The sequence below is a fragment of the Snodgrassella sp. W8158 genome, from assembly GCF_016100435.1.
Taxonomy (GTDB): Bacteria; Pseudomonadota; Gammaproteobacteria; order Burkholderiales; family Neisseriaceae; genus Snodgrassella; species Snodgrassella alvi.
This window is the reverse complement of sequence record NZ_JACFSM010000002.1, coordinates 343,483-401,153: the sequence shown is the minus strand read 5'-3', so window position 1 is coordinate 401,153 and position 57,671 is coordinate 343,483. Positions and strand designations below refer to the sequence as shown.

Below are 57,671 nucleotides of genomic sequence, written 5' to 3'. Positions count from 1 at the left end.
TTCAACCACCCTCACTACAATATTGTTTTTCTTTTAGACAATTAATTTTATGATAATTGCTTAATATTAATAATTTTTTCAATTTAATATATACCCTTACCAACTGTTCAATCATTCATAGATTTAACAGAATTGTCTTTTTTAAAATATCAAAATGAAAATAAGCAGAATATTAGAAATAATAATTTACCTGTTTATCAGCATAAAGTTTATCTTTCGTCTAAAATATTGGAAATGAGAAAATATTTGGAAAAATAATTTTCGTATATCGTTTATTCCAAACGACCACATAATCCCAATGATATTCTATTGATAGATAAAGAAAGATACGTTTTTTACGCTTTTAACTGATTTAATATTTACACAATTATCTGGTTTCTGAAAACTATAAATAAAATATAAAACAAATACACTACTCTATATGAATAATAAACTTCGCCGGATTTTTCATACATCAGTTCGAATTGAATCATAATAATTAATAACAAGACTAATTAAATACCCAATCTGAATGATTAAAACTCATCCAGATATCTAATTAATCATTAATAATAGATTTCACCAATATTATTTATAGCTAAATCCAGATTTTTAACTGAAAATTTCCATATGCCAATATAATATAAAAATTTACTTAATTTAATTTGATATTTCACATTTAATCCTTACTAGTCTCACTGCCTGATTTGTGCGAAAATTCAATTTATTTATTGGGCGAACTACCATGTTAGACAGAGAAGGTTATCGCCCCAATGTCGGGATAATCATTACTAACGACCATAACGAGGTTTTTTGGGGCAAGCGTGTACATGAACACTCTTGGCAGTTTCCGCAAGGCGGTATTAAGCCGGGTGAAAGCCCGGAAGCCGCCATGTATCGTGAACTCATGGAAGAAGTCGGCCTGCTGCCGCATCATGTCAAAATAATCGGACGCACCCGGGACTGGTTACGTTATGATGTACCTACACATTGGATCAAACGCGAATGGCGGGGTTCTTATAAAGGCCAAAAACAGATCTGGTATTTGCTGCGTCTAACCGGACGGGAAAGTGATGTTCATCTGCGAGCAACCCATCATCCTGAATTTGATGCATGGCGTTGGCACCAATACTGGGCTCCAGTTGATGAAGTTATTGAATTCAAAAGAAATGTCTATTTGAATGCATTACACGAGCTTTCACGCTTTTTACACGAACTGCCCAGCTGGACTGAATTTGTTCAAACTCGACAAAATCATGATGATAAATACTCACTGGCAGAATGATTGCCTGTGAATAGTTCTGTATTGAAGATTCCGCCAAAATTCTGAATCTGAAACAAATTACCGAAAAAATAAATTTTTTACGGTAATTTGTTTTATATTGCGATTAATACTTATCTAAAAATAAATTATGAGCAAATCCACAACTTATGATGAATCCAGTGTCACCGTTCTGAAGGGTCTGGCACCGGTTAAAGAACGCCCTGGTATGTATACCAGAACGGATAGCCCTACTCATATCATTCAGGAAGTAATTGATAATGCCGCAGACGAAGCTCTGGGCGGCTATGCACAAAATATCGATGTTACTCTGAATCCCGATGGATCCGTTACCGTCAGAGACAATGGTCGCGGTATTCCCACCGGATTACACCCAACCGAAAAAGTACCCGTAATTGAACTGGTTTTCACCCAACTACATGCTGGTGGTAAATTCAATAAAAAAAGCGGCGACGGTGCTTATGCTTTTTCAGGTGGCTTACATGGTGTAGGCGTTTCCGTGACCAATGCACTGTCTTCCCGGCTTGAAGTTACTGTCAAAAGAGCCGGAAATATTTACCATATTGCCTTTGCTGGTGGTGACGTCATTAAGCCTTTGTCTGTAACCGGCAAATGCGCCGTTAAAGACAGTGGTACCGAAGTTCGTATCTGGCCTGACGGACATTACTTCGATAATCCGCAATACAATCTGCCGGAACTGGAACGCAATTTACGTGCTAAAGCTGTTTTATTACCCGGCGTGAATGTTACCCTTACCCGCTACCAGAATGCTACGGATGAAGCTCAGACACAAAACTGGCATTATCCGAATGGCCTGAAAAGCTATTTACTTGACTTACTTTCAGATAGCCAGACTGCCACACCCATTTTCTCAAGTGAAAATTATTTAAACTCAAATCATGGAACTGACTTTAATCAGGGTGAAGGTGCAGCTTTCGCTCTGACATGGCTGGAAGACGGACATACACCAAGTGAAAGCTACGTTAATCTGATCCCTACCGCGTTAGGCGGCACTCATGAAGCCGGGCTGAAACAGGCAGTTTTTCACGCTGTAAACAACTTTATCAATCATCATAATTTACTTCCGCGCGGCGTAAAACTACAGTCAGATGATGTTTTTTCACGCGTTGCCTTTGTTCTCTCTGCACGGTTGCTCGATCCTCAGTTTCAAGGGCAGACAAAAGACAAATTAACCAGTCGTGATGCACTCAAACTGGTAGCTGCAGTATGTAGTGATCCATTAGAACTCTGGTTAAACCAGAATATCGATACAGGTAAAAAAATAGCTGAACTGGCTATTAGTCAGGCTCAGGCGCGAATGCGTTCAACTAAAAAAATTGAAAAGAAAAAAGGTTCTGGCGTAGCTGTTTTACCAGGCAAACTTACTGACTGCGAAAGTGAAGACATCCGAGAAAATGAATTGTTTCTGGTAGAAGGTGATTCAGCCGGCGGCTCAGCTAAACTGGCCCGGGATAAAAATACTCAGGCAATTCTTCCATTGCGCGGTAAAGTTTTAAACAGTTTTGAAATTCATCGCGACCAATTGTTTGGTAATGCAGAAATACATGATATTTCTGTTGCCATCGGAGTAGACCCCCACGGTAGAAACGATAATCCTGATTTATCTGGCTTACGCTATGGAAAAATAGCCATCTTATCAGATGCTGATGTTGATGGTGCTCATATACAGGTTCTATTACTCACCTTGTTTTATACCCATTTCCCGCGACTGATAGAGACCGGACACATTTATGTAGCCCAACCACCACTTTTTCGTATAGATGTAAATGCACAGGGTAAAAGCAAACCTGCACGCAAGATTTATGCTCAGGATGAGGCAGAACTGGAAAGCATTAAAGACAGACTGCAATTAGAAAAAAGTACTTATCACATAAATCGCTTTAAAGGTTTAGGCGAAATGAATCCTGATCAGCTCAAGGATACTACCATGAATCCGGATACACGCCGTCTGTTGCAAGTACATATTCCCGATGAAGAAAACAGTGAAACCCGAAATATTTTTATCAAATTAATGGGAAAAGGTGAAGCAGCTTCCAGAAGAGTATGGATGGAAGCTGAAGGAGATAAAGTAGAAGCCGATATTTGAAATTAACCTAACAAACAGGTTGTTTATCATATTGAGAACAACCTGTTTAAATTAATTTATATATTAAACAACAAAATAAACATAATTAACATTATCAAACTATAAGGGCACTGATTTCACTTAATTGTCTTTTTAATAAATAACATTAATTTAAATTTGTAAAATATATAAGCAAACTTACAACACACTATTAATTTATATATTAATATGCACTAAAAAAGTAAGATTTTAATATTTAAAACAATTCATTTACCATTAGTTAAGCATAGAATTAAACATATATTCGCAGTCTCAATAGCATATAAAATATAAAAAATGAGATAACATTTGATAAATATCAAACTTTAGCTAAGTTGACAGGATTATATTACGCAATCTACTATCTAAAATGCTATAATTTCATTTACATTTCAATAAAATTCAATAAACTGTAACAATAGCTTTCATTGGTTCTGAATAATTATAGATAAACTAAAAAATAAAGAAATGTAAATAAAATAGAAAGCTTAAATAAAGATAATTAATAAAATTTAATAACATTTTTTTGCAAAAACATTCACCCATCTTTATAATTGACAAAGTTACAGTCAATTTAAGAGGAATTTCCATGAAATATGATTTTATCGACGGCGTATTGAAAACCCTGAACAGTACACCCGACATTACATCTTCAGCAGTTATCTCAACTGATGGTTTGCCAATTGCTTCAGCTTTGCAGAGTGGCATGGATGAAGACCGTATTGGTGCAATGGCTGCAGCATTACTGTCTCTGGGTAATCGTTCTGCAAAAGAGGTATTAAAAGGTACTCTGGACAATACCATTATTCATACTGATAAAGGCTACATGCTGCTGTTTCAGGCCTCTGAAGCTATTCTGTTAACCATTACTACCACTCATGAAGCCAAATTAGGTCTGATTCTGTTTGAAGCTAAACGGGCATTGAAAGAATTAGCTGACCATTTTAGTTAATAATCAATTTGCTTGATCTGAAATATGCAATGCTATTTAAATACCCGCTCATGCAAATTTGAAATTAACACGTTTTATTGCAGTTTATAATACTGTAAAAATAAGCTTTAAAATCAGGCAGTACTCTTGTATTCGGATATTTTCTGAATTCTGACTAAATTGCTGTTAGTCAAACCTAAAGAAAACTAAAGCTAAAACTAAATTTATTGCATGAAAGGGCGTTTAAATGTTTTATAACTATATTGAAACGCATCGCATATATGTATTGGGTAATATTTAAAATCCCGATTGTATGCATTTCCAGAAATTTATATTAGCAGTAAATTTATTAAAGTAGAAAGAATAAACTACTGTAAGAAAAATAAAAAATCTGAAATGCATTTCTATTAAGCACACTCATTCTTTATCAGATTAAACCAAAATTGAAGGACAGATAAATATGGATATGAGTCGTTGGATTCAGCCAAAGCCTGAAGGTGAATTTTCAGAGTATAAAATTAAGCATTATCAGCAAGACGGAGAATCAACAGTATATGTAACTCATCAGGAATTTCCTTATCCTGATGGTGCTTTAATTGTATCACGTACAGATCTTAACGGTATTATCACGCATGCCAATGACGTCTTTGTTGATATCAGTGGCTGGGCACGTGATGAAATTATTGGTGCTCCACACTGCCTTTTACGTCATCCTGACATGCCAAAAGCTCCATTTGCCGATATGTGGGAAACCTTGCAAAGAGGCGAACGCTGGTACGGTTATGTTAAAAACTTACGAAAAGATGGCGGCCATTACTGGGTATACGCCACTGTAATTCCGAACTTACGTCAAGGCAAAGTGATTGGCTATAGCTCAATTCGTCGCAAACCAAGCCGTGAACGTGTTAACGAAATGAGTGCCAAGTATATAGAAATGCTGAAAACTGAACAGGAAGGAAAATAATATGCTGAGTTTAATGGTTGTACCCGATTATTTGCCTGATCAGTTCAGCACATGGTATTTGCTAAATAATTACCTGCAAAAGAAAAGCAATCAGAATATTTCTCTGATTATGCCTCCTTCATTTGATGAAGTAAAAGCACAGCAAGATAAAGAAAAAGTCTCTATGCTTTTTGTTAATCCGTTTGCTGCCGGTAATTATGTACGTGAACAAGGTTATTTACCACTGGTTAAACCTAAAAATCAACCAGATGAGATTGTAATTGTTACTGCGGCTGATTCGGAAATTAATGCTATTGAAGAGCTCAAAGGTACTGTTGAACTGGCTCTTTCCAATAATGAAGATGCCAACTTTATTGGTTTGCGTTTGCTTGAACCAGCTAATCTGAGCGATGATGAGCTGGTTATCAATCGTAAAGATAACTTCCTTATGGTAGCTTCCAGTGTTATCCGCCAACAAGCAAAAATTGGCATTATTCAAGCTGAAGTATATGACAGCTTTAACTCTGTTACCAAAGATCAGTTAAAAGTATTACTGAAAAGCCGGATTAATGAAGTATCTCATGTCATGTTATATCATAAAGATATAGCTGATAAAGCAGAGCCGTTGAGAGAGATATTATGCAAAATGGCAGACGATTCTGATGGCGCTACTATTGTTAAAGCATTAAGTTTTCCAGAAGGTTTTACCGAGTTATCTGAAGAAGATATGGAATTCATGATTGATGTTGTAGACACATTACGTATGTAAGTCTATTACTGCATTCTAGGCCGTGTTAGCTTTATTAAGCTAACACGGTTTATTTTATATCTAATCTTTTTGTTTATATAAACAGAGTAGATATTATCCATGTACAACCTATATAAATTTTTTGAGATTTATTCAATACTTTCTCATTTTATAATTATCCACCTTATTTGAAAAATTTTTTTATAAGCCGGATACTAAAAGCAAGCTTGTACTTAACAGCATCTGCAATAATAAATTTATTTTATATTCATAATGATATATACGCAATGACTATTATTTAATATATCTGAATATTTTGTTTTTTACGCTAAATTTATAATGATTACTTTGTATGTTTGTTAGCTTTTTCCATTGTAGTGAAGCAATGTGTCTTCTGGTAAACAAGTTTAATAAATGTAAAAAACAGATATACCTTAAATAATCCATATACTGGCATTTTTCACCAGACTTTTATATAAGCTTAAATATGATTCAGAAAAAATAAAATAATATCTATCTATACAATTATCCGAACATTATAAACAAACTCAACAAACCTATATTTTATAAAAAATTACTTATCAGAATTTGGTAATGCATGCCTGCTTCGCATTATTAATCTACCATAATAAAACATATATCAACCTTAAAGCATAAACACTTCTTATATACATTTATTATCTTAAAATTATGAATATAAAAAATATACTTTCATAAATTTATGCTTTTATATTAACAAAATAATGCATTACATGAGTCTGTTATAATAAATGAATACATTATTGATAAACAACAATTATGGCTTCTATTAACGACAGTAAACCTTCTCGCTTTTTGCCCATTTTGTTGGCTATAGCCATTTTTATGCAGCAGCTGGATGCTACTATCCTGAATACTGCTCTGCCCTCAATGGCTGCCGATCTTGGGCAGTCACCGCTTAATATGCAATCGGCAATTATTGCCTATGCGCTAACGCTAGCAATAATGATGCCTTTGTCTGGTTTTCTGTCGGATAAATTAGGAACTCGTAAACTCTTTATGGGTTCTATGGTCATATTTATTATTGGATCTGTACTGTGTGCTGCAAGTAATAATCTGGCTTTGCTGGTACTGGCCAGAATCATTCAGGGTTTAGGCGGCGCAATGCTAACACCGGTAGCCCGTTTAACCATGATGCAGGCCTACGACCGCTCTAAGCTCATAACTGTTATGAATTATGCCATTATGCCGGCTCTGATCGGACCGGTATTGGGACCAATTATTGGTGGCTATCTTGTGGTATATACCAGCTGGCACTGGATATTTTTACTCAATGTACCGATAGGGTTATTAGGATTACTGGTTACCTGGTATATCATGCCCAATTTTAACCGGCCAGCAAATTACTTTGATGGATTAGGTTTCTTTCTGTTTTCGGCATCTGCTTTTTGCATGACGCTTACTTTTGAAACCATGTCACATGCTAACAATATTTTATTTGGTTGTATGATGGCTATTGCTGGTATTGGCGCTTTATTTGCCTATCTTGCTCATGCACGCCAGAACAACTGTGCTTTGTATCCTCCGCATTTAATTCTGGTGCGTACATTTCGTCTGGGACTGGCAGGTAATTTAGTAAGCCGCCTTGGCATGAGCGCCCTGCCTTTATTATTGCCTTTATTATTTCAGGTTGCTTTTAACTATGATGCGGTAAATTCAGGCTGGCTGCTGATGCCTCTTGCTTTGGCGGCTATATTTGCCAAACCCTTTCTGAAGCCTTTAATGAATCATTTTGGTTATCGTAATACACTTGCCTGGAACACACGTATTATCGGTATACTGATTATGTCACTCGCTTTAATCAGTGCCAGTACACCGCAATGGTTGATATTATTACATCTGTGTATTTTGGGCGCCTGTAACTCTTTGCAGTTTACTGGTATGAATACCATTACACTGGCTGATTTACGTCCTAATCAAGTTAGTAGCGGCACTAGTCTGATGGCTGTTAACCAGCAACTGGCATTAAGTTTCGGTATAGCAATTGGCGCATTACTTTTGCAATCTTTCAGTCGTGCCAGCTTTATCAATCACAATATTACTACCGCCTTTCGCATTACTTTTATTATTCTCGGCGTGTTCACTCTGCTTTCAAGCTGGATATTTGCCCGTCTGCATTCAACTGACGGTGCTAATCTGCTTACAAAAGAAAATGCATAGATTAACAATTTTCTGAATTCTGACAAAAAAATTACTTATCTGCCTGATATTGTTATTAAGTCAAAGGATAATATCAAACTAAAAGTAATTTTTAATACAAAACTAATACCATTCAGAACTACAAATAATTAAACTTTTCCATGTAATTTATAGTACTCATTAATTAAAGTAGAACTTACTATTTAAAATTATTATTTTAAATTTATAAAAAAAGCTGCCAATATTTTCAGCAGCCTTTTTTCAGATATTAATTAATGTGGAATGTCGTCACTTAAATAAACAGCCGGTTCACTTTTATCATGTGGCAGCACTATATTTAGAATAATCGCTACAATTCCGCCCATACAAATCGGATTTTGAAACAATATTGGTAACTGAGCAAATACTTCCGGTTCAAAAGCCACACCCAAACCAAGCCCCAGTGATGTAGCACAGATAACTGCTTCACGGCGTCGGATACCGGCAGTAATAATAATTCTGATACCGGCAGTTACAATCAAACCAAACATAACCACCATTGCGCCACCTAAAACCGGACTGGGAATAGTGGTAAAAATAGCACCAACCCATGGAAATAAGCCAAGTATAATCAGAATAGCAGCAATATATTTACCGACATACCGGGAAGCAACTCCCGTCATCTGAATAACGCCATTATTCTGGGCAAAAGTGGTTAACGGCAATGAACCCAGTGCTGTAGCAATTACGGATACCAGACCATCAGCCATTACCCCGCCGCGTAAACGGTTTGTGTACGACGGACCATCTACCGGCTGATTAGAAATCATGGCGGTAGCAGTTAAATCACCTACTGCTTCAAATACACTTAAAAGATAAATAGTACCGGCCACCATAAAAGCATGCCAGTCAAAAGCAAAGCCGTATTTAAATGGAATCGGTATTGTAATTAAGGGTAAATCGTGCAGATTGGAAAAATCTACAATTCCCATAAAAATCGCAATTACATAACCTGATATCAAACCTACCGCAATGCCGGCCATACGCCACCATGCATTTTTAAAGCAGTTAAATAACAATACAGTAAACAGTACAAATGTGGACAGAGCCAGATTAGACCATGAACCAAAAGTATGATTTGCTTTTGCAGTAAGACCACCGCCAAAGTCAGTAATACCGACATGAATAAGACTCAGACCTATCATCAATACCACAACTCCGCTTACAGTAGGAGTGATGATTTTTTTAAGAAAAGGTAACAGCCATGATGCCCCGATTACTAAAAAGGCGCCCACGAATGAGACGCCCAGTAAAGTTGAAATCATAGTATTTTCATTCATCCCGCTTTCTTTCATGCCCAGCCCCAGCGCAATCATGACAGTGACAAATGAAAAATTAACTGATTGAATTGATAACAGCCCCGAACCAATAACACCAAAGCGGTGTACCTGAATATAAGTACCTACACCTGAAGCCACCATAGACATTGAGACCAGATAAGCAGTCATGTCAGCCGGCAGTTTCAGCGCACCGCCCACCACAAGAGCCGGTGCCACCATAGGGACAAAAAGAGCGAGTAAATGGGTTAATGCACTGAGCAAACCATTTAAAACAGGAGGTTTTTCCTCCAGACCATAGACCAGATCAGAGTGTTCATTCTGCTTACGAACAGAGGAATTATCGGCCATGTCATCCTTCCTTATTTGCTTTATGCATGTGTGAAATGTATATAAAGCAGCGTATTTTAAGCGATACGGCACTGTTTAATCCAGAGCAAACTATTGAGGAATAGAATCTTTAACACAAGCAAACTACTTTTATCAAAAGTGGTTCGAATACCGGCAGTTTTCCATGTAAGCAAAAAATACGCTACAATCATCACATTTTTAGCTCACCTGTAAAGGGTAGAATTATGTTGACAGGCAGCCTGGTTGCCATCGTAACGCCTATGCATGAAGATGGCAGTATTGATTATGAACAATACAAACAGCTTATTGACTGGCATATCGAGTCCGGAACCGATGCCATTGTCGCCGTGGGAACAACCGGTGAATCAGCCACACTTAGCGTGGATGAGCATTTGAATGTCATCAAAACTGCTGTAGAACATGTAGCCGGACGCGTGAAAGTGATTGCTGGTACTGGCGCCAACAATACTCACGAAGCAATTTATCTGGCTCAGGAGGCTCAGCAGGCTGGTGCTGATATGACTTTGTCTGTAGTACCCTACTACAACAAACCCAATCAGGAAGGTATCTACCGCCACTTTAAAACTATTGCCGAAGCAACCAGTATCCCCATGATTTTGTATAATGTCCCGGGTCGCACTGTTGCCGATATGCAACCGGACACTGCTTTACGTCTGGCAGAAATTGACAATATTGTTGGTATTAAAGAAGCCACTGGTAACATTGGCCGCGCATGTTATTTGTTTAAGCACGTACCTGAAAATTTTGCAGTTTATTCCGGTGATGATCCTACTGCTCTGGCATTTTTACTGTGCGGCGGTCATGGTGTGATCAGCGTTACTGCTAATGTTGCTCCGAAATTGTTTGCAGATATGTGTCATGCAGCTTTGCGCGGAGATATTACAGGTGCACGCGCTTTAAATGATAAATTACAGCGTCTGCATGGTGATCTTTTCTGTGAACCAAGCCCTGCACCAACGAAATGGGCACTGTCTAAACTGGGTAAAATCAATCCGGTTTGCCGTCTGCCTATTACTGAATTAACTCCTGCCGGACAGGCTGTCGTGCTGGCCGCCATGCAGGAAGCCGAATTAATTTAAACACAAGCCTAAATTGCCATTGTAAAGCACACTGAAAGTGGCCGATATGAATATAAGTAAAACCGTTGCTCTAACCCTGCTGGCAGCAAGTCTTGCCGCCTGTGCCAGCAAAAAAGAAAACCTGCCTAAACTGGATTATCAGTCTGACAATAAAAAAATTGTTCAGCTGGATGTACCTCCTGATTTGACTGATCCGAATCAGGGGAACCGCTTTAGTGCACCTGGCAGTTCACTGATTAATGGGGCTGTACGTGCCAGTGACATGAACAAAAAAGCGGGCAAAACCCAGAATAATGCGAATACACAGGTACTGACTCAGGTACCGAATATTCATTTGCAGCGTGATGGAAGTATTCGCTGGCTGACTATCGATAACAAACAAGCTGCTGAATTATGGCCGCTGCTCAGAGCATTCTGGCAGGAACAGGGCTTTACTATCGAGCGTGAAGAACCATCCATTGGTCTGATGCAAACCAACTGGGCGGAAAACCGTGCCAAACTACCATCTGATGTGATTCGCGGTATATTCGAAAAAGTAGGTCTGGGTGGTGTTTACTCCAGCGGCGAGCGGGATATGTTTACTATCCGTCTGGAACGTAACAGCAAAGGCGGTACAGATGTATTCTTCAGCCAGAAAGGTATGAAAGAAGTCTATACCAGCAAAGATGGTGACAGCACTGCATGGCAGCCAAGACCTAATGAGCCTGAGCTGGAAGCAGCATTTCTTGCACGCTTTATGCAATATCTTGGTGCAGACGCCAAACAGGTACAGCAACAGATAGCTGCCCAAAAACAAAACCCGAATGAATACAATTTAGCCAAAATTGATGGCAATAGTATTTACCTGCTTGGGCCTCAGGAACGTAACTGGCGTCGTGTTGCACTGGCTTTGGATCGTGTTGGTCTGAATGTAATTGGAGAAAACCAGAGTCAATATGCTTATCTGGTTGAAGTAGCTGCTGCAGAAGCCTCTTCTGTTTCTCATAAAAAACCAGGATTATTCGGACGTATGTTCGGGCGCAGCAAAAAAGCTGAACAACAGCAACAGCCAAAACAGCAACCTCGTCTGATGGTACTGGCAATACCTCTCAAGGATGGCGGAACACGTGTCACTTTGGCCAATGAAGATGGCACAATATATACCGGAAAAGATGCCACAAAATGGCTTCAGCAACTGGATCAGCAATTACGCTAACTTTAAAAGCCTGCTTATGCAGGCTTTTTTAAACCAAACAACTATCCAGACTTTTATTCAGATCGCCTAATTAAATAATTAGAATTAATTTGGATTAAATGGATTGTTTGATTTGTATTCAAAGCTAATCAATTACTTTAAGATTAATTTAACTGGCACCGGATTTTTGTTTTATGCTGTTTTCAGGGTTCAATTAAATTGCTTATCAAATACTTTTTTAAATTACATACTAACGACTTAATATTTATATCTTTTAAAAATAAAATTATTTTTATACAATCTTTTTTACTGTTCAATCTGTTTATTATAAAACCGGTTTTCTTGTTTATTAGACAGATAAACAGATTCTAAAGATAGAAAATAAAAAATTCTGAAGTGTCAAATATGAAAAAATTAATTGTTAGTTATTGTTTTCTTTCAATGACCGTAATTGCGGCTTTGGTTATCGGTACAATATTCTTTGCGGATATACGTTATCCATTATGGTATAGTATCACCTGTTTTATTATTGCTGCACTCGGCTTAATAATACTAACGCCATTTACCATTAAAATAATTAAAATTAATCGAAACTTAAATTAATTCAATATCCATTGTAAATAATATCAATTTATTTTATATGCATATTTTTAATCGTAAGCTGTAAATATTTATTGTTTAAATATTTACAATAGTTTTCATTTAACAGATTTTCTGTATATAATTGGTCGTAATTTCTTCTTTAACCTTTTATGATATCAGACTAATGAAAAAATTAATTATAATGCATATCTGCACAAGCCTTATGTTTGTAATCTTTCTCGGTATCGGATTTTTTCTCTATAATAAAGATCAGCAACTGACAATTTATAGTAAAACATTTTTTATCCTAGGTGCAATTATGGCCATCGGAGAAATGCCTTTGACCTTTAAATTAACCAAAATGAAACAAGAGAATCAGCAGAAATCTGAAACAACTACAGATTTTACTTCATTGGGAAAAAAATAAAATTTTTCAGTTTATGAAATCACTATAATTAATATTAATCTGTATTTTATAAATAACTCATATTTTTTTACTTAAAATTGATTTATAAACTGATTTATTTTATTCCGGCTGTAAGTAATAATCGTAAATAGCTGTATCTTTCTTAATTAACCAATCTGCCCAGCCAATTTATATCTTTTTAAAGCATTTACGAATGACGAAACTCAAACTTTTATTACTCATTCTGGCTTCATGTACATTTATGTTTATTGGCTGGGTTGTGCTGGGCTGTTATTATTGGGTACATCAACAGCACACTATTGCGATAATCTGCTGTTTACTCGCTTTCATTAGTGTACTGGGGCAATTTGCTGCGCTGGCGTTTACTTTGCGTGAACGTGCATACCGGCAAATTAATCAAGTGTTATCCTCAAATGATGTAAACCATGAATAAAATTGTTCTTGCCAGTAATAATCAGGGCAAGCTAGCTGAATTTAGCCGCCTGTTTAATTCTTTAAATATCGAAGTTGTTCCGCAGTCTGAATTTAATATTCCTGAGTGCCCGGAACCTTATATCACATTTGTTGAAAATGCACTCGCTAAAGCACGTCATGCCAGCCGTTATAGTGGCTTACCGGCATTGGCCGATGATTCTGGTATTTGTGCCAATGCACTGCATGGTAAACCTGGTGTCCATTCAGCACGTTATGCAGGTACAGAAACGAAATCAGATACAGCCAATAATGCCAAGCTGGATGATGAATTACGCAATTGTGATGACAAAAGTGTGTTTTATGTATGTGTACTGGTTTTAGTGCGTCATCCTGATGATCCACAGCCATTAATTGCTGAAGCCAATTGGTCTGGGCTGTGGCAATCCTCTGCTGCAGGAAGCAATGGTTTTGGATACGATCCGCATTTTTATGTTCCAGACCAGAAACTGACTGCTGCACAAATGAGTCAGGAAGAAAAAAACCGGATAAGTCATCGTGCTCAGGCATTAAATATTTTAATGGATAAACTGCGTCAGCAGTATGGCCTGAATACTCATGTCTGAGTTTCCCGTTTCTCTGCAAATACCGCATTCTGTTACGCCAGTTTTGACCAGTTTACCGCCACTATCTCTGTATATTCATATTCCATGGTGTGTTCGCAAATGTCCGTATTGCGACTTCAATTCGCATCAGCTTAAACAAGAACTGGATGAGCAGAAGTATATTGATGCCTTATTAACTGATCTGGAAACTGAACTGCCTTATTTCTGGGGTAGGTCTGTTCACACAATTTTTATCGGCGGAGGGACACCTAGTCTATTTTCCGCATCTGCATTTGAAAAGCTCTTAAGCGGCATTCGTGCGCGGGTTAATCTGATACCCACAGCAGAAATTACCCTTGAAGCCAATCCGGGCACATTTGAACGCGATCGTTTTGCAGACTATGCAGCAGCTGGTATAAACCGGCTTTCCATCGGAGTACAAAGTTTTGCCAATGACAAACTGGCTGCACTGGGAAGAATTCATAACCGCAAAGAAGCACTAAATGCCATTGAATCAGGCTTAATTCTGTTTCCTAAACTCAATATTGATTTGATGTATGCCTTACCAGGACAAACTGTCGAACAGGCAAAGGAAGATATTAATACAGCAATTGCAACTGGCGTAAGGCACATTAGTGCTTATCAGCTTACACTGGAACCCAATACACCTTTTGCCCATTCACCTCCTCCGAAGCTACCGGATGATGACCATATTGCTGATATAGAAGAAGCTGTACATACATCACTGTCACAGGCAGGTTTTCATCATTATGAAACGTCTGCCTTCGCCCAGCCTCTGCAACAATGCCGGCATAATCTGAACTACTGGCAATTTGGTGATTATATCGGTATCGGAGCTGGCGCTCATGGTAAGATATCCAGTGCTCAGGCAATTGAGCGCACTACCCGGTGCAGGCATCCGAAAGATTATCTGCAAGCGATGCAGCAGCAACCTCAGTGTGCTATTGTCCGCCGGCGAATTTCTGCACAGGATTTACCTTTTGAATTTATGCTGAATGCTCTGAGATTAACTGATGGAGTTCCTACTACATGGTTTAGCGAGCGTACCGGCTTGCCTGTTACCTCCATTCAATGTGCGATTACTCAGGCCGTAGAGCGAGGTTTAATGGACGCAGATCCGTTAAACTTACGTCCGACTGCACTCGGACGTACTTTTCTGAACGATTTACTGGCTTTATTTTTGAAAGACTGATAACCCCTTTTCATACCAAGGAGTAAAAACATGGGAAAAAATATTATTCATACTGAGAAAGCACCGGCTGCTATCGGTGCTTATTCACAAGCAGTGCGTGCTGGCAATACAGTATATCTTTCCGGTCAGATTCCGTTGGTAGCTGAAACAATGCAAATCGTTGATGGCGGTTTTGCTGAACAGACACATCAGGTGTTTAAAAATCTCCGGGCGGTTGCAGAAGCTGCCGGAGGCAGTCTGAATGACTTGGTAAAAGTAAATGCCTATCTGACTGATTTGAGTAATTTTGCTACGTTTAATGAGATTATGGCGCAATACTTTACAACTCCTTATCCAGCTCGTGCTGCTGTTGAAGTTTCTGCTTTACCTAAAGGTGCTCTGGTTGAAGCTGAAGCCATTCTGGTACTGGACAAGTAAACAGACAAATCGGGACAAACCAGTTTGATTAGGTTTATCCCGATTTCTCAGGAGATGAACATGGCACAGTATGTGATTGGTGATTTACAGGGATGTCTGACAGAGTTTAAAAAACTACTGGATAAACTGAATTTTAATCCCGGTACTGATACCTTATGGCTTACCGGCGATCTGGTAAACCGGGGCCCGCAATCACTGGCCACATTGCGTCTGGTAAAACAGCATGATGGCTGTATGCAGACTATTCTGGGAAATCATGACTTACATTTACTTGCACTGCATTATGGTTATGGCAAACTCAAACGTGCAGATACAATCAGTGACATTCTGAATGCGCCCGACAGAAAACAATTAATTGACTGGTTACTCCGACAACCTTTGTATCGCCAGCAGGACAATTATGTCATGGTACATGCAGGGATATGGCCGGAATGGACATGCGATCAGGCACAGCTACTGGCTCAGGAAGTGGAAACCGTATTACAAAATACACCGGAACAATTTTTTTCCCAAATGTATGGCAATAAACCAGTTCGCTGGAACAATAATCTCAGTGGCGATGAGAGATTGCGTTTTATCACTAACAGCTTTACCCGGATGCGTGCACTGACTGATGATGGAGCAATGGATTTTGATTATAAAGGGACGCTCATCAATATACCAGCGCATCATATACCATGGTTTAAGGCGCCGCACCGCCAAAATGTCGATAAAACCATTCTATTCGGTCATTGGTCGGCATTAGGTTTATATCAGGCCGATCATGTTGTTTGTGTGGATACCGGTGCTTTATGGGGGGGTAGCCTAACAGCTTTTAATCTGAATGACAGAAGCGTGGTACAGATACCAAGTGAAATAAAGTTAAATATTGAAAATTAAATACAGTTAAAATAATGACTTTAACATACTAATAGTTGGCCTTGAAAACAAATATTTCACTTGAAACATGATGTTGTGAAGAATTTTTTATTCATGTACTATTAATACAGTAACGATAACGTTTAAACTGTATTATTTAATACTACCCTACATTAGCTAAAAAAGACTAAGATACAGCTATTGCATCTTTACCTAAGCCAAGTATGATGGTTTATGTTATCAGAAGATTTATTCATAAATGCTTATAAGGAGTTGTCATGAAAAAAGTTCTTGTCCCGGCTGTATTGTTGATGCTGGCTGTTACCGGTTGTGCATCAAAACATCATCATAAAGCACCTTCTACACAGGTTGCCGTACCTGCAGCAACTACAGCGAATGTACAGATTGATGCGCGTAAAGAAGTAGCTTATTTGTGCGGTACTGGTGCAGCTAAAAACCGTTTGACTGTAATGTATGGATTGCAAGGTCAGAACGTCGTGGCAGCTCAGGTAAATTATCAGGGCAGACTTTCTCCTGTAATGATGCGTGATGCACGTGATGTTAACTACAACACTTTCGTTTCTCCCGAAGGCATTACCTGGAAAACCGCTATTGCCAACAGCGATACTGTAGATAAAGTTGGTGCTCTGGGTCTGTTACAGCCAAGCAAACAGGTGATTAACGGTCAGGAAAAAATTGTTCCGCAAATCGTTACCCAGAACTGCGTAATAGATAATGGTACAGTGGCAGTAGCTCCGGCTAAAACCAAAACAGTTAAAACCACCAAAACTGTTACTACCAAAAAAGTATACAAACGCAAAAAATAATTGATTGTGTTTTGAACAACGGCAACCTTTCAGGTTGCCGTTGTTATATATGAATAAAAAATTCTCCTACTTAGTATCTGCACTAACCAGCCAGAGTTACAGACAAATTCTAATAAATCAGAATAAATCATAGTTTAACTTGAAAGCGGTAATAACTGCCCTTATTTAAATGCAGTTATTTTCTCCGGCAGCTATCCGGCTGCTGGTCAGCAAAGGATCACGAGACATGCAACAATTCGACGGTACAACCATTATTTCCGTTCGCCGCGGTGAAAACGTCGCCATCGGTGGTGATGGTCAAGTGACACTGGGTAATACCATTATTAAAGGGACTGCACGCAAAGTGCGCAAACTGTATAACAATCAGGTGCTGGCCGGGTTTGCCGGTGGTACCGCCGATGCATTTACCCTGATAGAACTATTTGAAAGTAAATTGCAAAAACATCAGGGTAAACTGATGCTGGCTGCAATTGAGCTGGCTAAAGAATGGCGTACCGATCGCGCATTACGCCGTCTGGAAGCAATGTTAATTGTGGCAGATAAAAAAAACACACTGGTAATTACCGGAAATGGTGATGTGCTCGAACCGGAACAAAGCATTGCAGCTATTGGTTCCGGTGGTGCTTTTGCCCAGTCGGCAGCACGTGCATTAATGGAAAATACCGAGCTTGAACCGGCTGAGGTAGTTAAAAAGTCCCTCGAGATTGCCGGTGACATCTGCATTTACACAAATCAGAGCCACACTATTGAAACCTTGTAATTTTATTGGCCGTTTAATTTGTATTTTAAAACGGTCATATCTCAAGATTGGAACAAGATGAGTACATCTGTAATGACCCCGAGCGAAATCGTTCATGAATTAGATAATCATATTATCGGGCAAACCCAGGCTAAACGTGCAGTAGCAGTAGCGCTGAGAAACCGGTATCGCCGCAGTCGCGTTGCCGAACCCTTACAAAGCGAAATCGTTCCGAAAAATATTCTGATGATCGGGCCTACTGGTGTAGGTAAAACTGAAATAGCCCGCAGACTTGCCCGTCTGGCCAACGCACCTTTTATTAAGGTAGAAGCTACCAAATTTACTGAAGTAGGCTATGTAGGCCGTGATGTTGACAGTATTATTCGCGATTTGATTGAAATTGCCCTGAAAAACATTCGTAACCAGACAATCGCTAAAAACCGCGACCGTGCTCAGGATGCCGCAGAAAACCGTATTCTGGATGCTCTGCTGCCTCCGCCACGCAGTGTCGGTTTTGCTGGTGAGCCACAGGAAGCTCAACCGGAAAATCATACCCGGCAGAAATTCCGTCAGATGCTGCGTAAAGGCGAGCTTGACGATAAGGAAATCGAGATTGAGGTTGCCGCTAATCCTTCTCCGACCATGTCTGTTATGGGTCCTCCAGGAATGGAAGACTTCACGAATCAGTTGCAAGATATGTTCAGCAGCATGGGGCATGGTAAAACCAAAGCTCAGAAAATGAAAGTAAACGCTGCCATGAAATTACTGCTGGATGAAGAAGCAGCTAAACTGGTAAGCGAAGAAGAATTACGTGAACAGGCAATTAAGTCCGTTGAACAAAATGGCATCGTATTTTTGGATGAAATCGATAAAATTGCTACTGACAGCAGTCGCCATGGCGGAGATGTTTCACGTCAGGGTGTGCAGCGTGATTTACTGCCTCTGGTTGAAGGGACAACTGTACAAACTAAGTATGGCATGATTAAAACTGATCATGTTTTATTTATTGCATCTGGCGCATTTCATCTTAATCGACCCAGTGATCTAATCCCTGAATTACAGGGGCGCTTTCCGATTCGTGTTGAGCTGGATAATCTGAGTGTAGAAGACTTTAAAGCCATTCTGACAACGACCCACGCTAATTTGACTGAACAGTACTCTGCTTTACTGGCTACTGATGATGTCAATCTGCAATTTACTGATGACGGCATTGCCCGTATTGCTGAAATCGCTTTTCAGGTTAATGAAAAAACCGAAAATATTGGAGCACGCCGATTGCATACGGTTATGGAAAAATTACTTGAAGAAGTTTCCTTTGATGCGCCTGCCGGCGATATAACCATCGATGCAGCTTACGTTGATGCGCGTTTACAGGATATAGCTGAACGTGAGGATCTGGCTCGTTACGTATTGTAATTTTATATTCAAGCGGCTTCGGCCGCTTTTTTATTAATTGCGAACCTCTTTTTTTCTCCCTGATATTCAACTAAATATAACCAATCCATGACCTCAATTTTATCGCGTACCTATCAGCCTTATCTTTTACAGCACTATAGGTTAACCCAGTGGTCGCACCAATTACTTGCTACTACATTAGCAGCATTATTAATGGCTATATCAGCCAATATAAGCATTCCTCTGCACCCCGTCCCTTTATCGCTGCAATCGCTGGCAGTTTTACTGCTCGGTGCATTTTTAGGGCGGAAGCTTGCTGTATTAGCCATACTTGAATATTTGCTGCTCGGCGCCTGCGGTCTGCCCTTTTTTGCGGGTGGGCATGGCGGAATAAATGTATTGGTATCAGCCTCTGCCGGTTATCTGTACGGTTTCATATTCAGTGCGTATATCGCCGGCTGGGCTGCTGAAAGAGGCTATGACCGACATTTTTTCAGCGGATTATGCGCCTTTGCACTTGCTCATCAGATTATATTTGTCTTTGGTGTTTTTTATCTAGCTTTTTATTTGCATACCAGTATTTATCATGCATTGCAATTAGGCTATCTGCCATTTGCCGGTTTTGATTTACTAAAATTTTTTATTGCTGCGGCTATTATGTTCACTCTGTGGCAATTTGGTAAAAAGCCAAGTTAATATCTTAAAGATAAGAAAACCGTACTAAAATATTGTACTAACATACTTGAGTTATGTTATTACTGCTATTGTCAGACGGTTTTCTATTTATTCTGACTATTTTTTTTAAATTGCCGTATCGTCCCGCTCTCCAGTTCGAATACGAATAGCGCTTTCTACCGGCAATACAAAAATTTTACCATCTCCGATTTTGCCGGAATGAGCAGCGGCAATAATTACCTCAATCGCCTGTTCTACTCTGTCATCCGGTAATACCAGCTCAATTTTTACCTTGGGTAGAAAATCTACTGCATATTCAGCGCCGCGATAAATTTCTGTATGTCCTTTCTGCCGACCAAAACCTTTTACCTCAGACACAGTCATTCCGCTGAAACCTACATCAGACAAAGCTTCACGTACATCATCCAGCTTAAACGGTTTAACAATTGCTTCAATTTTTTTCATGCCGCCATGTTCCTTTTTACTGTATCTACAGTGCTAAAAACTACCATATCCTTATCTGAAACTCAAACCACCATGATTTAATAACATAAATTTAAGCAAAGCACTTATTTTTCGCGTAAAATTGCGTTTCAGCCAAAACCCACTACTAAAGTGAGCTACTCTCATCATGTCAGTTGTTCTGTCACTGTGCGGCGAGGCCGCACTATCCCCGTTTCGTATCGAAAAATTGTTACAGCAGGCAGCCAGATTACAACTGGATTGTAATATTCAGATCAACAGCGAATATCGCTATTTTGTGGCTTCAGCTACCGAACTTGATTCTGGTCAACAGCAAAAACTGCTTCAACTTTTACGTGCTACCCATCAGAACAGCAATACTCTGACAGGCACGCAATTATTGGTTACACCCCGTCTGGGCACTATTTCACCGTGGGCATCCAAAGCAACCGATATTGCACACAATTGCGGACTAAACGTAATTGAGCGCATTGAGCGCGGCATCCTGTATTCATTTTCGCGTGAGCTTAGTCAGCAGGAACAGGATAGCTGGCAAACCATACTACACGACCGCATGACAGAAAGTGTACTAACTGCTGTAGCGGACGCTACACAACTGTTTCACACAACTGCGGCAAAAAGTTTTACCAGTATTGACATACTGGCAAATGGCAAAACAGCTCTACAAGCAGCTAACCAGCAAATGGGGCTGGCATTATCTGCAGATGAAATAGATTATCTGGTTGAAAATTATCAGCAACTGCAACGTAATCCTACCGATGTAGAACTGATGATGTTTGCTCAGGCAAACTCAGAACATTGTCGACACAAAATATTTAATGCCAAATTTATTGTTGATGATGAAGCCAAACCTGAATCTCTGTTTGGCATGATTCGGGCTACGCATCAGGCGCACCCTGAAGGTACACTGGTCGCTTACAAAGACAATTCATCAATCATTGCCGGTGCCAGTATTGAACGCTTTTACCCACAGGCAGATCAACAGCAGAAATATCAGTTCAGCACTGAAGAAACACATATTCTGATGAAGGTGGAAACCCATAACCACCCTACCGCTATCGCACCATTTGCCGGTGCTGCAACCGGTTCCGGCGGGGAAATCCGTGATGAAGGTGCTACAGGAAAAGGCGCACGTCCTAAAGCAGGTTTAAGCGGTTTCAGTGTTTCTAATCTTTGTATTCCCGAATTTATCCAGCCATGGGAACAATATACAACTACACGTAATCAGTATGGTAAGCCAGCCCATATCAGCAGTGCGCTGGATATCATGCTGGATGGCCCGATCGGTAGCGCGGCCTTTAATAATGAATTTGGTCGTCCTAATTTGCTCGGCTATTTCCGTACATTTGAAGAATTATTCAGCGGTACTATGCGCGGCTTTCATAAACCTATTATGATTGCAGGCGGGCTGGGTAATATACAGGCACAGCAGGTTTTCAAAGACAATATTCCTGCGGGTGCATTACTTATTCAGCTGGGCGGACCGGGCTTACTGATCGGGCTGGGTGGCGGAGCAGCCTCCAGTATGAGTACCGGAGCAAATCATGCTGATCTGGATTTCGACTCAGTGCAGCGTGGTAATCCTGAAATTGAGCGGCGTGCACAGGAAGTTATTGACCGCTGCTGGCAACTTGGCTCAGAAAATCCGATTATATCCATTCATGATGTTGGTGCAGGTGGTTTATCTAACGCTTTTCCAGAGCTGGTCAACGATGCCGGCCGCGGGGCAATCTTTCAGTTACGCCGCATACCACTTGAAGAACATGGCCTTAATCCGTTGCAGATTTGGTGTAATGAAGCTCAGGAACGCTATGTTTTGGCAGTACAGCCTGAAAATCTGGAAATATTTCAGTCCATATGCCAGCGTGAACGTTGTCCGTTTGCTGTTGTCGGCACAGCTACTGATGATGGCCAGCTACAATTACGTGATGAATTATTCAATAACAACCCGGTAGATATTCCTCTGGACGTGTTACTGGGCAAACCACCTAAAGTGACTCGCTCTGATTCTACTGTTATTGAAGAGATTCCTCCTTTTGACGGAAGTAAACTGGATATTCGTGAAAGTCTGTACAGAGTATTAGGTCTGCCTGCTGTAGCCAGCAAACAATTTCTGATTACTATTGGCGACCGCAGTGTTGGCGGCCTCACGCATCGCGATCAGATGATTGGAAGATATCAGACACCGGTTGCAGACGTTGCCGTAACCAAAATGGGCTTTAATACCTTACGTGGCGAAGCCATGAGTATGGGTGAAAAATCACCTGTAGCCTTATTTTCCGGTGCAGCCTCAGGGCGTATGGCAGTTGGTGAAGCATTAACCAATATTGCTGCCACAGACATCGGAGAAATGGGCAAAATTAAACTTTCTGCCAACTGGATGGCTGCCTGTGGTTTTGCCGGAGAAGATGCCCGTCTGTATGAGACTGTCAAAGCCGTATCCGAACTGTGCCAGAAACTGCAAATCAGTATACCTGTAGGCAAAGATTCATTATCAATGCAAACACGCTGGCATGATGCCGGTGAAGAAAAAAGGGTAGTTTCGCCTTTATCTGCTGTCATCACAGCCTTTGCACCGGTTCAAAATGTGCTCAACACAGTGACACCAGAGTTACAGAATATTGCAGATACTACCCTGCTGGCCATTGACCTCGGTCAGGGATACAGCCGAATGGGTGGCAGTGCCTTGCAGCAGGTATGGAAAAATCTCTGCGGTTCAGCTCCGGATATCGGCAATCCCGAAATCATTTCTAAATTTTTCACACTTATTCAGTCATTGATTCAGGAACATAAAATTCTGGCCTATCATGACCGCAGTGATGGCGGATTGGTAGTAACACTGGCTGAAATGATGTTTGCTGCCCATATCGGGGTGACTATTGATATTGCATCTCTCATCCGGCAAACCAATAAGCACAGCCAGAATCAGAAGCTGCAAGATGCCGCTGTACGCAGTCTGTTTACAGAAGAGCTTGGTGCGGTTATTCAGATACACAATGATGACCTTGCCAGCATTCAGAATGCTTTTGCCTCTGCCGGCATAGCTGAAACTTTACATGTGCTTGGTCACATCAATACAACTGACCGGTTAATGGTTCAGCATGGTAATACTGTTTTACTCAATGAAAATCGGGTTGAATTGCAAAAGAGCTGGAGTGAAACCAGCTATCAAATGCAACGCTTACGCGATAATCCTTGCTGTGCAGACAGTGAATTTGCCTTACTGGAGCAGGAACAGCTGTCAGAATTATTTGTCAGCCTGAGCTTTAGCCCAGCAGAAGATATTGCTTTACCTTATATTCATCGACATCAACAGCCTAAAGTTGCCATCCTTCGTGAACAGGGCGTTAACGGACAATTAGAAATGGCGGCTGCATTTACCCGCGCTAGTTTCGAAACTTACGATGTTCACATGAGTGATTTACTAAGCGGACGGGTTAAATTAAGTGATTTTCAACTGCTGGCTGCCTGTGGCGGATTCAGCTATGGTGATGTACTAGGCGCCGGAGAAGGATGGGCAAAAAGTATCCTATTTAATGAACAACTGCGACAACAGTTTGCAGAATTCTTTGACAGACAGGATACACTGACACTAGGCGTGTGTAACGGCTGTCAGATGCTCAGCAATCTGGCTGAAATCATCCCAGGTGCAGATCACTGGCCACGCTTTCGGCGCAATATTTCCGAACAGTTTGAAGCTCGCCTGAGTATGGTCACTATTCCGGCTTCCTCATCATTAATTCTGGCTGATATGGTCGGAAGTAGTTTACCGGTAGTAGTGAGTCATGGTGAAGGACGAGCAGATTTTGCTCATCTGACCAATGACGCCATACCGGCAGATCTTTCTGTTGCACTCCAGTATATTGATGGTCAGAATCAGGTAACGGATATATATCCGCTCAATCCGAATGGCTCTCCGGCCGGTATTGCCGGTGTCAGCAGTACGGACGGCCGCGTCACCATTATGATGCCGCATCCTGAACGGGTATTCCAGACAGCGCAAATGAGCTGGGCTCCGCGTGACTGGCCGGAAATGTCCGGCTGGTACCGTCTGTTTGCCAATGCACGAAAAATTTTAAACTGATAATTGCGAGGGAATCATCATGCCATTACTCGACAGTTTTACTGTAGACCATACCCGTATGCATGCTCCGGCGGTACGTGTGGCTAAGAATATGACCACACCCAAAGGAGATGACATTACTGTATTTGATTTACGCTTCTGCAAACCGAATCAGACTATACTGCCTGAAAAAGGCATGCATACTCTTGAGCATTTGTTTGCCGGATTCATGCGCGACCATCTTAACAGTGATCAAGTAGAAATTATTGATATCTCACCAATGGGCTGCCGCACCGGTTTTTATATGAGTCTGATCGGAACACCTGATGAAGCAACTGTGGCCAAAGCCTGGGCGGAATCTATGCAGGATGTGCTTGCGGTAACTGATCAGAGCCGCATACCTGAACTTAACCGCTATCAGTGTGGCAGCTATACCATGCATTCACTCGAAGAAGCCAAGTCCATTGCCCGAACAGTTCTTGAAAGTCAGATTAGTATCAATTACAACAATGACTTAAAACTAGATGAGTCACTATTGCAACACTAGATATTAATCGTTGTCATTGCTGCCTGAAATTAAACGAAGCTGTGCTGAGCTTATATTTTAGGCAGTTTTTCTTTTTTCCTGTAAATGTAGATATATACAGCATAAACTTATCCCCTGATATAAAAAAACTAATAAAACAAAAAAATTAATAATTTTTTTTACAATTTTATTCAAATTGAGACAAATCAAAGCAAACTACTTGTCAATCAACAAAAATCATTACTTCACTTAACCCAACCATTATCAAGAAGCGGATATAGTCAGTTTTGACAAGTCTTTTTTTTAAAGCAAAAAACCAGTATATTGTGTCTGGAATAACAGTTGACCACTACATTTTGTGTTGGCACTGTTTTTTTCTGCGTTAATTATGCTAGAAAGAATAACTCATGAATGCGGTTGCCAACCTTAAAGTAACCAAACGTAATGGTAGTTTGGAAGACATCAATCTGGATAAAATTCATCAGGTCGTTACCTGGGCTGCAGAAGGCCTGGATAATGTATCCGTATCTCAGGTCGAAATGCGCTCACACATTCAATTTTATAATGGTATTCGTACTGACGATATTCACGAAACCATTATTAAAGCAGCAGCCGACCTGATTTCCACAGAAACACCGGATTATCAGTATCTGGCAGCCCGCTTAGCTATCTTTCATCTGCGTAAAATTGCTTTCGGCCAGTTTGAGCCGCCTCACCTATATGATCATGTGAGTAAACTGACAGAATCTGGTAAGTACGATAAACATATTTTAGAAGATTATTCTCGTGCAGAATTTGATGAACTGAATGACTGCATCGAACATAACCGTGATTTAACTTTCTCATATGCTGCTGTTAAACAGCTGGAAGGCAAATATCTGGTTCAGAATCGTGTTACCAAACAAATTTTTGAAAGTCCGCAGTTTTTATACATGCTGGTAGCAATGTGCCTGTTCGCCCGTTACCCCCAGGCTACAAGACTGACTTATGTAAAAAAATTCTATCATGCCATCAGTACTTTTAAAATTTCCCTGCCAACACCAATTATGTCAGGTGTTCGCACCCCGACCCGTCAGTTTTCTTCATGCGTACTGATTGAATGTGATGATAGTCTTGATAGCATCAATGCAACTACCAGTGCAATTGTGAAGTATGTATCTCAGCGCGCAGGCATTGGCATTAATGCTGGCCGGATCCGTGCACTGGGCAGCGAAATCCGTGGCGGAGAGGCACAGCATACAGGCTGTATTCCCTTTTATAAGATGTTTCAGGCAGCTGTAAAATCCTGCTCACAAGGCGGTGTCCGCGGTGGTGCTGCTACCCTGTTCTATCCTTTGTGGCATCTGGAAGTAGAAAATCTGCTGGTACTGAAAAACAACCGCGGAGTTGAAGAAAACCGCGTACGACATCTTGACTACGGTGTACAAATTAATCGCCTGCTGTATACCCGCCTAATTAAAGGTGAAAATATCAGTCTGTTTTCGCCTTCAGATGTCCCAGGATTATATGATGCATTTTTTGCAGATCAGGACGAATTCGAACGTCTTTATGTTTTATACGAAAAAGACAACAGCATCAACCGCCGCAGTATTCCGGCCGTGGATTTATTTTCATTATTAATGCAGGAACGTGCCGGTACTGGACGCATTTACATTCAGAATGTCGACCATTGTAATACCCACAGCCCGTTTGACCCGAAATTGGCTCCGGTTCGTCAGTCAAATCTGTGTCTGGAAATTGCTTTACCTACCCGTCCATTAAATGACATTAAAGACCCTGAGGGAGAAATAGCTCTCTGTACCCTTTCAGCATTTAATCTGGGTGCACTGGAAAGTCTGGAAGAACTCGAAGAACTGGCCGAGCTGGCTACCCGTGCTCTGGACGCTTTACTGGATTATCAGAACTACCCTATCAAAGCAGCTGAACTGGCTACCATGAACCGACGGACATTAGGTATCGGTGTCATTAACTTTGCATACTATCTGGCTAAAAATGGCGTTAAATACAGTGATGGTTCTGCCATAAACCTTACCCACCGGACTTTTGAAGCCATTCAGTATTATCTGCTGAAAGCTTCTGTCAAACTGGCACAGGAACTGGGAGCATGCCCTAAATTCAGCGATACTACTTATGCTCAGGGTTTATTACCGATTGATACATACAAAAAAGATCTGGATAAAATCTGTCAGGAACCTCTGCATCTGGACTGGGAATCATTGCGTGCCGATATAGTTAAACACGGTCTGCGCAATTCCACTCTGACGGCACTTATGCCATCAGAAACATCCAGCCAGATTGCCAATGCTACAAACGGTATTGAACCACCGCGCGGGCTGGTATCGGTGAAGGCGTCCAAAGATGGTATTCTTAAACAGGTAGTACCGGAATTCGAACGTCTGCACAACCAGTATGAATTGCTCTGGGATATGCCAAATAATGAAGGTTATCTGCATTTAGTCGGTATTATGCAGAAATTTATCGACCAGTCGATATCTGCCAATACCAATTACGATCCGCAGCGTTTTGAAGGACAAAAAGTCCCGATGAAGCAATTAATCAAAGATTTGCTGACAGCCTATAAATTTGGTCTGAAAACTTTGTATTACCAGAATACCCGTGATGGTGCCGATGATATGCAAACCAGTATTCAGGATGACGGCTGCGCCAGCGGTGCTTGCAAAATCTGATTAAACAAGGGTGCATCAGCACCCTTATCTCCTTTTTCTACATTAATTAAATAAAGAGTATCGCCATGGCCTGTGAACATCTGTCTATGAATTACAGTACATTCTGTCAAAAACCGAATAATGCCCTGACAGAACCGATGTTCTTCGGACAGCCGGTTAATGTAGCCCGTTATGACCAGCAGAAATTTGATATATTCGAAAAACTGATTGAAAAACAGCTTTCATTCTTCTGGCGCCCTGAAGAAGTAGATGTATCGCGTGATCGCATCGATTATGCCAATTTACCAGAGCATGAAAAGCATATTTTTATCAGTAATCTGAAATATCAGACCCTGCTTGATTCCATTCAGGGGCGCAGTCCTAATGTTGCCTTACTGCCTCTGGTATCTATTCCTGAGCTGGAAACATGGATTGAAACATGGTCTTTTTCTGAAACCATTCATTCACGCAGTTACACTCACATTATCCGCAATATCGTGAATGATCCTTCGGTTGTGTTTGATGATATTGTACAAAACAAACACATTATTGCCCGTGCTGAAGAAATTGCCTGTTACTACGATGATTTAATCGAATATACCCAGTACTACAACTTACTGGGCGTAGGTGAACATGAGATTAACGGTAAAACCGTTGTAATCAATTTACATGAGCTGAAGAAAAAGCTGTATCTGTGCCTGATGTGTGTAAATGTACTGGAAGCAATCCGCTTTTATGTTTCATTTGCATGCTCCTTTGCTTTTGCTGAGCGCGAACTGATGGAAGGCAATGCCAAAATCATCAAACTGATTGCCCGTGATGAAGCTTTACACCTCACTGGCACCCAGCAAATGCTTAACCTGATGCGTACCGGTGCAGATGATCCGGAAATGGCGGTGATAGCGGCTGAAACGGAAGAAGAATGTTTCCGGCTTTTCCGTCGTGCTGCCATACAGGAAAAAGACTGGGCAGAATATTTATTTAAAGACGGATCCATGATTGGTCTGAACAAAGATATTCTTGGTCAGTATGTCGAATATATCACCAACCTGCGTATGCAGGCTGTAGGCTTACCGCCGGCTTTTGAACATGCCAAACAAAATCCCATTCCGTGGATTAATGCATGGTTGTCTTCCGACAATGTTCAGGTAGCACCACAGGAAGTAGAAGTCAGCTCATATCTGGTTGGTCAGATTGATGCCGAACTTAATGAAGACGACTTAAGCGATTTTGAACTTTAAAATTTCTGTCTGAATCCAGTTTTCAACAAAACCTACCGGAGCAGCTTCAGCTAAAATGAGCTTAATCACCACCTGCGACAAAACATTCACTCTTCAGCAGGATGAAACCCTGCTGGAAGGTCTGGAACGTACCGGACATGAAGTTGAATATCAGTGTCGCAGCGGTTACTGTGGTTCATGCCGGCTCAAACTGCTATCCGGGCAGGTCAGTTATGCAGAACAGCCGCTGGCCTTTATCGCCCCGGGAGAGATACTTCCCTGCTGCTGTCAGGTAAAAACCGATTTGCATCTGGTCTGCCATCTTCGAACCGATACACCGGAACACAATCCAGACCTTTTTGACAACGATTTATTTGCAGATAAATAAAGTTAAACCGGTTATCTTTACCGCCGGAAAAAGGTAAAGTATCGTGACATCCATTTAACTCAGCATTAGGTAAAAACTTATGTTACTTGGCGTAAACATAGATCATGTGGCAACAGTACGTAACGCTCGCGGCAGTATCTATCCCAGCCCGCTGGAAGCAGCACTGCTTGCCGAAACACATGGTGCCGATCTGATTACCATGCATTTACGTGAAGATCGCCGCCATATTCATGATGCTGATGTACTTGCCGTAAAAAATGCCATCAGCACCCGTCTTAATCTGGAAATGGCACTTACCCCGGAAATGCTTGACAACGCTCTGGCTGTTCAGCCTGCCGACGTATGTATCGTACCGGAAAAAAGACAGGAAATTACCACAGAAGGCGGACTGGATGTTCTGTCACAACAGGATAAAGTAGCTGAATATGTCCAGAAACTGACAGCTGCGGGGATACGCGTATCACTGTTTATTGATGCTGATAGCCGGCAGATACAGGCCTGTCAGGAGGTCGGTGCACCAGTTATTGAGCTGCATACCGGTGCTTATGCTGATGCACCTGAAATGCATCAGCGCCGGCAGCAGCTGGCACGAATCGAAGAAGCAGCTCATCAGGCCAGTGAAATGGGCATAATTGTTAATGCCGGCCATGGTCTGAATATTCACAATGTCACCCCTATTGCTAAAATTCTGGCTATAAACGAACTGAATATTGGTCATGCCCTGATTGCTCAGGCTATTTTCATCGGCTTACCACAAGCCATTGAACAAATGAAAACCACTATTTTCCGTGCACGCAGCCTTCCTTATTAACCTAACCTTTTACCAGCAAAAGGAACAACATGATTTACGGCATAGGTACAGATTTAGTTAAAATTGAACGTATTGCCAAAATGTGTAAAACCTATGGTGCTAATGCCGTAGCAGCAAAAATGCTGTCACGGATTGAAGCACTAGAGTGGCCTTCAGCCAATCATCCTGTACAGTTTCTGGCCAAACGCTTTGCCGCTAAAGAAGCTTTTGCCAAAGCCGTCCATACCGGTCTGCGCAGTCCGGTGACCCTGCGCAATATCGGAATCGGTCATAATGAACTCGGCCGGCCTGAATTTATTGTTGAAAAACCATTAGCACAATGGCTCAGACAAAAAAACATTGGCCGTATCCATCTGAGTCTCACAGATGAAGACGACTACATAGTGGCTTTTGCTGTAGCAGAGTATGCTAAATGACGCAGGATAATCTCATCGAAGTAGTTGCCGGTATCCTTTATAACCAGCGCGGTGAATTTCTGCTTAGTTCACGACCGGCAGGTAAAGCATATGCCGGGTACTGGGAATTTGCCGGCGGTAAAGTAGAATCAGGGGAAAGTCCGCTGGCGGCATTGCAGCGGGAATTTGCCGAAGAACTAGGCATAACCGTTAATTCAGCTACACCATGGATAAGCAAAACTCATCGTTATGAACATGCCCACGTACATTTGCAATTTTATCGTATTGCTGCCGATCAGTGGCAGGGACAACTAACTGCACGAGAAAAGCAAAGCTGGAGCTGGCAGCAGCCCGGTTGTCTTACTGTTACCCCCATATTACCTGCTAATGCACCTATTCTGGCCGCATTAGCCATCCCTGCTCATATGAGCGGAAATTTAAATACAGGTTTTCATACCGCGGCAAAGCAGGAACCTGCCTTAAAAATATACCCTTACCACTCAGAAATAGCAGCAAAATCAATTATTTACACACCAGCAGATCAGCTACAGCAACTGGCGAATCTGCATCCTGTCAGCGCCATCTGGGCTATATGTCATAACAGTGAAGAGTGGCTACAGACACAAGCAGCTGCGGCGATAATCTGGCCGGTTGGCCAACATGAAGATATTCAGCTGCTGCTTCATCTGCTGCATAATCAGCCTTCCTCTGTACCCGTTATGGTTTTACAGCAAATAAACGCTCAGCTCATTGCACAACCAGACTGGATGACACTGGGTGTTCATGGCATCATACTGGAACAACAATAATAAGTATTACAGCCTCTGTGTATTCACGACCACCTGTACTGCAATTACCGGATAATTTTTCTTAATTTATATTGGTCTGCCAATCTCATGAATCAGCCCGCAAAAAAATCAACTGCTGTTATCATCGGACTACTTATTTTTATCATAGCTGTTCCGCTTATTATTGGCATAGTTTTCTGGCATAACACCCGTACCGATGCTTTGAGCACACTCAGTAACTGTAATGTCCGTACCGGCTGCATATTACCCGGAGGAGCTGTCATTCAGTTTACGCCTCCGGCAGATATCACTAAACCTTTTGATATCAGCATGCGTAAAGTACCCGCTTCTGTAAAACGAATCAGCATACATTTCACCATGCGTAATATGAGTCTGGGTTTTAATCGTACCGACTTCAAACCGCAGGGACAGGGGGTATGGACAGCTTACCGTGCCGTATTGCCCGTATGTGTTGACGAACGTAATGACTTTCTTGGTGATTTAACTGTTGACGGCAAGCATTACAATATTGTGTTCACTGCACCGTAAACAGCACAGCATATAAGCATTGCATCTCAGACGGTTTCACCCGTACAATCACAGACATTGATTACCTTGCCATTAAAAGGATTCAGGTCATGATCAGCAAAAAAATTTTTGAAGACATCAGCGATAAACTCGGCGATACCATCAGTAACAGTCCCATCAAAGATATGGAAAAAAATGTTAAATCCATGCTTGGCAGTGCTTTTAACCGGATGGATTTGATTACACGTGAAGAATTCGATATTCAGCAACAGGTCTTACTAAAAACCCGGGAAAAACTGGCTGAGCTAGAAAGCAGAGTGATCGCGCTGGAAGCGTTGTTAGCACAAAATAATAACAACCATGAAACCACCGATCCGGTTGCTCCGACAGATAATCATACTGATTTGTCTGACTAAGGAATTACGCCATGTCATGGGCAGTTGTTTATAGTCGTGCTCTGGCTGGCATGGCAGCACCACTCGTAGAGGTAGAAGCTCATCTGGCCAACGGCTTACCTGCATTCAGCATTGTTGGTCTGCCGGATACAGAAGTTAAAGAAAGCAGAGATCGGGTAAGAGCGGCTATTATTCAGTCCGGTTTTGACTTTCCGGCTAAAAAAATTACCGTTAATCTGGCACCTGCTGATTTACCCAAAGAATCAGGCCGGTTTGATTTACCGATAGCTATCGGCATACTGGCAGCATCCGGTCAGATTGATGGTACCAATCTGCATCAGTATGAACTGGCCGGAGAACTTGGCTTGTCCGGTCAGATCAGGCCTATCCGCGGAGCTATCGCCATGGCAGAAGCAGCCAGACAGCAACAGCGTTCATTTATTCTGCCCTCAGATAACGCTTTTCAAACTGCCCTGTTACCCGATGCGCATGTTTATGGCGCCGATACATTATTGGCTGTAGCAGCTCATCTTAATCAGGACCAACCACTTTCCCCTGTTGATGTACAATCTATACAACAACAGCCTGATGAAACAAACTATCCTGATATGGCCGATGTACGCGGGCAGCAAACAGCCAGACTGGCACTGGAGATCGCCGCAGCCGGCGGTCACAGTATCCTCATGTCCGGACCGCCTGGAACCGGTAAATCTATGCTGGCACAGCGTCTACCCGGTATCTTACCGCCACTTACAGCCAAAGAACTCGTCAGTGTCTGGTCATTACAGTCATTGTTGCCTCACGAACAGCAAAAATACCGCCAGAACCGGCCATTTCGCTCACCCCATCATAGTACTTCGGCTGTTGCACTGGTAGGTGGTGGCTCCGATCCCCGACCTGGTGAAATTTCACTGGCACATCATGGTATTTTATTTTTGGACGAACTACCGGAATTCGACCGGAAAGTTCTTGAAGTTCTGCGAGAACCACTGGAAAGCGGAGAAATTCATATATCACGCGCAGCACGTCAGGCTACTTATCCGGCTGAATTCCAGCTGATAGCAGCAATGAATCCCTGCCCTTGTGGTTATCTCGGACATCCAGTTAAACCATGTCGCTGTACGCCCGAAGCCATAACCCGTTACCGTGATAAAATTTCCGGTCCGCTGCTTGACCGTATAGATTTGATAATTGAAGTGCCCAGTTTACCAGCCAGTGATCTGTTACAGCAGGCAAACGGCGAAAACAGCAGCAGTATTCGTGAGCGTGTCAGAACAGCACGCTCGCGCCAGTATCAGCGTCAGGGTAAAATCAATGCTCAACTGAGCAACCGTGAACTGGATGATATAGCCCGAATCACCCCTGAAGCCAAACAAACCCTGGCCAGTGTGATGGAAAAATTGTCGCTGTCAGCACGCAGTTTTCATCGTATTTTACGTATTGCACGTACATTAGCAGATATGAATGATATACATGATGTTGAAACCAGTCACATTTTACGCGCCATAAGCTTCCGCCGTGCTTTATAATATCAGCAGAACTGAAATTGATAATGTTATCTATACAGATAGCTTCCGGTTCTGAACAGAATTTGCCGTATATAATGCCAAACATAAAGGCTTTTAACATGCATATGTACACACCACTTCGTCAGGCAGGTAAGGGGCTTGTCAGCTTTATAATAGGTTTGCTTCTTGCAACCTTAATCATTGCCTGCATCCTGTTCTTCCTGAATAAAAGCAAATCAGATTTTAAAAATCCTGATAATCCCGCTGCTTCTGTTCCGCCACAACCCGAAATACTTACTCCGGCCAATAGTACAACAGCATCTTCTCAAATCTTTACTCCTGATACTCCTGCGTCTTCAGGAACCACCGTTGAAACCCCGGAGACTATACCGGCTTCACAACCGGTCAATATGGGAGGGATTGAAAATGACATTACTATTGAACACACACCGACAACACAACCACCCATACCACATAAAACACCAGAAAAAACACCCAGAAAAGCACCCCCAGTCAGTCATACACATATAACTCCGGAACAAATTCTGAATAACGGCAGTCTTGAAAAAGCTCAGCGTGCTGCAGCAAAGCAGCATAGTGAAGACAAAGTTTTTTTACAAATCGGTTCATATAACAACCGTACTGATGCTGATGCCCAGCGTGCCAAACTAGTGATGCTGGGAATTAACAGCAGCGTGCATAGTGCTAAAGTGAACGGTACAATCAAATATCGTGTTCAGACTGATAATCTGAGTCAGAATCAGGTAAAACAGATTAAACAAACTTTACAGCAGCACAATATCGACAGCCTGACCAGAACAGCATCCTGAGTCAGCCAGTTTCATAACAGGAAATTAACATGCTAAAAAAAATCATTACTACCATGGTGACAGCAATGGCTTTTGTCACTGGTATAGCACAGGCAGCAATAGTAAAAATAGATTATGATGTACTGGATAAACCCATTCCGCAACTGCATAAAGACAAAGTAGAAGTTCTGGAATTTTTTTCCTACAGCTGTGTCCACTGCTCACATCTTGAGCCATTTATGCTTAAAGAAATGCAGTCTTTTGCGCCTGATACCTATCTGCGTCCCGTTCATGTTGTCTGGGATGATGACGTTTATTTCAATCTTGCCCGTGTTGCTGCAGCAGTAAACAGTACCGGCATGAAATTACAGGCAGACCCATTAATCTTTGATGCTATTTTTAATAAACACATCGAATTATGGCAACCTAACGTATTCAATAAATGGGCAGTAGAACAGACTGCTTTTGACGGGCAAAAACTGGTAAAAGCCTATAACAGTCTGGAAAATTCAGCTACGGCCACCAGCATGCGTAAAATGGGCGAAAAATACAATATTACGTCAACACCCACTGTTATTGTAGGCGGCAAATACGTACTTAAATTTCCGAAAGGATTTGCAGCAGGAATGAAAACAATGAATGAACTAATTGAAAAAGTACGCAATGAAAATAGCGCACATGCTGCAAGCACACGTAAACTACCCAAAAGCATAGGTGCCTCACTAGCAGCCTCTGCCAATCGATAGACTCTGGTCTTCGATCAAAACAATAGTGTGTTTAACCTTAAACACACTATTGTTTTGTATAAATTTCATGGCTTAAATACACAAATACAGTAAATAAAATGGATATTGTCTTGTTTTTAAAAGCCCTGATTCTGGGCATTGTAGAAGGTTTGACCGAATTTCTGCCTGTTTCCAGTACCGGACATCTGATAGTAGTCGGTAATCTGCTGAAATTTGAGACTACAGGTGAAGTATTCGACATTACGATACAGCTTGGTGCAATTCTTGCCATTGTTTTTGAATATAAACACCGATTTGCTCATATCATTACCCATATTGGTAAAGAACCGGCTACCAACCGCTTTGTTCTTAATCTGGCTATAGCCTTTATTCCCGCAGCCATCATGGGCTTACTGTTCAGTGAACAAATCAAGCATTATCTGTTTAATCCGATCACTGTTGCTACAGCACTTGTAATAGGCGGTTTACTGATTCTCTGGATTGAAAAACGTCAGAGCCGTACCGAACCGAAAGTTAAAACTGTTGAGGACATGCGGCCTCGCGATGCACTTATTGTCGGACTGGCGCAAATTCTGGCATTAATTCCCGGTACATCTCGTTCTGGAAGTACGATTATGGGCGGCATGCTTTGGGGGATTGAGCGCAAAGCAGCAACAGAGTTTTCTTTTTTTCTGGCCGTACCAGTAATGATTGCTGCCACCGGTTACGACATGCTTAAACATCTACATGAATTTACCCGGGATGATCTATTGCTGATTGCAATTGGTTTTGTTGCCGCATTTCTTTCTGCTCTGGTTGCAGTGAAAGCTTTATTGCGTTTTGTTGCCCATAAAAATTATATTCCTTTCGCGTGGTACCGAATTGTATTTGGCGGTATCATTTTAGTTACCTGGGCTACAGGCTGGGTAAAATGGTAATCAGAATCTAATTGTCTCTGGTATAAAAACGTTAAATTGTGATAAAGTGATATTTTAAAAGACCTCAGGCACAGCATTCAGCTGCCTTTCCACGTCCACGTCACACTGTTCCGTCAGGGTCAGTGTGGCTTGTATTTTGTGAGGAATCCCAATGCAGTCTTGGCAATTGCCCGAATATATTGCCGACATTCTACCTTCAGCGGCGCGCCAGCTTGAAAGCGCCAAAGAACAGCTGTTAGCACTTTATCGCGTCCATGGCTACGAACTTGTCAGCCCCCCTTTACTTGAATACAGCCAGTCCTTACTTACCCGTATTGATGAAGGACTGTCACTAAAAACCATTCGTGTTGTCGATCAGCTTAGTGGCCGGCAGCTTGGTCTGCGCGCAGATATCACACCCCAGGTTGCCCGTATAGATGCTCATCTGCTGTCAGCCAATAGCGGGGTTAACCGACTGTGTTATGCCGGTCCGGTTTTACATGCACGGCCTGACGGCTTTTTAAGCACCCGGGAGCCTTTACAGATCGGCGCCGAATTATATGGATATGCGGGTATCGAAGCCGACATCGAACTTATTGATTTAATGCTAAAAAGCCTGGCTATCGTCAATGTACCCAAACCAACACTGTCACTTGGGCATATCGGTATTTTTCATACACTAGCTAATGCTGCCAGCCTGACTACACAACAAGCGGCAACTTTATTACAGTTGATGCAGGCTAAAGATGCTGCCGCAGTTCAGCAGTGTGTACAACAATGGCAGCTTTCTGAGCAGTGGATTAAAGCTTTCGTCGCTTTACCTGCATTATATGGAACCCAGACAGTATTGCAGACTGCCGCAGACTGTCTGCCAGACCTGCCGGAAATAAGTGAAGCATTACAGCAGCTCCGGCAAATCTGCACAGCATTTGCAAACCATAATATATTTATTGATTTAAGTGAATTGCGAGTAGACAACTACCATACTGGGTTGCTGTTTGCTGCCTATAGCGAAGACTGGCCGGACGCACTGGCACGAGGCGGACGTTATAATGGTCTGGGTAAATATTTTGGCCGTAACCGCCCTGCTTCCGGTTTTAGTTTTGATTTACGTGATTTAATCGGGCATCTGCCTCCGGTAGAAAAACTGCGCGGCATAAAAGTCAGCGTACAAGATGCCTCTGCTGCAAAAACCGAAATAGAGCAACTGCGTTCAGCCGGTGAGTGTGTCATTATTGATTACACTCCCGAATGTAACGATATCAGAGGATGCGACCGCCAGCTGGTATGGCAAAACCAGCAATGGCAGCTGATTCCTTTGTAGCAATAATTAACCCTTAGTATGAGCAGGTAAAACCATATGGCAAAAAACGTCGTTGTTGTCGGCACCCAGTGGGGTGATGAAGGCAAAGGTAAAATTGTAGACTGGCTGACTGAACGTGCCTCCGGCGTGGTACGTTATCAGGGCGGACATAATGCAGGGCATACTCTGGTGGTCAATGGCAAAAAAACTGTTTTGCGCCTGATTCCCAGTGGTATTTTACATACAGGTAAACGTTGTTTTATCGGTTCTGGTGTTGTCGTATCACCAGAAGCCCTGCTTAGCGAAATGGCTGAATTACAGCAGGCGGGTATTGATGTAACCAAACAATTAACCATTGCACCGACCTGTCCCTTAATTCTTCCCTATCATATCGCTCTTGATCATGCTCGTGAAGCAGCCAAGGGGGATAAGAAAATCGGCACGACCGGTCGCGGTATTGGACCTGCATATGAAGACAAGATTGCCCGGCGTGCAGTTCGTATTATGGATTTATTCCATCCTGATGTTTTACAGCAGAAAATTAAAGATGCAGTAGCCATTTATAACTGCCAGCTTACCGGCCTGTATGGTCAGGAAGCACTTGATGCTGAAAAAATTTACCAGCAGACTCTGGAACTGGCCGATCAGATAAAACCAATGGTCGGAGATGTTTCCCGTGAACTGAACGACATGAATGCCCGTGGTGAATCCTTGCTGTTCGAAGGTGCTCAGGGTACTTTCCTTGATATTGATTACGGTACCTATCCTTTCGTTACCTCCTCTAACTGTATTGCCGGAGCGGCAGCTGTCGGTTCTGGTGTAGGACCGACTAAACTTGATTACGTACTAGGTATTGTCAAAGCTTACACAACACGAGTTGGTTCCGGACCATTCCCGACCGAACTTTTTGATAGCGTGGGTCAAGGTCTGGCAGAACGCGGCAATGAATTTGGTGCAGTAACCGGACGTCCGCGCCGCTGCGGCTGGTTTGATGCTGCTCTGATGAAACGGTCTATCCAGGTAAATGGTATTTCCGGCTTATGTTTAACTAAACTGGATGTTATGGATGGCATGGATAGCATTAATATTTGTGTCGGTTATGATTATAACGGGCAAAAAATAGATATTTTGCCTTGTGGTTCCGACGCCGTTTCTGCCTGTACGCCTATTTATGAAACAATGCCGGGCTGGCAGGAAAGCACTTTTGGTCTGAAATCATACGACGCACTACCAGACAATGCTAAAGCCTATCTGAAACGTATTGAAGAAATTTGCGGTGCTCCGATTGCCATGATTTCTACCGGTCCTGATCGAGAAGAAACCATTCTGCTCCGTCATCCTTATGAATAACTGAAATTAAAAATAAACCCATCAGCTGATGGGTTTATTTTTAAAACAAATCAATCAATTCAGCACATATTACCTTTAAACTGATTAATTAGTCGTTTAGATAAATGCTTATCTCTCAAAAAGCAGCCGGCTTTATCAGTTAAAAAGGTTATGCCACCACATGGCGATACCATCCAGCCAACGACCAAACCCGCTTGCTTCACCCACATTTTCCAGTGCCACAACATTCTGTCGGGCAATTTCCTGTTTACCTGACAGCAATTTTAAAGTTCCGATATTCTGGCCTTTGTACACCGGTGCTACCACTGGTTGAACAGCCTCCAGCTCTACAGACAATTGTTTAGCACTACCAGACGGCAAAGTGACATAAGCGTCACCTAAAAAACCTGCTGCTACTTTCCTGTGTGCACCTTTATAAACAGTAATATCACTTATTTTATGTCCGGCCGGATATAATCTGACCGTATTAAAATTAGTCAGAGCCCAGCTTAATAATTTACTTCCCTCTGCTGCTCTGGCCTCACTACTGTCAGCTCCTACCAGTACAGCTACAATTTTGCGTTCATTGCGTTTACTGCTTACAACCAGATTGTAACCACCATGTATAGTATAGCCGACTGCCAGACCATCTACCTGATCATCTCTGAATAGGAGCAAATTACGGTTTAACTGAGTAACACCATTATAAGCAAAAGATTTTTTAGCAAACCAGCTCTGATATTGCGGAAAATCGCGCACCAAAGCCTGAGCCAGCAGCAGCAGATCCCCCACACTGCTATATTGTCCCTCTGCCGGTAATCCGGTGCAATTGACAAAATTGGTATTTGTCAGTCCCATTTTTTGCGCCTCAGCATTCATCTTGCGCACAAATGCTTTTTCGTTTCCGCTCACAGCCTCAGCCAGCGTAATTGCTGCATCGTTAGCTGAGATAACCAGCATACCCTGCACAACGGTTTCCGCATTTACCGGAACACCCTGCTGTAAAAACATCCGGCTACCATCTGCCTGCCAGCCGGTAGCGGAAACTTTTAGCGGTTGCTGCGCTTTCAGTTTACCCGTATGCAAAGCATCTAATACCAGATAAGCTGTCATTAGCTTTGTCAGTGCTGCCGGTTCAATCCGGGCATCTTTATCACGGCTGGCCAGAACTGTACCACTTTGCTGATCTGCCACTGCATATGCAGCAGCATTAATTTCAGGCATAGTTACTGCATGTGCCGGTAGCAAAACACTCATCAGCACAGCTGTAATAAACCAGTGAAAAAAATTTCTCATCATTTCTATTATCAAATTTAAATCTGAATTAACCGCGATTAACTACTTCCATAACCACTTATTATAAACATTAGTCTGCACAAGAGAAGCAATATTGGCAAATTTACTTGCATAAAAAAAACAGCCGCGTTATCGTTAATTTTTGATTAATTCAGTTAATCAGATAATCTGCAAAATAAAATCAGTTTTTTCATTCTACATTATGAACAATCACACAAACTACCTTACCCGCATTCTTACTGCCGCAGTATATGATGTGGCCATTGAAACACCCTTGGATTATGCTGCTAATCTGTCAGATCGACTCAACAATCACATCTGGCTGAAACGGGAAGATTTACAACCAGTATTCTCTTTCAAAATCCGCGGGGCCTATAACAAAATGGCCAAACTGGATAAAAATGCCCTGGAAAAAGGTGTCATCACGGCCTCGGCCGGCAATCATGCTCAGGGCGTAGCACTTTCAGCACAAAAACTGGGTTGTGAGGCAACTATCGTTATGCCACAGACCACACCACAAATTAAAATCGATGCTGTAAAAAAACGCGGTGGTAAAGTAGTACTGGCCGGTGAGTCCTATAATGATGCCTATAACCATGCCATGCAACTGGTTGCCCAAAGTGGCCTCACATATATTCCACCGTTTGATGATCCGGATGTCATTGCCGGACAGGGTACCATCGGTATGGAAATATTACGCCAGCACCCGAAACCTATTGATGCTGTATTTGTTGCTATTGGCGGCGGCGGGCTGGCGGCGGGAGTGGCGGCATACATTAAAAATGTACGTCCGGAGGTCAAAGTAATCGGCGTAGAAACTGAAGATGCCTGTGCTATGAAGCAATCTATTGCTGCCGGCAAACGCATTGAACTTAAAGAAGTAGGTTTGTTTGCGGATGGTACCGCAGTTAAACTGGTAGGTGAAGAAACATTCACACTATGCAAAGACTTACTGGATGATATTATTGTTGTAGATACCGATAGTATTTGTGCTGCAATTAAAGACATTTTCGATGATACCCGCAGTATTACTGAAACCTCCGGTGCACTGGCTCTTGCCGGATTAAAAGCCTATATCGCCCGGAATCAATGTCAGCATCAAAATCTAATCGCAGTAACCAGCGGTGCAAATATGAATTTCCATCAACTGCGCCACGTCTCTGAACGCTGTGAACTGACAGAGGGACATGAAGGAATTTTTGCGGTAACCATCCCGGAAAAACCCGGTAGCTTTCGTTTTTTCATTGATCTAATCGGTAACAGAAATATTACCGAATTCAATTATCGTTATGGTGATGACCAGAAGGCCCATATATTTGTTGGTATTCAAAGCAATGATACTGCTGATTTACAGACTATCGTACAGGAACTGAACAACAATGGTTTGCCGGCTCTGGATCTCACTCATAACGAAATGGCCAAACTGCATATCCGGTATATGGTAGGTGGTCGTACCAGCAAAGTGGCTAATGAACGTCTGATTAGCTTCGAATTTCCTGAGCGACCGGGTGCCCTGAGACGTTTTCTGATACATATGCAATCCGACTGGAACATTACTTTGTTTCATTATCGCAATCATGGAGCCGATTTCGGCCGCGTACTGGTTGGTTTGAATATTCCCCCGGCTGATGCAGAAAAATTTTATGCATTTCTGGATAATGTGGGTTATATCTATCAGGAACAAACTCACAATGCCGCTTATCAGCTATTTCTGAGCGAATCCGCTACCTCCTGATAATTAAATCAGAAATACAACCACAAAACAACAGACAGAGTAATTGCTAAAATTACTCTGTCTGATTTCTTAAATGAATCTGTGACTGGCTTAATCTTTCCTAGTGATATTTTTATTCTCCATTCTGCCATTAAGCCGATTTTATCTGTAAATTATAGTGTTTACTTTACATTACGGCGTTCATAAACAGCCTGAGCCAGAGTACCTGCATCTATGTATTCCAGTTCTGCTCCGAGTGGCATACCTCGCGCCAGACGCGTAACTTTTGCCGGAAACTCAGCCAGTAATTGTGCCAGCACGTACGCAGTAGCATCTCCTTCAGCAGTAAAATTGGTAGCAATAATAATCTCATCTACTTCATGATGCTGTAATCGCGTTACCAGTTTATCTAAAGCAATGGCCTGCAAATCTGCTCCCTGAGCCGGACTAACCTGTCCCATCAATACAAAATACAAACCATCATGGCAATGTGCTGATTCCATACTGGCTACATCCACCGGCATTTGTACTATCATTAATCGTTTGGTGTCACGCTGCTCATCAGAACAAATTGCACACAATTCACCTTCACAGAAAGTATTACATAAACGACAATGCTGTACCTGTAATAAAGCAGCTTGAATTGCTTCCACCAGCTCTTCTGCGCCCTGACGCTGGTGCTGTAATAATTCATATGCCATGCGCTGCGCTGTTTTAGGGCCAACATTAGGCAATACTTTTAATGCATTGGTTAAGCGGCTAAATGCGTCCACATGTTTTGTACTCATTTTTTACCTGTAACAAACTCTTCAGTCATACATAAAACCAGCCCGTTTTCACTGACTGACTGCCCGGATCTATTTCATAAAAACTATAGATTATTTTATATATAGCTCTGATGTAATTAAACTCTCATCAAACCGGAAGAAACGGAACTGGCTTCACCAACTCAGACAAAATATCTTCATCTTACCCAACCTGACATTTGTATACCATGTAAGATTACCATCAGACTAATCCGGATCACTTATCATCCTGACTTCTGAACTTCAATATAACATTTTATCTGCTTAGTTTCGTAACTAAGCAGAAAACAATGGTTTTAATGATAACAACTTAAACTAAAAACAATAAAAAAGGGTAACATAACCGTTACCCTTTTTTATTGGCGTAATTATTTAAATAAATCTCCCATACCTGCCGGTAAATTCATACCCTGAGTAAACTGACTCATACGTTCTGAAGAAGTTGATTCAGCTTTACGTACGGCATCATTAACCGCAGCTGCAATCAAATCTTCCAGCATCTCTTTGTCATCAGCGGCATCAGCAAGCAAACTGTCATCAATATGGATACGTTTTACTCCATAGTGACAATTCATGGTTACTTTAACCATACCAGCCCCAGATTCACCTTCCACCTCTACATTAGCCAGATCAGCCTGCGCCTTTTTCATACGTTCCTGCATCTGTTGCGCCTGCTTCATCAAACCACCCAAACCTGCTTTTCCAAACATAATATCTTCCTTACACGTCAATTAAATAGAGAGAAAAAATTAAACAAATAATGGCAATTATTCTTTATCCAGATGTAAACTTTCCGGTATCCATTCTGCATTAAAAGTTTCCATCAGCATCTTTACAGCGGGCTGCGCTTCTAACACTGTCTTTGCCTGCTGTTGTTGTTCTGCATGTAATCGCTGCTGACGCATTTGCGGTGTTTCCGGCATACTCTGCTCCTGCCAGCTACAGGTATGCAGATGTATCGGCCGTTGATAAACTTCTGACAACGATTCAGCCAGCCGGTTTAGTAACTCACGATTGGCTGTCGGCTCGCCCTGCTCAGCCAGAGCAATAGTTAAATCACCACTATTTTCATCATAAGCAACAATCGCCGTATGCTGACTGAACAACTGTACAGCACCGAGACGATGCGCCAGCAAAGTTAAAATTTCCGGCCAGTTCTCTGCCGTCAATGGCGGAAAAGCCTTATTTACCAGAGATAAATTCTGATCATCTCTGGGCTTTTCTGCGGATATATCCGTATTTTCATCATACTTTTCTGCCGCGTTTGCTTTGACTGATTCTACAGCCTCAAACACACTTACAGCCTCGTAGGATATGTCATCAACACCTGTTTCCCAGGGTAGCGGAGGCTCATCGCTAATCGTTACAGACTGAGATTCCTGCAAAGCAGGTGAAGAATCATTTAATATCTTGCTATCAGCAGCTGTTATCGACGACGATTTTTTTTCGATTATTTCAGTTTCTAATGTTGCCGGTACTTCAATAGTTGCATCAGATGCTGTCTCTGACAGTGCTTCAGATACTGAAGCTGGACTATTTTTTTCAGAAACAGTTGGTATATTATCAATCTGCTTATTGTTTACTGGCACATCATGCAACTGTGTACCATCGATTTGCCCATGCAAACGTTGTGTATTCAGTGCAGCCAGAGGTGCAAATGCAAGCATCCGCAATAAGGTCATGACAAACCCGGCTTTCTCATCCGGAGCAAGCGGCAAATCTGCCTTACCTCGTAATACACACTGATAATATAATTGAATCTGCTCTCCTGAAAACAAACTCGCAAAACGAGTTAAAGCCGTATATTCAGGATCATCAGCGCCGACTGCCGGAACAGATTGCAGTATTGTTAATCGCTGTAATAACAGAGCCAGCTCAGTTAACGCACTATCAAATCCTACCGCGCAACTGGCCATTTCCTCCGCTTTAGCCAGTAATGCCTGACCATCCCGTACAGCCAAGGCTTCCAAAAGCGCATACAAATAACTTTTATCAACCGCACCAATCATATTCCGCACATCAGATTCAGTCACCTTTCCTGAACCAATGGCAATAGCCTGATCAAGCAAACTGAGTGCATCACGCATTGAGCCGGCAGCAGCCCGGCCTAACAGCCATAATGCCGGATCTTCATAAGCAATTTGTTCCTGCTGTAATACATAAACCAGATGATCATGTACCTGAGTACTATTCAGATTGCGCAAGACAAATTGCAGACACCGGCTTAAAACCGTAATCGGTACTTTCTGCGGATCTGTTGTCGCCAGAATAAATTTCACATGTTCAGGCGGCTCTTCTAAAGTTTTGAGCATGGCATTAAAAGCACTTTTCGACAACATGTGCACTTCGTCGATGATATAGACTTTATACTGCCCCATCGTTGGCGCATATTGTGCGTTTTCGAGTACTTCGCGGATATTATCAATTCCTGTATTGGAAGCAGCATCAATTTCCAGCACATCAACAAAACGGCCGGCATCAATCTGGCGACAAGAATCACATTGGTTACATGGCTCACCATGTTCAGTATGCTGGCAATTCAGGCTTTTGGCCAGAATACGGGCAATGGTGGTTTTACCTACACCCCGAGTCCCCGTAAGCATATAAGCATGATGCAAACGTCCTTTATCAAGCGCATTTAACAACGCCCTGACTACATGCTCCTGTCCTACTAAATCGGCAAACTTTTTTGGTCGCCATTTTCGTGCCAATACTTGATAAGTCATAACCATCCGCAACTGCCAGCCACAGCAAAACTTAAAGGCAAAATAAATCTTGTTCAGTGCAATCTAAACAAGCACTTTATTGTAACTAAAAACCAGCATAAAAGGTTATACCAAAGCCACAAACCAGGTGAAACAATCAGATGAAACAACCTCAACTTGCTTTAACATCTGTTGTTATTACTTTAAATAGTTAAAATTACAGAATATATATTTAATATGCTTAAATCATCAATAATAAATTAAAGTACAAATATTTTACACAAATCGCTCTTAGTAAATATAACTACGCGAAAATAAAAACAAAAAGAAATAAAAAGTCATTTGCTACATGAAAAACTATCTGAATACATGTAACCACGCACTTAGTCTGTATGCTTAATTATAAATCAATCTTAATTTATGAAATATATAACATTACTTGAGCAGCTGCGTTTAACAATCACATTATTCTAATATTAAATATTTTTACTCTTAATCTAAGCATCTGGATGAGTAAAAAAATTACCAGAAATTTATTTATCCTTGTCAAAAGAGTTCATATTTACAAATTAACCTACCAATAATTTGATATAAATACACAATATATCAATATTATTTGTTTTAAATAAAATAATTAATTTATATTAATAACAGGGTCAATATAATTTTAAAAAGATATTTTTAGTGAGCCTGTACATGGATCATCCTTATTATCACACTGATAGTTATGTTTTTGTATGGATATTTATACTGCCTTTTTTCTACATCGTTTTTCTTCCTACCCTGATAATTGTTTATGGAAAAATTTATAAATTTATCAAAATAGGCTTTGCCATTATTATTGCCGGATGGTTAGTTTTCAGCCTGATATTTGCTGACTTCTATGTTTTTTTATTTTCAATAACAGGAGCACTTTTTCCAGTTATTCTTCGCTACTGTCAGTCCTTCACGGCTCATTTTCAAGGCATTAAGCAAAAATTTTATTCTGTTATTGTTTATATTGTTTTGCCATTCTTATGTACCTTTTTCTGGCCAGCCTATCTTGTCGCTCCGGCGTTAATAGAATACTGGCAAAACCGTCCAGACAGTGAATGCAAACAAAATGGCCGATTAGTGGCTTTATCAGAAGATATTAACTTACGTATTTACCCGATCTCCAAATATCCATCATTTTGGATTAGAAGCCTTGCTCCTAAGTTAGAAGATTATATTTTTAATACTGCTCAAAAGAATTTTTGCAGGCAATTTTCAGCTTCTCAACCAACTTTAATCGACTCCATTGGTAAAATAAATATTGATTTAAATACTTTATGCCAACATCCGGTTTCAAAAAAAATGGCCAGCTATTGCAAAAATCTGGCAACCAGACAAATAAAATTTGAATGGCTTGAATTCGAACTGATAAAAAAAGATAAGAATACTAAAAGTCCATGGCAACAATTTCAAGACGATCTGAATAATAAATATATTTATACTAAAGAAGAAAAATTAAATTATGAAATAGTGAATCATCACACTGAATTGATTGAAAATTTAAAATTTGATAATCAAGTACAAATGTTTAAGTTTTTTGATCACTACTATAATGTCATAACCGTTCCCAATCCCGGTTGGTTACCATCTGTAACGGAACCTCTTGTTATTAATTGCCCGACTGATTATGATTTAAAATGCTATATAACTCATGATTTTACTAATAATTGGGAAGTTTCCTACTTATACTCTTTTACAATTAATTATAAGAATAATCCTGATAATGATGATCAAAATTCTATCAATCAAAAATTAGATGCAGCTAAACTGGCTTATCAGATTATAGAAAGTGTTATCGAGGAAATGCAGGTAAATCACTAGATTACTCATTATCTAATAAACACGAATAGCCATACTTAGATAAATTTTAAATCGGAGTTATCTGCAATGAAAGATAAAAACTTATTTGAACACATAAATTAATATTAATATCTTCTATTATAACTAATTTAATAATAATTAATCAGACATTCATCTTCATTTCAATGATAAATCTGACTATGGTTTAATTGAATATCCTGCAATATTAATACAGGTAAGAATTACACCAGATTAGTTTCATCTTTATCTAAATTTTTTAATAATTATTTTAATCAATTACTACTTACCATAGCAAAATAAAAGCCATCTGTATAACAAGATGGCTGATGATTGCAAATGAACATTCATTTATAAATTAGCATTGGCATCTGCCAGATTATTCGCAATCTGACGAACGGCTGCCACATAATGCCGGCTGTGGTTATATTGCCAGATAGTGTAGAAATTATTCAGACCAAACCAGTAATCATATTCGCCGGGAGATCTTTCCAGACGATATAAAATACCCTTTTCCTGATCTTTAATCTGCGCGGGAATGACTACGCCTAACTGACGCAACTGACCTGCGGTGTATTTAAGCGAAGTAGGTTCATCAATGATTTGCTGTAATCGCGGTGTTGGCTGCATATTTACCGGAACAGCAATCGGTGCTCCAGACTGCCAGCCATGCTGTTTCATATAATTGGCCACTGAGGCCAGTGTATCACCAGAATTACGCCAGATATCCCGATGTCCGTCACCATCCCAGTCAACAGCAAACTGGCGAAAACTGGATGGCATGAATTGTGGCATACCCATTGCCCCGGCAAAGCTGCCCTTAAAGCTTAATGGATCCTGCTTTTCTTCATAAGCCAGTTGCAAAAATTCAGATAGCTCACGCTGAAAATATTCAGCCCGCCGTGGATAGTGATAGCCCAATGTTGTCAGTGCATCAGCAACCCGATATGAGCCCATAGTATTGCCGTAATTAGTTTCAATCCCGACAATCGCCACCAGCAATTGCGGCGCTACTCCATAACGATTTGATACTGCCTGAATTATTCCGGTATTATTTTTCCAGAAGATATTTCCGGTATTAATACGAACATTATTGGCATTATTCTGTACAAATGTATACCACGGTAAGGATGTTCCCGGTTTATCCATACCACGAACAATACTTGGCCGGTAGCTTACCTGCCGGAAAAAATTTTCCAATTGAGCCCTGCTATATTGTCCCCGCTTAACTTCAAAATCAATAAAACGATTTACATCATTACGTTTCAGTAAATCTATTCCATTGTCCGTCAAAGCAAACACTTTATTATCAGCTGGTGACGATACACTGGTTGTAGCAGTAGGCTGACGTGGTTTTTCCTGAATTGGATGGGTACTTTGACAAGCAGACAGAAACAAAGCTGCACTTATCATCCTGACTAATTTCATTATTATGGTTCCTAGCATATGCTTCATGCACAGTTTAAACTAATTTTACCATCAATAACAAAAAAGCTGTCCGGATTAACCCGAACAGCTTACGCTTTCCTGATGTGTGTCAGTTATATTTATTCTGCAGCAGCTACAACAGTTACTGTGATAGCAGCAACAGCATCACTGTGCAGAGCTACTTCGATTTCATATTCACCAATGGCTTTCAAAGGACCATTAGGCAAACGCACATTAGCTTTAACTACTTCAACACCAATAGCAGTTTTAATAGCTTCTGCAATATCATGAGTAGTTACAGAACCAAACAGACGACCATCAACACCAGCTTTTTGCGCTACACTGATGTTCTGACCATCCAGTTTCAGTTTACGTGCTTCAGCATCAGCAAGAACAGCAGCCTGATGTGCTTCATATTCAGCACGTTTTTCTTCAAATGCAGCCAGATTGGCAGCATTGGCACGCTGAGCCTTACCCTGAGGAATCAAAAAGTTACGGGCATAGCCGTTTTTTACATTAACCAGATCACCCAGATTACCCAGGCCACCGACTTTTTCTAACAAAATAATCTGCATAATAACTCTTCCTTATTATTTATGTTGATCGGTGTAAGGCAGCAAAGCCAGAAAACGGGCACGTTTTACAGCTGTAGACAGCTGACGCTGGTAATGTGCTTTGGTTCCGGTAATGCGTGCCGGAATGATTTTACCATTTTCAGTAATAAAATCTTTTAACAAATCAACTGCTTTATAGTCTACTTGTTTGATACCTTCCGCAGTAAAGCGGCAAAATTTTCTACGTTTGAATGATTGACGAGCCATGTCGTTTAACCTTTATATTCACGAATTTGTTGGATATGCAGTACCGGACGGGAGTGGTATATACCTTTCTGGCTGAGAAATCCGCTGACTTCGACCATATTTCCCGGCTGATACGACCAGTTTTCAGCTAAATCACCCAGTGCTTTCGCCTGAATTTCTACTTTTGCCAGATACTGCTGTTGCAGTTCCGTTTGCCATGACTCATGGGTAAGCCACATGGTCAGAACCGGCAAACCGGCTGGCGTATAGCGTAAATTGTCCAGACTTTTAATCTGTGCACACAGGCATATTTGATTCAGCAAACCGGCCTCAGTAAATTAATCAGGCTTCAGCTGCTTCTTCTGAAGCAGTTTCAGTGCTGTTACCTGCTAACAGATTTTTAGACTTCTCGTCTTTCATCATTGGAGAAGCTTCAGTCACTGCTGCGTCCATTTTTACAGTCAGATGACGCAATACAGCATCATTAAAGCGGAATGCTGTTTCAATTTCGTCAATCACTTCAGGTGTGGTTTCAATATTCATTAACACGTAGTGTGCTTTATGAATTTTATTGATCGGGTAAGCCAGCTGACGGCGACCCCAGTCTTCCAGACGGTGAATTTTACCATTAGCTTCGGTAATCATGGTTTTGTAACGTTCAACCATAGCACCGACCTGTTCGCTTTGATCCGGATGGACAATGAACACGATTTCATAATGACGCATGAGTACTCCTTGTGGCTAATCGATCCCTTTACCATGCGAAAGTGCAAAGGGCAAGGTTGGAAAACCGATTATTATAAGCACCTTTGCATTCAGAATCAAATAATAAGTTGTCTGCTTAAGCTGATTTATTAAAATCACAACAAAAATATGTTTTTTATAAACAATTTTAAATAAACCATTATTCTTAGAAGTATTATTCACCCCTATCATATGCACAGATTAAGTTATCTATATTTGATAATTTTAATAACGACAGTTTACAGAAACCAATTAGAACGCCTACCATTAGGTCAATTTTAAAATTTTTTCTTTGCCCTACCATGAATAACTACTTTGACTCCATGTTTGCCCGCAAAGAATTTCTGGCACGCCTGATAGTACATAGTTTGAAAACCACTACCGGCTGGCTGGAACTGGCCTGTGCAGTGGTGATTATGATTGGTACTTATTGGCTCAGCCTGCAAATGCTGTCGGCCGTATCCAAACGTACTGAAAACCAGAACAACATTAAATTTCCGTTTCTGTACCACCTGTTTACACGCCTGCTATGGCCCGTATTGCTATTTATCTGCACTATTATTGCAATGATTATCTGGCGTGCCGGCACAGGTGAGTCGGTATTATGGTTACAAATAACTGTTTTTACTGCGCGCTGGTTACTGATGATTCGCATCATTATGGCCGTGTTGCACAACGCTATCCCGAATAACCGTTTTAATGAGCATTATGAGCGCTCACTATCCACATTCCTATGGGTATGTTTTATTCTATGGCTCACCAGTCTGGATACTTTTATTATCCGACTGCTCAAGTCACTGGCTCTGCCCATAGGTTCAACCAGTCTGAGCCTGTATACAGTAATCACCGGTAGTATTATTGTCGGGATTGCCATTATTATTGCTATGTGGCTGTCCCGATTTACCGAAAAACGTATTCTTAAAGCAGAAAAACTCGACGTCAATCTGCGTTATGTACTGGTAAAAATTGTCAAAACATTACTGGTAGTGGTTGCCGTACTGATTGCCCTGCCAATGGTAGGAATTAACTTAACTATTCTCTCTGTTTTTGGTGGCGCTCTGGGTGTTGGTCTCGGACTTGGTTTACAGAAAATTGCCAGCAATTATGTATCCGGTTTTATCATTCTGGCAGACCATTCCGTGCGTCCTGGCGACAGGCTGAATATTAATAATTTCACCGGCTATGTAACCAAGATAACTGCCCGTTTTGTAGTACTACGCAGCAGTGATGGCTCAGAAGCCCTGATTCCGAATGATACCTTTGTTTCCAATACGGTTATCAATGATTCTTATTCCAGTAAAATTATGTCCAACAACCTGACCTTACAGGTAGCCTACAATACAGATCTGCCTCAGGCTTTGGAAATACTAAAAGAAGCTGCAGCCAAACAGGCAAGAGTATGCGATGATCCTAAACCAAACAGTTATGTTACCGGCTTTGCTGATTCCGGAATTAATCTGTATGTTAATTACTGGATTCGTGATCCAGAAAATGGTTTTCTAAGTATCAATTCTGCAATTTTGCTGGAAATCTGGAATCGTTTTAAAGAAGTGGGTATAGAATTTCCATTTCCGCAGCAGGAAATACGTATTCTCAATGATAAAGAAGATCCGATTACCTGCGATACCATAACCAGTTCAGTAAAAACTGAAACTGCTTCAGCTTATCCGGAGCCCTTACCCACCGCATTAAGCGTTTCATCTTATCGCTCAGCTCATCAACAGCATCATGATTAACAATAAACCATATAAACAACCTGTATCTGTACTGGTTGTTATTTATGATAACAACCGGCAGATACTGCTACTGGAACGCGCAGATAAGCCGGATTTCTGGCAATCTGTAACTGGCAGTCTGGAACCGGGAGAAACAATTGAGCAGACTGCAAAACGAGAACTGGCAGAAGAAACCGGCATTTATAGCAATGATATTCTTAACTGGCAGCAATCCACTATCTACGAAATTTATCCGCACTGGCGTCATCGCTATGCTCCCGGAGTTACTCATAATACCGAGCATATCTTTTCCCTGTGTATTGCAGCAGAAACTCCTATTCTTCTGTCTCCACGCGAACATATAGACTATATATGGTGTTCGCCTGAACAGGCTGCGGAAAAAGTATTTTCGCCATCGAACCGTTCAGCAATACTGGAACTAACCCAACACTGGTAATTTAAAATCACCGGCCATTTTCATGAATAAAATCACTATTGCCTCCTATAACATACATAAAGGCATGTCAGCACTTAATAAAAAAGTACAGCTTCCTCAAATGGCGGCAGCACTGCATCAGCTGGCACCAGACATACTGTTTTTGCAGGAAGTACAAGGAATCAATAGTAAACGGGCAGAAAATATGCCGGATTTTCCCCAAAAACCCCATTACCAGGTACTCGGCGAACAGTTAGCCTATAACGTCAGTTACGGACGTAATGCTCGTTATAAATACCGCGATCATGGTAATGCTATTTTAAGTCAGCTGCCAATTGTAACCTGTCATAATCTGGATATAAGTGTAAACAGTGTTGAACAACGAGGACTGCTACATTGTGAAATACAGCCTCCGCACTGGACACGACCTTTGGTATGCCTGTGTGCCCATTTAAACTTACGTGAACCAGACCGAATAAAACAGTATCAGACTATTTATGACTATATCCAAAGTGAAATAGATCCGGCCAATCCATTAATTTTAGCCGGCGATTTCAACGACTGGCGCCAGCGTTCCCACGATACTTTAGGCTTAAAATTAAATTTGCATGATGCATTTTATGCTTATCGCCATGCGCCGAAAACTTTTCCAGCCCGCCTGCCTATTTTAAGTCTCGACAGAATCTTTACCCGCCATCTGGAAATACATGAAGCAAAACCATTAACAGGTCTGCCATGGCAAAAACTTTCCGACCATCTGCCTTTGTACGCAGTTGTCAGCCCTCTGAGTAAAATTTAATAACCTGTTTTCAAATGAATCTAAATCATTATTCCTAAGCTGGATTTCATCTAAGCTATTTTTATCCAGACATTTTCCGAATAATTTTAAAAACCGTCGTATCTATTGAATTAATAAAGCTTTCAGCAAAATTATTAATAAAATAAACTTGTTATATAAATATACTTTAATATAACAAGTAATAGAAATTGCGTTAATTATTTTACATTTCAATAGTTTAATAGGTTAAACTCAATATTTGCTTTACTATCAGGACTAGGCCTTGGCTTTTCATTAATTATAGCTATTGGTGCCCAAAATGCATTTGTTTTAAAGCAAGGTTTAAAGCAGCAATATGTTTTCTGGGTATGCCTAATCTGCTCAGTATCAAATACTATTCTGATTTATTTAGGGGTAACCGGATTTGCTAAAGTACTTAACCGCTATCCGGAAATTATTATTTATGCCAAATATTTTGGTGCTACTTTTTTATTTATTTATAGCATACGAAGTTTTTATTCTGCATTGAATCAAAATTTAGCGCTGAAAACAAGCCTGATTGATAAAAGTTCCTTAATGAAAGTTATTGGCGTTTGTCTGGCTTTTACATGGTTAAATCCACATGTGTATCTGGATACAGTGATTTTAGTTGGTTCGATATCAGTATCATTCAAAGATAATCTTCATCTATTTACACTTGGAGTTATGCTTGCCTCATGGCTGTTCTTTTTTTCATTAGGCTATGGTGCAAAATTTTTATCTCCTTTATTTAATCAAAATCTTTCATGGAAGATATTAGACTTAGTTATAGGCGTTATTATGTGGAGTATAAGTTTTAGCTTGATTTTCATTAAATAGTCACATTGAACGCTAAATTCATTGAAAAATCAGCTTTCTTTTCTGTCAGCAATAAAAATTTATTCTATCAATTAACTCAGTCAGACTTTGTTTCAAACATTTACTGCTTATCAATTTTAATTAAATACTAAACAGAAGGAATTTTAAAAGCAATTATGCTTTTTCCTAATTACATCTTATAAATACACTTTTAATTACAAACCAAAATTTAATAGTTTTTATTAATAATCAGTACAAAATTATGTCATTAGAAGTCCTGCCTGAAAGGGTTTAGAATAACAATCCAAATTTCACTAAGCTTTACAGAACGTGATTTTAGCCAGCTTATAGTGGCTGTAATTATTAAAAATCAGGATTACTATTATGAACTTTCCTCCTCGAATTATGCCCAATACACGTATGCGGCGTATGCGACGTGATGATTTTTCACGGCGAATGATGCGTGAAACCATACTGACAGCCAATGATTTTATTTTGCCGGTATTTGTGCATGAACAAACTGGGCGTATGCCTGTTGACAGCATGCCCGGAGTAGAACGTTTATCTATTGATGAATTATTAAAAGTTGCGGAACAGGCTTTAAAACTGGGCGTACCGGTTCTGGATTTATTTGGTGTTCCCAATCCTGATATCAAAACCGCTGACGGACGGGCGGCATGGGATGAAAACGGTATCATTCAGCGTGCTATCCGTGCTCTGAAATCCCGTTTTCCTGAGCTGGGTGTAATGGCAGATCAGGCTCTCGATCCTTATACAACCCACGGACAGGATGGCCTGCCGGATGAAAATGGTTATATTAAAAATGATGAAACGATAGAAGCGCTTATCAAACAATCACTTTCACATGCAGCAGCCGGTGCGGATATTCTTTCTCCAAGCGATATGATGGATGGACGTATCGGAGCTATCCGCGCAGCATTGGAAGAAAATGGTTTTATTCATACTCGGATTATGTCTTATGCTGCCAAATATGCTTCAGCTTTTTACGGTCCGTTTCGCAGTGCGGTAGGCAGTGCCGGTAATCTGGGTAAAGGTAATAAATATACTTATCAGATGGATCCTGCTAACAGCAATGAAGCACTGCATGAAGTAGCACTTGATATAGCTGAAGGAGCAGATATGGTAATGATTAAACCGGGTATGCCTTATCTGGATGTAATCAGACGAGTTAAAGATGAATTTGGCGTTCCTACATACGCCTATCAGGTATCTGGTGAGTACGCCATGCTGCAGGCAGCCATCAGTAATGGCTGGCTCGAGGCTGATAAAGTAATTTTAGAAAGCCTGCTTGCATTTAAACGAGCCGGTGCAGATGGTATTCTGACCTATTTTGCCTTGCAAGCAGCGCTGCAATTACAACAAAATAGCTAGAATAAAAAGATATATAGCCATCAGGAATGCATCAGTTTGCAAACAACCCAGCCGGTATGAAAGCAAACTGATGCATTTATATATTTATATTTGAATGCATGCTGATTTATTTTGAATTTGATCACTGATTCTTCTATACCATTATACAAATATCATTAACAATATAGATAATCAGATAGTTAAAACACTTAATGACTATTTTGAGAAATTACAATAAATATGAATTCAATACAGAAAATATGCAAAATGGTATGAAAATTGCTAAACATTTACTCAAATGTTAACAAGTAAGGAAAATAAGCATAAAAATAATAAAGATAATAATTATCTAATTTGAATTAGATTGTTTACTTTAGTTATATTATTTAAACCATGTTGCAAAAAGAAATCAATCAATATTTTATTTCAGTCGATACCTTTACAACACCCGAATATTTGTTTATTTCAAAACGAGTTCATAAAAAACCATATAATACAAAATTTTAAATACAAAAATTAGACGATCTGGCTTTTAATTATTGTTGAAATTATTTTAAAAAAATTATTTTTTAAAATAATTCACACAAAATTGATACAGATTAACCTTTTTATAATCTTAACATTTATCTTCTTTTTTTTCAGAAAAAAAGCTTGCTGTTTTTTTCTTAAAACATACACCCTATATTTATCTATATAAATCAGCATTTTATATTTAATAAAAATTTAAGTTTATTCATGATAAATTTAAATATTAAACTAATTTTCAAGATGACATTTATGTGTTAATAAACGGATTTTATCGGAAATCAAAGCAGTATTCTTATCTTCACGACAAAGAAATATAAAGTAATTTTTTAATATACATATTTGTTTTATATAATAAATAATAAAAAATATTTTAAAAATTTTTTATTTATTCCGCTATGTTTTTTAATAATGTGTTGAATACTGCAATATACAGTTCAGCTACATTGTCTTAAAATAGTAGCACCCGTTTTTTACAAACGTTAATCGTGTTTCCCGTAATGTTGAGGTCGTTACATGAAATTAAGTAAGCTCTCAGGGATAGTATTGACGATGCTGATCGGTTCGCTTTTTTTAAGCGGCTGTGATGCAGCTCTGCTAAACCCTAAAGGCCATATAGGTCAGGAAGAACGCACACTGATACTGACAGCCTTAGGCTTGATGTTGATAGTCGTAATTCCGGTGATTATCATGGCAGTTTTATTTTCTCTGAAATTCAGAGAGGGTAGTAATGCCAAATATTCACCGAAATGGGCGCATTCCAACAAACTCGAAGCCGTAGTTTGGGGTATTCCTATCCTGATTATTCTCATTCTGGGAACAATCACATGGAAAACCACTCACTCTCTGGATCCCTATCGTCCGCTGGAAAGTGATAAAAAACCGGTGGTAATCGAAGTAATTTCATTAGACTGGAAATGGCTGTTTATTTATCCTGAACAGGGTATTGCCACTGTTAATGAAATTGCTTTTCCGAAAGATACCCCGGTGGAATTCAGAATCACTTCCAATACAGTGATGAATTCATTCTTTATTCCGCAGCTGGGTAGCCAGATTTATGCTATGGCTGGTATGCAAACCAAATTACATCTGGTTGCTGATACAGCAGGTGAATACAAAGGTATTTCATCCAGCTACAGCGGTGCCGGTTTCTCTGGCATGAAATTTACTGCCATTGCGACACCGGATGAAGCCAGCTTCAATCAGTGGGTGGATAAGGTGAAACAGTCGCCCAATACACTTAATGACATGGCTTCATTCAACAAACTGGCTGCGCCTAGTCAATTCCATAAAGTGGAATATTTCTCCAGCGCAAATCCGGGTTTGTACGGCAACGTGATTGCTAAATTTGCCAATCACAATATGCCTGCTGCTCTACAGGCCAGTGCAGCCAGCAGTGCTGAGTAAGCTTGCGAGGAAATAAACAATGTTCGGAAAATTATCTTTAGATGCGATACCGTTCCATGAACCGATTGTCATGGTAACGATTACAGCTATCATCGTCATTGGTCTGGCGCTGGTAGGTGCAATTACGT

General features: G+C 40.8%; 54 protein-coding genes (1 of these 54 running past the window's edge). 43 read left to right on the top strand and 11 right to left on the bottom strand.

The window, feature by feature from the left end; translation table 11 throughout:
- Nucleotides 1–724 precede the first annotated feature (724 nt).
- The 6 genes from H3V11_RS06350 (at nt 725) to H3V11_RS06325 (ending at nt 8,207) form a co-directional block, all read left to right on the top strand.
- Entirely contained in the window at nt 725–1,264 is a 540-nt protein-coding gene (locus H3V11_RS06350) for an RNA pyrophosphohydrolase (RefSeq protein ID WP_025330459.1), read from the top strand.
- Between the two features lie 127 nt (nt 1,265–1,391).
- Entirely contained in the window at nt 1,392–3,368 is a 1,977-nt protein-coding gene (locus H3V11_RS06345) for a DNA topoisomerase IV subunit B (protein ID WP_078475280.1), read from the top strand.
- 607 nt (nt 3,369–3,975) lie between these two features.
- Nucleotides 3,976–4,338 (top strand): roadblock/LC7 domain-containing protein, encoded by a 363-nt coding sequence (locus H3V11_RS06340; protein WP_078475281.1) that lies wholly within the window; start codon nt 3,976–3,978, stop codon nt 4,336–4,338.
- 445 nt (nt 4,339–4,783) lie between these two features.
- Entirely contained in the window at nt 4,784–5,281 is a 498-nt protein-coding gene (locus H3V11_RS06335) for a PAS domain-containing protein (RefSeq protein WP_078475340.1), read from the top strand.
- 1 nt (nt 5,282) lies between these two features.
- A complete protein-coding gene (locus H3V11_RS06330; RefSeq protein WP_078475282.1) occupies nt 5,283–6,029 on the top strand; it encodes a phosphate/phosphite/phosphonate ABC transporter substrate-binding protein in 747 nt (248 codons plus the stop codon).
- Nucleotides 6,030–6,806: 777 nt separating this feature from the next.
- Nucleotides 6,807–8,207, top strand: coding sequence for a DHA2 family efflux MFS transporter permease subunit (locus tag H3V11_RS06325; protein ID WP_078475283.1), 1,401 nt, complete (start codon nt 6,807–6,809; stop codon nt 8,205–8,207).
- Nucleotides 8,208–8,458: 251 nt separating this feature from the next.
- On the opposite strand, the gene H3V11_RS06320 is transcribed toward H3V11_RS06325, so the two are convergent.
- Nucleotides 8,459–9,853 (bottom strand): nucleobase:cation symporter-2 family protein, encoded by a 1,395-nt coding sequence (locus H3V11_RS06320; RefSeq protein WP_037394020.1) that lies wholly within the window; start codon nt 9,851–9,853, stop codon nt 8,459–8,461.
- Nucleotides 9,854–10,077: 224 nt separating this feature from the next.
- Here H3V11_RS06320 and dapA point away from each other — a divergent pair, with 224 nt between their 5' ends.
- The 12 genes from dapA (at nt 10,078) to H3V11_RS06260 (ending at nt 20,297) form a co-directional block, all read left to right on the top strand.
- Nucleotides 10,078–10,953 (top strand): 4-hydroxy-tetrahydrodipicolinate synthase, encoded by an 876-nt coding sequence (dapA, locus tag H3V11_RS06315; RefSeq protein ID WP_025330452.1) that lies wholly within the window; start codon nt 10,078–10,080, stop codon nt 10,951–10,953.
- A gap of 46 nt (nt 10,954–10,999) precedes the next feature.
- Nucleotides 11,000–12,148 (top strand): outer membrane protein assembly factor BamC, encoded by a 1,149-nt coding sequence (bamC, locus tag H3V11_RS06310; protein ID WP_198223890.1) that lies wholly within the window; start codon nt 11,000–11,002, stop codon nt 12,146–12,148.
- 745 nt (nt 12,149–12,893) lie between these two features.
- Nucleotides 12,894–13,136: a hypothetical protein gene (locus H3V11_RS06305; protein WP_025330450.1), complete on the top strand. Its 243-nt coding sequence runs from the start codon at nt 12,894–12,896 to the stop codon at nt 13,134–13,136.
- Nucleotides 13,137–13,329: 193 nt separating this feature from the next.
- A complete protein-coding gene (locus H3V11_RS06300) occupies nt 13,330–13,569 on the top strand; it encodes an NGO_0222 family membrane protein (RefSeq protein ID WP_025330449.1) in 240 nt (79 codons plus the stop codon).
- Entirely contained in the window at nt 13,562–14,173 is a 612-nt protein-coding gene (rdgB, locus tag H3V11_RS06295; RefSeq protein WP_096765278.1) for an RdgB/HAM1 family non-canonical purine NTP pyrophosphatase, read from the top strand. The genes H3V11_RS06300 and rdgB overlap by 8 nt, the downstream gene beginning before the upstream one ends.
- Nucleotides 14,166–15,365: a radical SAM family heme chaperone HemW gene (gene hemW / locus H3V11_RS06290; RefSeq protein WP_096765279.1), complete on the top strand. Its 1,200-nt coding sequence runs from the start codon at nt 14,166–14,168 to the stop codon at nt 15,363–15,365. Before rdgB ends, hemW begins: the two co-directional genes overlap by 8 nt.
- Nucleotides 15,366–15,395: 30 nt before the next feature.
- Nucleotides 15,396–15,782 carry a RidA family protein gene (locus H3V11_RS06285; protein ID WP_100125324.1) on the top strand — a complete coding sequence of 129 codons (387 nt, stop codon included), beginning with the start codon at nt 15,396–15,398 and terminating at the stop codon, nt 15,780–15,782.
- Nucleotides 15,783–15,842: 60 nt separating this feature from the next.
- Entirely contained in the window at nt 15,843–16,661 is an 819-nt protein-coding gene (locus H3V11_RS06280; RefSeq protein ID WP_100125323.1) for a symmetrical bis(5'-nucleosyl)-tetraphosphatase, read from the top strand.
- Between the two features lie 257 nt (nt 16,662–16,918).
- Nucleotides 16,919–17,467, top strand: a complete 549-nt coding sequence (locus tag H3V11_RS06275; RefSeq protein ID WP_084587259.1) for a hypothetical protein — start codon at nt 16,919–16,921, stop codon at nt 17,465–17,467.
- A 226-nt stretch (nt 17,468–17,693) separates the two neighbouring features.
- Complete coding sequence (gene hslV / locus H3V11_RS06270) at nt 17,694–18,227, top strand: ATP-dependent protease subunit HslV (protein ID WP_025330443.1); 534 nt, start codon at nt 17,694–17,696, stop codon at nt 18,225–18,227.
- Between the two features lie 57 nt (nt 18,228–18,284).
- Nucleotides 18,285–19,622, top strand: a complete 1,338-nt coding sequence (hslU, locus tag H3V11_RS06265; RefSeq protein WP_198223888.1) for an ATP-dependent protease ATPase subunit HslU — start codon at nt 18,285–18,287, stop codon at nt 19,620–19,622.
- A gap of 87 nt (nt 19,623–19,709) precedes the next feature.
- Nucleotides 19,710–20,297, top strand: coding sequence for a biotin transporter BioY (locus H3V11_RS06260; protein ID WP_084552943.1), 588 nt, complete (start codon nt 19,710–19,712; stop codon nt 20,295–20,297).
- A 105-nt stretch (nt 20,298–20,402) separates the two neighbouring features.
- Here H3V11_RS06260 and H3V11_RS06255 read toward each other — a convergent pair whose 3' ends face one another.
- A complete protein-coding gene (locus H3V11_RS06255; protein ID WP_078475291.1) occupies nt 20,403–20,741 on the bottom strand; it encodes a P-II family nitrogen regulator in 339 nt (112 codons plus the stop codon).
- 166 nt (nt 20,742–20,907) lie between these two features.
- Here H3V11_RS06255 and purL point away from each other — a divergent pair, with 166 nt between their 5' ends.
- The 16 genes from purL to H3V11_RS06175 all read left to right on the top strand — a co-directional run bounded on the left by purL (nt 20,908) and on the right by H3V11_RS06175 (nt 39,151).
- A complete protein-coding gene (gene purL / locus H3V11_RS06250) occupies nt 20,908–24,843 on the top strand; it encodes a phosphoribosylformylglycinamidine synthase (RefSeq protein WP_198223886.1) in 3,936 nt (1,311 codons plus the stop codon).
- Between the two features lie 19 nt (nt 24,844–24,862).
- Nucleotides 24,863–25,369, top strand: coding sequence for an S-ribosylhomocysteine lyase (gene luxS / locus H3V11_RS06245; RefSeq protein ID WP_174833152.1), 507 nt, complete (start codon nt 24,863–24,865; stop codon nt 25,367–25,369).
- Nucleotides 25,370–25,755: 386 nt separating this feature from the next.
- Entirely contained in the window at nt 25,756–28,035 is a 2,280-nt protein-coding gene (gene nrdA, locus H3V11_RS06240; protein ID WP_084551630.1) for a class 1a ribonucleoside-diphosphate reductase subunit alpha, read from the top strand.
- 86 nt (nt 28,036–28,121) lie between these two features.
- The gene (gene nrdB / locus H3V11_RS06235) at nt 28,122–29,255 is read left to right on the top strand and encodes a class Ia ribonucleoside-diphosphate reductase subunit beta (protein WP_096765293.1); all 1,134 of its coding nucleotides are present in this window, start codon (nt 28,122–28,124) and stop codon (nt 29,253–29,255) included.
- 55 nt (nt 29,256–29,310) lie between these two features.
- A complete protein-coding gene (gene yfaE / locus H3V11_RS06230) occupies nt 29,311–29,622 on the top strand; it encodes a class I ribonucleotide reductase maintenance protein YfaE (protein ID WP_025330435.1) in 312 nt (103 codons plus the stop codon).
- A gap of 79 nt (nt 29,623–29,701) precedes the next feature.
- Nucleotides 29,702–30,433 carry a pyridoxine 5'-phosphate synthase gene (gene pdxJ, locus H3V11_RS06225; RefSeq protein ID WP_198223884.1) on the top strand — a complete coding sequence of 244 codons (732 nt, stop codon included), beginning with the start codon at nt 29,702–29,704 and terminating at the stop codon, nt 30,431–30,433.
- A 29-nt stretch (nt 30,434–30,462) separates the two neighbouring features.
- The gene (acpS, locus tag H3V11_RS06220; RefSeq protein ID WP_084564923.1) at nt 30,463–30,849 is read left to right on the top strand and encodes a holo-ACP synthase; all 387 of its coding nucleotides are present in this window, start codon (nt 30,463–30,465) and stop codon (nt 30,847–30,849) included.
- The gene (locus H3V11_RS06215; protein WP_198223882.1) at nt 30,846–31,637 is read left to right on the top strand and encodes an NUDIX domain-containing protein; all 792 of its coding nucleotides are present in this window, start codon (nt 30,846–30,848) and stop codon (nt 31,635–31,637) included. The genes acpS and H3V11_RS06215 overlap by 4 nt, the downstream gene beginning before the upstream one ends.
- Nucleotides 31,638–31,724: 87 nt before the next feature.
- Complete coding sequence (locus tag H3V11_RS06210; protein WP_078475298.1) at nt 31,725–32,165, top strand: hypothetical protein; 441 nt, start codon at nt 31,725–31,727, stop codon at nt 32,163–32,165.
- Between the two features lie 89 nt (nt 32,166–32,254).
- Nucleotides 32,255–32,560 carry an accessory factor UbiK family protein gene (locus tag H3V11_RS06205; protein ID WP_198211237.1) on the top strand — a complete coding sequence of 102 codons (306 nt, stop codon included), beginning with the start codon at nt 32,255–32,257 and terminating at the stop codon, nt 32,558–32,560.
- Between the two features lie 11 nt (nt 32,561–32,571).
- Complete coding sequence (locus H3V11_RS06200) at nt 32,572–34,068, top strand: YifB family Mg chelatase-like AAA ATPase (protein ID WP_198211238.1); 1,497 nt, start codon at nt 32,572–32,574, stop codon at nt 34,066–34,068.
- 98 nt (nt 34,069–34,166) lie between these two features.
- Entirely contained in the window at nt 34,167–34,877 is a 711-nt protein-coding gene (locus H3V11_RS06195) for an SPOR domain-containing protein (RefSeq protein WP_198223880.1), read from the top strand.
- Between the two features lie 29 nt (nt 34,878–34,906).
- Entirely contained in the window at nt 34,907–35,602 is a 696-nt protein-coding gene (locus H3V11_RS06190) for a thiol:disulfide interchange protein DsbA/DsbL (RefSeq protein WP_078475302.1), read from the top strand.
- 98 nt (nt 35,603–35,700) lie between these two features.
- Nucleotides 35,701–36,519: an undecaprenyl-diphosphate phosphatase gene (locus tag H3V11_RS06185; RefSeq protein WP_037394066.1), complete on the top strand. Its 819-nt coding sequence runs from the start codon at nt 35,701–35,703 to the stop codon at nt 36,517–36,519.
- A 151-nt stretch (nt 36,520–36,670) separates the two neighbouring features.
- Nucleotides 36,671–37,822, top strand: coding sequence for an ATP phosphoribosyltransferase regulatory subunit (locus H3V11_RS06180; RefSeq protein WP_084552958.1), 1,152 nt, complete (start codon nt 36,671–36,673; stop codon nt 37,820–37,822).
- Between the two features lie 36 nt (nt 37,823–37,858).
- Complete coding sequence (locus H3V11_RS06175) at nt 37,859–39,151, top strand: adenylosuccinate synthase (RefSeq protein ID WP_198211240.1); 1,293 nt, start codon at nt 37,859–37,861, stop codon at nt 39,149–39,151.
- A gap of 135 nt (nt 39,152–39,286) precedes the next feature.
- On the opposite strand, the gene H3V11_RS06170 is transcribed toward H3V11_RS06175, so the two are convergent.
- Entirely contained in the window at nt 39,287–40,387 is a 1,101-nt protein-coding gene (locus H3V11_RS06170) for a D-alanyl-D-alanine carboxypeptidase family protein (RefSeq protein ID WP_232335778.1), read from the bottom strand.
- Nucleotides 40,388–40,628: 241 nt separating this feature from the next.
- Here H3V11_RS06170 and ilvA point away from each other — a divergent pair, with 241 nt between their 5' ends.
- A complete protein-coding gene (gene ilvA, locus H3V11_RS06165; protein WP_084585824.1) occupies nt 40,629–42,161 on the top strand; it encodes a threonine ammonia-lyase, biosynthetic in 1,533 nt (510 codons plus the stop codon).
- 161 nt (nt 42,162–42,322) lie between these two features.
- Here ilvA and recR read toward each other — a convergent pair whose 3' ends face one another.
- From recR to dnaX, 3 genes are all read right to left on the bottom strand, one after another.
- Entirely contained in the window at nt 42,323–42,928 is a 606-nt protein-coding gene (gene recR, locus H3V11_RS06160) for a recombination mediator RecR (protein ID WP_084551641.1), read from the bottom strand.
- Nucleotides 42,929–43,314: 386 nt separating this feature from the next.
- The gene (locus tag H3V11_RS06155; RefSeq protein ID WP_025330421.1) at nt 43,315–43,656 is read right to left on the bottom strand and encodes a YbaB/EbfC family nucleoid-associated protein; all 342 of its coding nucleotides are present in this window, start codon (nt 43,654–43,656) and stop codon (nt 43,315–43,317) included.
- A gap of 57 nt (nt 43,657–43,713) precedes the next feature.
- Nucleotides 43,714–45,672 (bottom strand): DNA polymerase III subunit gamma/tau, encoded by a 1,959-nt coding sequence (dnaX, locus tag H3V11_RS06150; RefSeq protein WP_198223878.1) that lies wholly within the window; start codon nt 45,670–45,672, stop codon nt 43,714–43,716.
- A 675-nt stretch (nt 45,673–46,347) separates the two neighbouring features.
- Between dnaX and H3V11_RS06145 the strand changes: the two genes are divergently transcribed.
- Entirely contained in the window at nt 46,348–47,505 is a 1,158-nt protein-coding gene (locus H3V11_RS06145) for a hypothetical protein (RefSeq protein ID WP_198223876.1), read from the top strand.
- Between the two features lie 348 nt (nt 47,506–47,853).
- On the opposite strand, the gene mltB is transcribed toward H3V11_RS06145, so the two are convergent.
- The 5 genes from mltB to rpsF all read right to left on the bottom strand — a co-directional run bounded on the left by mltB (nt 47,854) and on the right by rpsF (nt 50,456).
- Complete coding sequence (gene mltB, locus H3V11_RS06140; RefSeq protein ID WP_370570178.1) at nt 47,854–48,933, bottom strand: lytic murein transglycosylase B; 1,080 nt, start codon at nt 48,931–48,933, stop codon at nt 47,854–47,856.
- A gap of 116 nt (nt 48,934–49,049) precedes the next feature.
- Nucleotides 49,050–49,505, bottom strand: coding sequence for a 50S ribosomal protein L9 (gene rplI, locus H3V11_RS06135; RefSeq protein WP_025330417.1), 456 nt, complete (start codon nt 49,503–49,505; stop codon nt 49,050–49,052).
- Nucleotides 49,506–49,520: 15 nt separating this feature from the next.
- Complete coding sequence (gene rpsR, locus H3V11_RS06130; protein ID WP_025330416.1) at nt 49,521–49,751, bottom strand: 30S ribosomal protein S18; 231 nt, start codon at nt 49,749–49,751, stop codon at nt 49,521–49,523.
- A 5-nt stretch (nt 49,752–49,756) separates the two neighbouring features.
- Nucleotides 49,757–50,053, bottom strand: coding sequence for a primosomal replication protein N (gene priB, locus H3V11_RS06125; RefSeq protein WP_025330415.1), 297 nt, complete (start codon nt 50,051–50,053; stop codon nt 49,757–49,759).
- A gap of 19 nt (nt 50,054–50,072) precedes the next feature.
- Entirely contained in the window at nt 50,073–50,456 is a 384-nt protein-coding gene (gene rpsF / locus H3V11_RS06120) for a 30S ribosomal protein S6 (RefSeq protein ID WP_025330414.1), read from the bottom strand.
- A 320-nt stretch (nt 50,457–50,776) separates the two neighbouring features.
- Here rpsF and H3V11_RS06115 point away from each other — a divergent pair, with 320 nt between their 5' ends.
- The 7 genes from H3V11_RS06115 to cyoB all read left to right on the top strand — a co-directional run.
- Nucleotides 50,777–52,210: a mechanosensitive ion channel family protein gene (locus tag H3V11_RS06115; RefSeq protein WP_078475307.1), complete on the top strand. Its 1,434-nt coding sequence runs from the start codon at nt 50,777–50,779 to the stop codon at nt 52,208–52,210.
- Complete coding sequence (nudB, locus tag H3V11_RS06110; protein ID WP_198223872.1) at nt 52,203–52,646, top strand: dihydroneopterin triphosphate diphosphatase; 444 nt, start codon at nt 52,203–52,205, stop codon at nt 52,644–52,646. The genes H3V11_RS06115 and nudB overlap by 8 nt, the downstream gene beginning before the upstream one ends.
- 22 nt (nt 52,647–52,668) lie before the next feature.
- Nucleotides 52,669–53,424 carry an endonuclease/exonuclease/phosphatase family protein gene (locus tag H3V11_RS06105; RefSeq protein ID WP_198223870.1) on the top strand — a complete coding sequence of 252 codons (756 nt, stop codon included), beginning with the start codon at nt 52,669–52,671 and terminating at the stop codon, nt 53,422–53,424.
- Between the two features lie 234 nt (nt 53,425–53,658).
- Nucleotides 53,659–54,261 carry a LysE/ArgO family amino acid transporter gene (locus H3V11_RS06100; RefSeq protein ID WP_198224288.1) on the top strand — a complete coding sequence of 201 codons (603 nt, stop codon included), beginning with the start codon at nt 53,659–53,661 and terminating at the stop codon, nt 54,259–54,261.
- Between the two features lie 363 nt (nt 54,262–54,624).
- Nucleotides 54,625–55,632 (top strand): porphobilinogen synthase, encoded by a 1,008-nt coding sequence (gene hemB / locus H3V11_RS06095; RefSeq protein ID WP_198223868.1) that lies wholly within the window; start codon nt 54,625–54,627, stop codon nt 55,630–55,632.
- Between the two features lie 1,020 nt (nt 55,633–56,652).
- Nucleotides 56,653–57,543: a ubiquinol oxidase subunit II gene (gene cyoA, locus H3V11_RS06090; protein WP_025330408.1), complete on the top strand. Its 891-nt coding sequence runs from the start codon at nt 56,653–56,655 to the stop codon at nt 57,541–57,543.
- Nucleotides 57,544–57,562: 19 nt separating this feature from the next.
- A protein-coding gene (gene cyoB / locus H3V11_RS06085) for a cytochrome o ubiquinol oxidase subunit I (protein ID WP_025330407.1) crosses the window boundary here: on the top strand, nt 57,563–57,671 show its 5' end (the start). Its footprint extends 1,877 nt past the window's final position; the window shows 109 of its 1,986 coding nt (coding positions 1–109); the start codon lies at nt 57,563–57,565; its stop codon lies beyond the right edge, outside the window.

Coding starts and splice junctions, on each gene's coding strand:
- H3V11_RS06350 (WP_025330459.1), top strand. CDS start 725: ATGTTAGACAGAGAAGGTTATCGCCCCAATGTCGGGATAATCATTACT.
- H3V11_RS06345 (WP_078475280.1), top strand. CDS start 1,392: ATGAGCAAATCCACAACTTATGATGAATCCAGTGTCACCGTTCTGAAG.
- H3V11_RS06340 (WP_078475281.1), top strand. CDS start 3,976: ATGAAATATGATTTTATCGACGGCGTATTGAAAACCCTGAACAGTACA.
- H3V11_RS06335 (WP_078475340.1), top strand. CDS start 4,784: ATGAGTCGTTGGATTCAGCCAAAGCCTGAAGGTGAATTTTCAGAGTAT.
- H3V11_RS06330 (WP_078475282.1), top strand. CDS start 5,283: ATGCTGAGTTTAATGGTTGTACCCGATTATTTGCCTGATCAGTTCAGC.
- H3V11_RS06325 (WP_078475283.1), top strand. CDS start 6,807: ATGGCTTCTATTAACGACAGTAAACCTTCTCGCTTTTTGCCCATTTTG.
- H3V11_RS06320 (WP_037394020.1), bottom strand. CDS start 9,853: ATGGCCGATAATTCCTCTGTTCGTAAGCAGAATGAACACTCTGATCTG.
- dapA (WP_025330452.1), top strand. CDS start 10,078: ATGTTGACAGGCAGCCTGGTTGCCATCGTAACGCCTATGCATGAAGAT.
- bamC (WP_198223890.1), top strand. CDS start 11,000: ATGAATATAAGTAAAACCGTTGCTCTAACCCTGCTGGCAGCAAGTCTT.
- H3V11_RS06305 (WP_025330450.1), top strand. CDS start 12,894: ATGAAAAAATTAATTATAATGCATATCTGCACAAGCCTTATGTTTGTA.
- H3V11_RS06300 (WP_025330449.1), top strand. CDS start 13,330: ATGACGAAACTCAAACTTTTATTACTCATTCTGGCTTCATGTACATTT.
- rdgB (WP_096765278.1), top strand. CDS start 13,562: ATGAATAAAATTGTTCTTGCCAGTAATAATCAGGGCAAGCTAGCTGAA.
- hemW (WP_096765279.1), top strand. CDS start 14,166: ATGTCTGAGTTTCCCGTTTCTCTGCAAATACCGCATTCTGTTACGCCA.
- H3V11_RS06285 (WP_100125324.1), top strand. CDS start 15,396: ATGGGAAAAAATATTATTCATACTGAGAAAGCACCGGCTGCTATCGGT.
- H3V11_RS06280 (WP_100125323.1), top strand. CDS start 15,843: ATGGCACAGTATGTGATTGGTGATTTACAGGGATGTCTGACAGAGTTT.
- H3V11_RS06275 (WP_084587259.1), top strand. CDS start 16,919: ATGAAAAAAGTTCTTGTCCCGGCTGTATTGTTGATGCTGGCTGTTACC.
- hslV (WP_025330443.1), top strand. CDS start 17,694: ATGCAACAATTCGACGGTACAACCATTATTTCCGTTCGCCGCGGTGAA.
- hslU (WP_198223888.1), top strand. CDS start 18,285: ATGAGTACATCTGTAATGACCCCGAGCGAAATCGTTCATGAATTAGAT.
- H3V11_RS06260 (WP_084552943.1), top strand. CDS start 19,710: ATGACCTCAATTTTATCGCGTACCTATCAGCCTTATCTTTTACAGCAC.
- H3V11_RS06255 (WP_078475291.1), bottom strand. CDS start 20,741: ATGAAAAAAATTGAAGCAATTGTTAAACCGTTTAAGCTGGATGATGTA.
- purL (WP_198223886.1), top strand. CDS start 20,908: ATGTCAGTTGTTCTGTCACTGTGCGGCGAGGCCGCACTATCCCCGTTT.
- luxS (WP_174833152.1), top strand. CDS start 24,863: ATGCCATTACTCGACAGTTTTACTGTAGACCATACCCGTATGCATGCT.
- nrdA (WP_084551630.1), top strand. CDS start 25,756: ATGAATGCGGTTGCCAACCTTAAAGTAACCAAACGTAATGGTAGTTTG.
- nrdB (WP_096765293.1), top strand. CDS start 28,122: ATGAATTACAGTACATTCTGTCAAAAACCGAATAATGCCCTGACAGAA.
- yfaE (WP_025330435.1), top strand. CDS start 29,311: ATGAGCTTAATCACCACCTGCGACAAAACATTCACTCTTCAGCAGGAT.
- pdxJ (WP_198223884.1), top strand. CDS start 29,702: ATGTTACTTGGCGTAAACATAGATCATGTGGCAACAGTACGTAACGCT.
- acpS (WP_084564923.1), top strand. CDS start 30,463: ATGATTTACGGCATAGGTACAGATTTAGTTAAAATTGAACGTATTGCC.
- H3V11_RS06215 (WP_198223882.1), top strand. CDS start 30,846: ATGACGCAGGATAATCTCATCGAAGTAGTTGCCGGTATCCTTTATAAC.
- H3V11_RS06210 (WP_078475298.1), top strand. CDS start 31,725: ATGAATCAGCCCGCAAAAAAATCAACTGCTGTTATCATCGGACTACTT.
- H3V11_RS06205 (WP_198211237.1), top strand. CDS start 32,255: ATGATCAGCAAAAAAATTTTTGAAGACATCAGCGATAAACTCGGCGAT.
- H3V11_RS06200 (WP_198211238.1), top strand. CDS start 32,572: ATGTCATGGGCAGTTGTTTATAGTCGTGCTCTGGCTGGCATGGCAGCA.
- H3V11_RS06195 (WP_198223880.1), top strand. CDS start 34,167: ATGCATATGTACACACCACTTCGTCAGGCAGGTAAGGGGCTTGTCAGC.
- H3V11_RS06190 (WP_078475302.1), top strand. CDS start 34,907: ATGCTAAAAAAAATCATTACTACCATGGTGACAGCAATGGCTTTTGTC.
- H3V11_RS06185 (WP_037394066.1), top strand. CDS start 35,701: ATGGATATTGTCTTGTTTTTAAAAGCCCTGATTCTGGGCATTGTAGAA.
- H3V11_RS06180 (WP_084552958.1), top strand. CDS start 36,671: ATGCAGTCTTGGCAATTGCCCGAATATATTGCCGACATTCTACCTTCA.
- H3V11_RS06175 (WP_198211240.1), top strand. CDS start 37,859: ATGGCAAAAAACGTCGTTGTTGTCGGCACCCAGTGGGGTGATGAAGGC.
- H3V11_RS06170 (WP_232335778.1), bottom strand. CDS start 40,387: ATGAGTGTTTTGCTACCGGCACATGCAGTAACTATGCCTGAAATTAAT.
- ilvA (WP_084585824.1), top strand. CDS start 40,629: ATGAACAATCACACAAACTACCTTACCCGCATTCTTACTGCCGCAGTA.
- recR (WP_084551641.1), bottom strand. CDS start 42,928: ATGAGTACAAAACATGTGGACGCATTTAGCCGCTTAACCAATGCATTA.
- H3V11_RS06155 (WP_025330421.1), bottom strand. CDS start 43,656: ATGTTTGGAAAAGCAGGTTTGGGTGGTTTGATGAAGCAGGCGCAACAG.
- dnaX (WP_198223878.1), bottom strand. CDS start 45,672: ATGACTTATCAAGTATTGGCACGAAAATGGCGACCAAAAAAGTTTGCC.
- H3V11_RS06145 (WP_198223876.1), top strand. CDS start 46,348: ATGGATCATCCTTATTATCACACTGATAGTTATGTTTTTGTATGGATA.
- rplI (WP_025330417.1), bottom strand. CDS start 49,505: ATGCAGATTATTTTGTTAGAAAAAGTCGGTGGCCTGGGTAATCTGGGT.
- rpsR (WP_025330416.1), bottom strand. CDS start 49,751: ATGGCTCGTCAATCATTCAAACGTAGAAAATTTTGCCGCTTTACTGCG.
- rpsF (WP_025330414.1), bottom strand. CDS start 50,456: ATGCGTCATTATGAAATCGTGTTCATTGTCCATCCGGATCAAAGCGAA.
- H3V11_RS06115 (WP_078475307.1), top strand. CDS start 50,777: ATGAATAACTACTTTGACTCCATGTTTGCCCGCAAAGAATTTCTGGCA.
- nudB (WP_198223872.1), top strand. CDS start 52,203: ATGATTAACAATAAACCATATAAACAACCTGTATCTGTACTGGTTGTT.
- H3V11_RS06105 (WP_198223870.1), top strand. CDS start 52,669: ATGAATAAAATCACTATTGCCTCCTATAACATACATAAAGGCATGTCA.
- hemB (WP_198223868.1), top strand. CDS start 54,625: ATGAACTTTCCTCCTCGAATTATGCCCAATACACGTATGCGGCGTATG.
- cyoA (WP_025330408.1), top strand. CDS start 56,653: ATGAAATTAAGTAAGCTCTCAGGGATAGTATTGACGATGCTGATCGGT.